We start from the raw sequence: 56,912 nt of genomic DNA on the forward strand, positions 1-56,912 counted from the left end.
GGTACCGTATTTTCTACATTACCCGATTATCAAATTTCTACTTCAACCGCAGACTCAAAAAAGTTTATTACCAACGCAACAAGACCCTTATCCAGTTCGACTGGGCGCAGACTGAGGGTGGCGTATTCGTACGCAATGAATTTGGCGGCGCTGGATTTACCACCAACTTTGCCCTCGCCTTCGGCCCCAAGCCTGCGGCCGATCAAGAGAAGGACCGTGTCGTCCTCTGCGTTGACAGTAACAACAGCAGCGACCCAGACCCGCGATACGTCGCACAGGTGTGGGAATACATCCGGCAGTTCATGGAAGAAGGCCCCGACAGGTTGCCCGCGCCGGGAGAGCCCAACTGGTGGTACGCCCCGCTCCACCGTATCTGCATGACCCCCGCCGAAGCCTGGCGCCACTACGCGCCTTGGCGCACAGGCGAACCGGGCGAGCTGCAAGGCAAGAAAAACTGGCTGTTGCCCATGTGGTTCGTGCTCTTTCCCTACAACATGTTCTCCGCGCTGTGCTGGTACGCGGTGTGCCGCGTCTTCAACGTCCGCGGTGCGCCGCCACCGCCGGAAGCGTTTGGGCGCTAGGAGCTGCCGCGCATTGCGCGGCGCCCTTCAAGCGACAACACAGATGGCTCGTAATCGCTATACCCGCCGCGCCAAACACCGCAGCGCCACCCGATACCCCACAAACACATAAAACCCCGAAGAGTTCATCACCAGCCAGGCGCCCAATCCGCCAAGCACCGCAACCACCGGCCCGACGGCCCTGACGTCGCCCTGTGTCCAGGCGATCCCGCCGAAGCTACCCACCACAATCAACCCGATACAGACCCGTTTCAACAGCACCACACCCTGCACCCGTCCCGCCATCATCAGCACCATCCCGATCGCTAGCGCGAGCGCGGTTCCCGCGCACACCGCCACCAGCGCGAACGCCGCCATTGCCGGTCCCACGAAACGCAGCAGCAGGCTCAACAGTTCAATCCCGACGCCCAGTCCGCCCGCCATCACCAGCACGGACAGCACCAGCGGCGACCACGTTCCTGGCGGCGCGCGGCCCTCTTCCGCTTCCATTTCGGCGACGAAGCTATGCATCGACGCCGCCGTCCCCGGGTCCTTGCCCGCGTTCAGCGCCGCTTCCAGCCGCTGGCACTGTTCGATCAGGGCATTCAGGCCGGAGGCGGGCGCGGGAGTCATAGCCGGGTCACTCCTGGCGCGTGCTCGGCGACCGTATTTCTCAGCGCCGCCATGGCCTCTTCAACGGCAACCGGCCGGAACGCATCCTCGCGCCAATACATCGCCACCGAGCCGAATCCGGACAGCCTTACGGGGATGATGCGCATCGCCCGCATCTGCGAAAACCGCAGCGCGGCACGGTGCGAGGCGACGCCGATCATGTCGCTGTTGTTGATGAGGGTCAGGTTGACCGTCACCGAGTTCGACTCGATATGGTCCGGCGGTGGCGCCTGGCCTGCTGCGGCGAGCGCGGCGTCCACCGCGTTGCGGATGGGCGTGCCTTTGGGCCACAGAATCCAGCGATAGGACAGCAGATCCTGCCAGCTTGGCTGCTCCACCGCGAACAGCGGATGGCGGGGCCGCGCCACGAGATGGATGGGCTCCAGGTAAAGCGCCTCGAAGCGGATCGCCGGATCGTGATGCTCGGGCGCGGAACGTCCCACGACAATGTCTAGATCTCCTTGTGCCAGTTGCGCCAGCAGGCGATCCGTCGTGCCCTCCACCAGCTTGACGCGCGCCTGCGGCATGCGCTCGAGCAGCTTCATCACGGCCAACGGCACCGTGTCGGACGCGGACGCACCCGATGCGCCGATCACGACGCGTCCGCCGCCGCCCTCGCGCAGCGCCGCCATGTCGGCACTGGCGCGATCCAGTTGTGATTCCACGCGCTGCGCGTGTGCGATCAGCACGTCGCCATGCGGCGTGGGGCGCAGTCCGCGCGCGTGGCGCTCGAAGAGCGGCAGTCCGATGTCGTCTTCCAGATCCTTCAGCCACTTCGAAAGACCCGGCTGCGTCGTATTGAGCATGGCGGCCGAGTGGCTGATGTTGCGGGTCTGGGCCAGGCTGAGCAGCATCTTCAGATTGCGCAGCCGCAGGCGGTGGGTCCAGTCCATGCAGGCCCTCTTGGTGGGAGGTTTGTCTCGTATGTATATGGTTATTGGTATGGATAATAAGATAATTTCATTTCAAACTGCATAGCTCCTGCTCGCATAATCGTCTCCATACCAGGACCAGCTGCGAACCCACGCGGCGGCCGCCCGTAGAAGCCGGCAATAGCCGGACATACTGGAGACAACCATGCACGACGGTCATTCCACCGGCGCGGACAGCGCTGCCTCGGACCGCGCCCTTTACTACGCGCGCATCGCCAAGAAACATATGGCGCCTCTGTGGGAGTCGCTGCACAACCTGGTGCCCCGCCAGCCCGCGCCGCGCTGCGTGCCGGCGCTGTGGAAATATGACGATGTGCGCGACGACGTCATGGCGTCCGGATCGCTGATCACGGCTGAAGAGGCGGTGCGCCGGGTGCTGATTCTGGAAAACCCTGGTCTGCCGGGCCAGGCCAGCATCACGCAAAGCCTGTACGCAGGACTGCAACTGATCCTGCCCGGCGAGATCGCACCAAGCCACCGTCACACGCAATCGGCCCTGCGCTTCATCGTGGAAGGGCGCGGCGCCTACACTGCCGTCAACGGCGAACGCACCACCATGCACCCGGGCGACTTCATCATCACGCCATCATGGACCTGGCATGACCACGGCAACGTGGAAACCGTCGAAGGCGGCGAGCCCGTGGTCTGGCTGGATGGCCTGGACATTCCGCTGCTGCGCTTTCTGGACGCGGGCTTTGCAGAGAACTATCCGTCCGCCACCCAGCCCGTCACGCGGCCCGAAGGCGACAGCATGGCCCGCTTTGGCCACAACATGGCGCCCGTGCGTCACCAGGTGTCGAGCGGCACCTCACCCATCTTCAACTACCCGTACGAACGCAGCCGCGAAGCGCTGGATGCGCTCTACCGTCACGGTGAACTCGACCCGTGGGACGGCGTCAAGCTGCGCTACTTGAATCCCGCCACGGGTGGCTACCCCATGCCCACGATGGCCACGTTCATGCAGTTCCTGCCCGCGGGCTTTCAGGGCAAGACCACGCGCACGACCGACTCCACGGTCTACAGCGTCGTCGAGGGCCGCGGCACCGCGCGCATCGGCGACCAGGAATTCCATTTCGGACCGCGCGATGTCTTCGTCGCGCCGTCCTGGATGCCTGTGCAGCTTGCCGCGCTGGAAGACGCCACGCTCTTCAGCTATTCCGACCGCCCGGTGCAGGACGCGCTGGGCCTGTGGCGCGAAGAACGCGTCGCCTGACCGGCGCGTGCCGATCACCCACCTCGCGCGCCTGACTCTCCATCCCGTCTTCAAAGGATGCTCCATGTCGTTTGTGTTTGCCCCCGCCTCCCCCGTCGCCGTGCCCATCGCCGGCAGCCAGGACAGCTTTCCCGTGCGCCGCGTTTATTGCGTTGGCCGCAACTACGCCGCCCATGCGCGCGAAATGGGCTTTGACCCCGACCGCGAACCGCCGTTCTTCTTCTGCAAGCCCGCCGACGCCGTCGTGCCCGTTGCCGAAGGCAGCACGCTTTCACTACCCTACCCGCCCGAAACGGCCAACCTGCATTACGAGATCGAACTCGTCGCGGCTATCGGCAAGGGCGGCGCCAACATTTCCGTCGACGAGGCCCTGCAGCACATTTATGGCTACGCCGTCGGCCTGGACATGACGCGCCGCGACCTGCAGATGAAGATGCGCGAAGCCGGCCGCCCGTGGGAACTGGGCAAGGCCTTTGACCAGAGCGCGCCCATCGGCCCGCTGCATCCCGCGCAATCGGTGAAGGACATTGAAAAGGCCGGCATCTGGCTGCAGGTCAATGGCGCGGACAAGCAGCGCAGCGACATCGGCAAGCTGATCTGGTCCATTGCCGAAACCATCGCGTACCTCTCCAAGTATTTCCGTCTTGAAGCCGGCGACCTCATCTACACCGGCACGCCCGAAGGCGTGGGACCCGTGGTGCGGGGCGACCGGATGGTCGGCGGCGTCGACGGCCTGGGCACGCTCAGCGTGCAGATGGTGTGACGATGCGCACCGACACCGATGTCATCATCGTCGGCGCGGGCGTCGGCGGCCTGGTGCTGGCGCTGAGCCTGCATCAGGCAGGCATTCCGTGCCGCGTTTTCGAAGCCGTGCGAGAGATCAAGCCGCTGGGCGTGGGCATCAATCTGCTGCCGCACGCCACCCGCGAACTGGATGAATTGGGCCTTTTGCCCGCGTTGGACGCCATTGCCGTGCGCACGCGTGAGTCCGTGTTCTACACGCGGCACGGCCAGTTCATCTATGGCGAACCGGCGGGCACCGACGCCGGTTACGACTGGCCCCAGTACTCCATCCACCGCGGCGACCTGCAAATGGCGTTGCTGGATGCCGTGCGCGAACGTCTGGGCCAGGACAGCGTCGTGGTGAACGCGCGCTGCACGGGCGTGACGCAGGACGCCGACAGCGTCACGGCCAGATTTCAAGACAACGACGGCAATGCGCTGCCGTTCGTGCGCGGCCGCATTGCCGTCGGCTGCGACGGCATTCACTCGGTATTGCGCAAGCAGCTCTATCCGCAGGAAGGCGCGCCGCGCTACTCCGGCGTGAACATGTGGCGTGGCACGACGCGCTGCAAACCCTTTCTGTCGGGCGCGAGCATGGTGCGCGCCGGTTGGCTGTCCACCGGCAAGATGGTGATCTACCCGATTCGCGACAACATCGACGCAGACGGCAACCAGCTCGTGAACTGGGTCGCCGAGATCGAAGCCGAGCAACCTGCCGTGCGCGACTGGAACCGCAGCGGCAGGCTCGAGGACTTCTTTCCGGCCTTTGCCGACTGGCACTTCGACTGGCTCGACGTGGCCAAGCTGATTCAGGACGCAGACTCGATTCTGGAGTACCCCATGGTCGACCAGGATCCGCTGCCCACGTGGACGCAGGGCCGCATGACGTTGCTGGGCGACGCGGCCCACCCGATGGTGCCGCGCGGCTCGAACGGCGCGGGCCAGGCAGTGGTGGACGCCCGCTACCTGACCGGCCAGCTCAAGCGCCTGGGCCTGACGCCCGATGCCTTGCAGCAGTACGACCGCGCCCGAGTCGAAGCCACGACGCGCGTCGTGCTGACCAATCGCAGCAACCCGCCGGACGCGATCCTGCGTGAAGTCCACGTGCGTTCGGCGGACAAGCCTTATACACGGATCGAGGACGTCATCAGCCGCGAGGAATTGGAAGGGATATCGCGTCGCTACAAGGAGGTGGCGGGCTTTGACCCGGTCGCCTTGAAGGAGCGCGCGCCTTACGTGTAGCAGTAGCCGCACCTCAGTGCCCCGGCGAGCGGGTCCCAAGACCCGCCGCCCTTCAAAGCCGGCGCATGACCGGCGACAAACAAGGAGACAACCCATGTTGAAGTTGCTACGTGTTCTGGCTGCCGCGGCGCTGTCCTTTGCGGCCGCGGCGAGCCACGCCGCCTGGCCCGACCGCCCCATCACGCTGGTGGTGCCCTTCACACCCGGCACCGGCATCGACCTGATTGCCCGCCAGTTGGCGGCCAGCCTGCCGCAGACGCTGGGCCAACCCGTCGTCGTCGAGAACCTGGCCGGCGCCAGCGGCAATATCGGCAGCGAAAAGGTCGCGCGCGCCAACCCCGATGGCTACACATTCCTGGTCACGGTCAACACGTTCGTCATGAACAGCAGCCTCTACAAGGGCAAGCTGCGCTTTGATCCGCAACAGGACTTTGCGCCGGTCGGCCTGACCTCGTGGGGCTCGCTGCTGCTGGTCACGCATCCGTCCAATCCCGCCAACACCGTCGCCGACGTGGTGCAGGCGGCCAAGGCCGCGCCGGGCAAACTGAGCTACGGCACGCCCGGCGTGGGCACGCCCCATCACCTTTCGATGGCGCTGTTTCTGGACCGCACCGGCGCCAGCATGCTGCACGTGCCGTACAAGGGCACGGCGGGCGCCGTTACCGACATGCTCGGCGGACGGCTCGACTACATGTTCCTGCCCGTTCACGTGGCGCTGCCGCAGGTGAAGGGCGGCAAACTCAAGGTGATCGCCACCGGCAGCCCGAAGCGCCTGCCGCAGCTGCCGGACGTGCCCACGCTGACGGAAGCCGGACTGCAGGGCGCCGACGTGGACATGTGGTACGGGGTCCTGGCGCCGAAAGGCACGCCGCCCGCCATTGTCGACCGCATGAACCAGGCGATCAACGCCATCTTGCAGACGCCCGCGACCGCCACGGCATTCGATGCGCAGGGCATGGTGCCGGCCACGTCAACGCCTGCCGATTTTGGATCCCTCATCGCCCGTGACGCCAAGCGCTGGGACGACGTCGTCGCCCGAACCGGCATCACGGCCGAATGAGTGTGTCCGGCACCAACGTTCCTGCCCTGAACGTCCCTGAAAGATCCGCCCACGGCCAACCGTCCTCACGAAACGCCCCATCCATGCAACTGCACAACTTCTTCAACAGTTCGACCTCCTACCGCGTGCGCATCGCGCTTGCCCTAAAAGGTCTGTCCTACGAATACCTGCCCGTGAACCTGCGCAAGCAGGAGCAGCGAGCACCAGACTATGTGGCGCGCAATCCGTCGGCCGGCGTGCCGCTTCTGATCGACGGCGATGTGCAGCTTTCGCAGTCACTCGCCATCATCGACTATCTGGACGCCACGCATCCCGAGCCGCGGCTGATTCCGGCCGACGCGCTGGCGCGCGCGCGCGCGCTGGAACTGTCCCAGGCCATCTCGTGCGACATCCATCCGGTCAACAACATGCGCATCCTTCGCTATCTGCAGGAAGTGCTGGGCGCGACGGACGCACAGAAGAACGCCTGGTATCACCACTGGATCCGCGAAGGCCTGACGGCAGTGGAAGCGCTGCTGGCGCGTCACGGACACGGCGCGTACTGCTTTGGTGACGCGCCCACGCTGGCGGACTGCTGCCTGGTGCCGCAGGTGGCCAACGCGCAGCGCATGGGCTGCGACCTGTCCGCCTATCCGCGCATCCTGCGCATCGTCGAACACTGCAATGCGCAACCCGCCTTCCAGCAGGCCGCGCCTGCACAGCAACCGGACTACACCCAGTGAGCAAAGAACCCGACACCCACGGCGCGCCGCTGCGCGAGTACACCGATCCGGCCTATCGCCCGCTGTGCGCCAATCTGGCCGACGTGCGCGCCAATATCGACCGGCTGGACGACGAAATCGTGCGGCTGATCGCCGAACGCGCAATGTACGTGAAGGACGCCGCGCGGTTCAAGCGCGACGCCTTTCAAGTGAGCGCGCCCGCGCGTCAAGCCCAGGTATTTGAAAAGGCGCGAGCGTTCGCCCAGCGCCACAACCAGGGCTTCTCCAACCTGGAGCAGGTGGTGGACGCCACCTATCGCGCGATGGTCGCCGCCTTCATCGCCAATGAACAGACCTACTTCGACACCATGAAGGACATGGGAGACACGCATGCTTGACGCTTCGACCTTGCTACCTGGCCGCGCAGTGGCGCGACGCATTGCGGCACTAAGCCTTGCCGTGCTGGCGCCGCTGGCCGCGACCGCCACCGCCACCGCCGCCGAGGCCTGGCCGACGCAGCCGCTCAAGGCAGTGGTGCCGTTCGGTCCAGGCTCGAGCCCGGACCAAGTGGCCCGCATCGTCACCGAAAAGGCGGGCGCAATCCTCGGCCAGACCATCGTTGTGGAAAACAAGCCGGGCGCCAGCGGCAACATCGGCACGTTCGCCATCGCCAACGCCAAGCCCGACGGCTACACCTTCGGCGTGTCGATCACCGGCCCGCTGGTGAACAACACGCTGCTGTTCGACAAGCTGCCCTACGCGCCCGCCACGGACCTGGCGCCGCTGACGCTGGCGGTGCATCAGCCCAACGTGCTGGTCGTCCCGGCCTCGGCCGGCATCGGCAACATTGGACAGCTGCTGGACGCGCTGAAGAAGAATCCGGACAAGTACAACTTCCCGTCGCCGGGCGCGGGCACGGTGTCGCATCTGGCGGTCGAACTGCTGCTGCAGCAGATCGGCGCGCGCGCCACGCACGTGCCCTACCCGTCGTCGCCGGCGGCGCTGACGTCGCTGCTGTCGGGCGACACCCAGTTTGCCGCGCTGCCGCCCATTGCGGTGATGCCGATGGTGAAGGATGGCCGGTTGAAGGCGCTGGCGGTGACGTCGTCCAAGCGGTCCGCGCTGCTGCCCGACATTCCGACGCTGGCGGAAGTGGGGGTGCAAGGGATCGAGGGTTCGGCGTGGATCGGCTTTGTGGTGTCGTCCAAGGCGCCGGCCGATGTGCAGAAGAAGCTGTCCGACGCGCTGATCCAGGCGATTCACGATCCCGAGGTCGCCAAGCGGCTGCAGGCGCAGTTCATGGATCCGGTGGGCGATACGCCGGCGCAATTCCGCGGCTACATGGATGACGAATTGAAGCGCTGGGAGCCCCTGATCAAGAAGCTGGGGATCAAGGGCCAATAACTGTGCCAATAAGCGGCCAGGAAGTGGGCCAAGAAGTGGGCTAAGAAGGACGGCGCACGCCGGCTGCAATGAACGCAAGGAGAGTCAGATGGTCATCACCGAACCCGCCCGTCAGGTGCCGCTGTATGGCGAGTACGAGGTCGTCGTCCTGGGCGGCGGCCCCGCCGGGGTGCTGGCGGCCGCCAGCGCCGCGCGCAACGGCGCGAGCGTGCTGCTCGTGGAGCGCTACGGCTTCCTGGGCGGCATGGGCACCGCCGCGGGCGTGTCCAACTTCTGCGGATTGCACGCCAACATCCACGGCGACATCCGGCAGGTGGTGCACGGCATGACCGACGACCTGCTGGACCGCATGCGCGCGATGGACGGGCTGAACGATCCGCACCTGATCCTGGGCAAGATCCACGCGCAGGCCTACGACATATCGGCCTTCAAGTGCGCGGCGGATGGCCTGGTGCAGGACAGCGGCGCGCAGGTGCTGTTTCATGCGCTGGCCACGGGTCTGACGCGTGACGACGCGGGCCGCGTGGACGCCCTGTTCCTGGAAACCAAGTCCGGCCGCTGCGCCGTGCGGGCAAAGATCTTCATTGATTGTTCGGGCGACGCCGATATTGCGCACTGGGGCGGTCTGCCATTTGAAAAAGGCGACGCCCACGGTCACATGCTCTACCCGACGCTGATGTTCAAGGTGGGCAATGTGGACGGCGCGCGCGCGCAAGAGGCCTGGAAAACCATCCCGGCGCTGATGGACGACGCCGCCGCCAGCGGTGAATTCACGTTTCCGCGCAAAGGCGCCATCGTGCGGCCGCAAAAGCACGATTACGAATGGCGCGTCAACGTCACGCAGCTTGCCAATGCGGACGGCAGCGCGGCGGACGGCACCGACGCGGAGTCCCTGTCGGCAGGCGAGCTGGAAGGCCGCCGGCAGATCATGAACTACCTGGCGTTCCTGCGCGCCAAGGTGCCCGGCTTTGAACACGCCTATGTGCTGGACATCGCGCCGCAGTTGGGCATCCGCGAAACGCGCCGCATCGTCGGCGAGGCCGTGCTGACGCAGGAGCACGTACTGGGCTGCGCGGATTTTCCGGACAGCATCGGCGTGAACGGCTGGCCGTTGGAAATGCACACGGCGGGCGACGTGAAGTGGGTGTGGCCGCCCATCCCCGAATCGCGCGGCTACAACCAGCTGCCGTTTCGCATGATGGTGCCGCGGCGCGGACCGGGCGTGGCCAGCAACGTGCTGGTGGCTGGCCGATGCGCGTCGATGACGCACGAGGGGCAGTCGGCGGCGCGCGTCAGCGGCAGCTGCTTCGTCATGGGCGAAGCCGCCGGCACCGCATCCGCGATGGCGCTGCGCGACGGCATTGCGCCCGGCGACGTTTCCATTTCCGCGCTGCAGGCGCAATTGAAGCAACAGGGCGCCTTCCTGGGCGGCCACGACTGAACCGCGAGATTCCGACATGACTACGAACCAGGCGGCAAACCCGAAGACGCAAACCGTGATCGTCGTGGGCGGCGGCATTGGCGGGCTGGCGGCTGCGCTGGCGCTGACACGGCAGGGCATTGCCGTGCAACTGCTGGAGCAGGCCGCGCACATCGGCGAGATCGGCGCCGGCATCCAGCTTGGCCCCAATGCCTTCGCGGCGCTGGATGCCCTGGGCGTTGGCCGCACGGCGCGCGAGCGCGCGGTCTTCACGGACCACATCATCATGATGGATGCGGTGGACGCCAGGGAGGTCGTGCGCATCGACACCGGCGAAGCGTTCCGAGCACGGTTTGGCGGCCCGTATGCGGTGATTCATCGCGCCGACATCCATCTGTCCATTCTGGAGGCCGTGCAGCAGGACCCGCTTATCCAGTTCCGCACGTCTACGCAGATCGCCAGCATGACGCAGGACGATCACGGCGTGGAAGTCGTGGACACGCATGGCAACCGCTACCGCGCTGACGCGTTGGTGGGCGCAGACGGCGTCAAGTCCGTGATCCGCGAGCGCATGGTGGGCGATCCGGCGCGGGTGACGGGTCACGTGGTCTACCGCGCGGTGGTCGAAGAGGAGAACATGCCCCGGGAGCTGCGCATCAACGCCCCGGTGCTGTGGGCCGGGCCGCATTGCCACCTGGTGCACTATCCACTGCGCGGCGGGCAGCAATACAACCTGGTCGTCACCTTCCATAGCCGCGAGCAGGAAGAATGGGGCGTGCGGGAAGGCAGCAAGGACGAGGTGCTGTCGTACTTCCAGGGCATACACCCGACGCCGCATCAGATGCTGGACCGTCCGACGTCATGGAAGCGCTGGGCGACCGCCGATCGCGAGCCGGTGGAACAGTGGGGCGAGGGCCGCGTCACGATCCTGGGCGATGCCGCGCATCCCATGACGCAATACATGGCTCAGGGCGCCTGCATGGCGCTGGAAGACGCCGTGACGCTGGGCGAGGCCATCAGGCAGTGCGAGCACGACCTGCCCGCCGCCTTCCGGTTGTACGAATCGGTCCGCATCCCGCGCAGTGCGCGCGTGGTGTGGTCGACACGCGAAATGGGCAGGCTCTATCACGCGCGCGGCGTGGAGCGCACCGTGCGCAACATGCTGTGGACGGGGCGCAGCCAGGCCCAGTTCTATGACGCATTGCAGTGGCTGTATGGGTGGAAGGTGGAGAACTGCCTGGCGGGAAGCGCGCCGCAATAGACGGCGCGGCAATGAAGGACGCAGCAAAAGATGCAGAGAATGACACAGCAATAGTCGCAGCAAAAGACACAGCAGGGAAAACGCCGCTTGCCAAAGAGCATCCGGCATACAAGCATCAGTACAAGAGGAGACAACCATGCACAAAAGCACCATCCGCGGCGCAGCCGCCGTCATGCTGTCATTGGCCTCGTACGCGGCCAGCGCCCAGCAGAAACCTGTGGATATCGGATTCATCGGCACGCTGTCCACGCCTGCCGGCTACATCGGCGAAGACGAGCGCGACGCCTTCATGCTGGCCGTCAAGGAAGGCGGCGGCAAGCTGGGCGGCGTGCCGGTCAACGTGCGCGTCGAAGACGACGCGCTAAAGCCTGCCAACGCCAAGCAGATTGCCGACAAGATGGTGCAAGGCGGCGTGCGGCTGTTCACCGGCATCAATTTCTCGAACGTCATGGCCGCGGTCGGGCCTACCGTGCTCAACGCTGGCGCCTTCTACGTCAGCCTGAACGCCGGCCCGTCCAACTTCGCCGGCAAGGCCTGCAACCCCAATTACTTCTCGGTGGCGTTCCAGAACGACTCGTACGCCGACACAGCCGGCATGGCGGCCAATGAGCTGGGCGCCAAGCGCGTGGTCATCATGGCCCCGAACTACCAGGCCGGCCGAGACGCCATCGCCGGCTTCAAGCGCACCTACAAAGGCGAGATCGCCGACGAAATCTACACCAAGCTCGAGCAGGCAGACTTCTCGGTGGAGCTGGCGCGTATCCGCTCGCTCAATCCCGACGCCATCTTCCAGTTCCATCCGGGCGGCGCGGGCATCAACCTGACCAAGCAGTTTGCCAACTCGGGCCTTGCGGACAAGATCAAGATGATCACGCCCATCTACTCGATGGACGACCGCATGCTGGCCGCCACCGGCACCGCGGGCAAGGGCTTCTACCTGAGCTCGCTGTGGAGCGCCGACCTGGACAACCCGCAGAGCAAGCACTTCGTTGAAGCCTTCACCAAGGCCTACAACCGCGCGCCCACCGCCTACGCGGCCCAGGCCTACGACACCGCCAATCTGATCGGCTCCGCGTTGAAGGCCGTGAACGGCGACATCACCGGCAAGCCCGACGACTTCCGCAATGCGTTGCGGCGCGCGGACTTTCCCAGCGTGCGCGGCAAATTCAAGTTCGGGCCGAACCAGCATCCCATCCAGGACTGGTATCTGCTGCACATTGAAGCGGGCCCCGACGGCAAGCTGGTCTACAAGAACCTGAAGGTGCTTGCCCGCGACCACACTGACGTGCACGCCGCGGACTGCAAGATGCCATGACGCGGCACAAGGTGCGCGGCGCCGGGCTCGCTGGCGCCGCGCGGCCTAGCCATTCAGGCTCTCCCGAGAAGGAGTCGCAATGCTGATGTTCCTGGAGCAGGTCCTGAACGGCCTGCAGTACAGCGCCTTGCTGTTCTTGTTGTCGGCGGGATTGACGCTGGTGTTCGGCATCATGAACGTCATCAACCTGACGCACGGTTCGTTCTACATGGTGGGCGCGTTCTGCGCGGCCAGCGCGGCGGCGTCCACGGGCTCGTTCGTGGCCGCCCTGCTGGCTGCGCTGGCTGGCGCGGCGCTGTACGGGCTGATCGTCGAACTGCTGGTCATCCGCCACCTGTACCGGCGCGATCACCTGGATCAGGTGCTGGCCACGCTGGGTCTGACCCTGTTCACCAATGAACTGGTGACCGTGCTGTTCGGCCGCAGCCCGCCCTTCATGGACATCCCGCCTTTTCTGTCGGGATCCGTCGCGCTGCTGCCCGGCCTGAACTATCCCGTCATGCGGCTCGCCTTCATCGGTGCGGGCGCGCTGGTGGCGGTGGGCCTCTGGTTGCTGATCTCGCGCACACGGGTCGGCATGCTGGTGCGCGCCGGCGCCGACGACGGCGAGATGGTCGACGCGCTGGGCGTGAACATCCAGCGCCTCTTCACTTTGATCTTCACGCTGGGCGCCCTGCTCTGCGGCTTTGCGGGCGTCATGGCCGCGCCTTTGCTGGCCGTGGAGATCGGCATGGGCGAGCGCATTCTCATCACCACCTTCGTCGTCATCGTGGTGGGCGGCGTCGGCTCCGTGCGCGGCGCGCTGGTGGGGTCGCTGATGATCGGCATGACCGATGCGCTGGGGCGCGCCTACATCCCCTTCTGGATGTCGCGCCTGTTGCCGCCCGAGCTCTCGGACTCCGCGAGTTCGAGCCTCGTGTCCGCCAGCATCTACATCCTGATGGCCATCGTGCTGCTGTTCAAGCCGCGCGGACTGGTGCCGGCCCAGCGCTAGGAAAGATATTCATGACCAGACCAACTTCAACGAATCCCGCTGCCGGGCCGCTATCTGACACTGGCGGCGCGGGCGCATCGGTGTCCGACACCCGAGGCGGCGCCCCAAACCGTGACGGCGCGTCGAGGGTGTCAGACATTTCTTCTGCTGGCAGACCGCGCATCACCCGCAGCGTCGTCGTCAACGCGATCGGGCTGCTGCTCTTTGTGCTGGTGCCGGCCATCGCGCAGGCCACGGGCGAGAGCTTTCTCGTCAACCTCATGACGCGATTTCTCATCTACGCCATCGCGGCCGTCAGTCTGGATCTGATCCTGGGCTACGGCGCCATGGTCAGCTTCGGCCACGCCGCATTCTTCGGGCTAGGCGGCTACGTCATCGGCATCGCTGCCTATCACGTCAACATGGGCGAGACGATCTTTGGCTGGAGCGGCAGCAATGCCGCGCTGGTCATGTGGCCGCTCGCCGTGGCCGTTGCCGCGCTGGCCGGGCTGGTTGTGGGCTTTCTGTCGCTGCGCACTTCCGGCGTGCAGTTCATCATGATCACGCTCGCCTTCGGGCAGATGCTGTACTTCATCCTTGTCGGACTGATGATCTACGGCGGCGACGACGGCCTGTCGATCGATGCGCGCAACACGTTGCCGGGGCTGAACGTGAACGATCCGGCCACCTTCTACTACGTGTGCCTGGCGCTCATGACCCTTTGGATCATCGTGTGCCGGCGCATCGTCAATTCGCCGTTCGGCATGGCACTGCAGAGCATCAAGCAGAATCCGCGCCGCAGCATCGCCCTGGGCCTCGCGCCGCTGCGCTATCGCCTCACGGCGTTCGTGCTGTCGGCTGCCGGAACCGGGCTTGCCGGCGCGCTGTGGGCCAATTACGCGCTCTTTGTCAGCCCGGACATGTCCGCCTGGCAGAAGTCCGGCGAACTCATGGCTATGGTCATCCTGGGCGGTATGGGTTCGATCTTCGGCCCGGTGCTCGGCGTGGCCGTGTACCTCGGCCTGGAGCAGGTCGCCACCGGCTGGACGGAGCACTGGATGCTGATCCTGGGACCCGTGCTCGTGCTGGTGGTGCTCTTCGGCAAACGCGGCGTGTACGGCTGGCTCGTGGGAGGCAAGCAATGACCCATCCTAAACTGGAGATCCGCAGCCTGCAGAAATCCTTTGGCGCGGTACACGCCACGCAGGGCGTCGACCTCGCGGTCCGGCCCGGCGAGCTGCACGCCCTCATCGGCCCCAATGGCGCGGGCAAGACCACGCTGCTATCGCAGATCAGCGGTGAAATCCTGCCCGATGCCGGCAGCATCTGGCTCGACGGCGCCGACATCACGCGCATGCCTGCCTATAAGCGCCCCGCCGCTGGCCTGGCCCGTTCGTTTCAGATCAGCCAGCTCTACCCCGACTTCAGCGCCGAAGACAACGTCGCCATGGCCGTGCAGGCGCACAGCCCGGGCGGCTTCAATCTCTGGCGCAATGCGCGGCGCATGGCCCGGCTGCGCGAACCGGCGCGCGATGCGCTCGAACGTGTCGGTCTGGCCGGACGCGCCGGCGTGCGCGTGTCCGCGCTGGCGCACGGTGAAAAGCGCCAGCTCGAAATCGCCATGGCGCTGTCGCTGGACGCCTCCGTGCTGTTGCTGGACGAACCGATGGCCGGCATGGGCGCCGAGGAATCGCAACGCATGACGGCGCTGCTCCAGACCTTGAAGGGCCGCTACGCCATCCTGCTGGTCGAACACGACATGGACGCCGTCTTCGCGCTGGCCGACCGCGTCACCGTGCTGGTCTACGGCAAGACCATCTTCACCGGCACGCCCGACGAGGTGCGCCGCCATCCCGACGTGCGCGCCGCCTATCTGGGCGAGGAGGACTGATGCTGCAAGTGAACCAACTGCAAGGCGGCTACGGCGCCAGCAAAGTGCTTTTTGGCGTCGACCTGGACATCGCGCCTCGGCAAGTTGTCTCGCTGATCGGCCGCAACGGCATGGGCAAGACCACGACCGTCAAGACGCTGATGGGCATGTTGCCCGCGCAGGGCGGCGCCATCCTGCTCGACGGCAAACCCATCACCGGCATGGCCCCGCACCGCATCGCGCAGCTAGGCATCGGTCTCGTCCCCGAAGGCCGCCGCGTGTTTGGATCGCTATCCGTCGAAGAAAACCTCGTCGCCACCGCCCGCAACACGCACGCAGGCTGGCACGTCGACCGCGTCTTCGACCTGTTTCCGCGCCTGAAAGAACGCCGCACCCAATCCGCCCGCACGCTATCCGGCGGCGAACAGCAGATGCTGGCTGTCGGCCGCGCCCTACTCATCAACCCGCGCCTGCTCATCCTGGACGAAGCCACCGAAGGCCTCGCGCCCCTGATCCGCCAGGAAATCTGGAACTGCCTGCGCCGCTTGAAGGAAGAAGGCCAGACCATTCTTGTGATCGACAAGAACCTCAAGGAAATGGCGACCCTGGTTGACCGCCACCACGTCCTGGAAAAAGGCCGCGTCGTCTGGCAAGGCAGCCCCGCCGAACTGGCCGCGCAGCCCGACCTGGCGCACCGCTATCTGGGGGTCTAGGCGCAGGCCGCTAGTCCTGTGACTCGCAAAAGCTGAGCCGATTGCCAAACGGATCGATCACCGCCATCACGCGCCCCCAAGGCATCTCCTCGACGCCGGGCCGCATGTAGGCATACTGCCTGGCGCTGACCTCCGCGTGGAATTCATCCACGCCCTGCATCCGCACGAACACGGCCGACCCCGGCGTCGCGTCGCCATGATGCTCGGACAGATGCAGCACCAGATCCCCGCGATGCACCTGCGCATACAGCGGAAACCCCGCCTCGAAACGGTGCTCCCAGTCCCAGGTGAACCCCAGAAAATCCAGGTAAAAGTCGCGCGCCTTTTCCACGGAGAAAATGCGCAGGATTGGAATGGCGGCTTGAAGGTGCATGGCGGGGCCTTGGTAGTATGCGAAAAATCCAGCATAGAACAGAAGCCCACACATGCCCATCGCCACCCCAGACTCCTGGAAGCACCTGCCCGCGCCTGCGCAGCGTGAACCGCTGCATTTTCAGGGGCGTTTTACCGCCGACGAGTACGCCCGCTTGCAACAGGGCTTCGTGCCGAAGGAGATGGAAGACAAATGGTTCATCTACCTGCACGACGGCTGGCTGCGTTTGCATCGCAGTTGGACCGGCAACTGGATTTATGCACTGCGGCTTGAGCAGGACGGCGATGCGTGGACGGTGACCGATTCGTGGGTGAATCGTGATCCGGAGCAGTACCGGCTTACCGATGCGGAGTATGACCGGGATTCGCTGCAGAGGATGCTGCAGTGGCTGATCAAGGGGCCGGCGGTTTGATGCGCATCGATTGATCGACGTGCCGCTGAGCATATTCAGCGCCTTACCAGGCGCGTGGCGATGCGCCGTATCGCGCCTTGAAAATCTTGCTGAAATGACTGAGGCTTGAGTAGCCCAAGTCGCCCGCCACCTGCGTGACGCTCATGCCGCTGCGCAGCAGGTCCGAGGCGCGAACCAGCCGCGCGTCGCTCAGATAGGCGTGCACCGAACGGCCGACGTTTTCGCGCATCAATTCCTGAAGCCGCCTTTCGGACAAGCCCACCATCCGCGCAACACGCCCCGGCGGCCACTGTTCCGAGCAGCGTTCCCGCAGCAGGCGGCAAGCTTGCTGCACCTGCTGGCGCTCCTCCGCGGCGGGCCCCTTCAGCACTTGCGGCACGGAAAGCAATTCCACAAAGGCAGCCAGCGTCTCGAGCGACTTGGCGCGGTACCAGATCCGGCGCGCCTCGGGCGCCGTCGGCGCGTCGCGGGAAATGTCGGTGGCCAACGTCAGCAGGCTGGCCGGCGCGTCCAGCATTGCGACCAACGATCCGTGGGTCGGCACGCTGACGTCGTGGCGAAACCGTTGGGTCAGCAGGGTGATGGGCGCCGAGTCGCCTGCCCGGGCGAGCGCATCAGGCGTGTATCGGATATCCAGCATCCGGACGCGCCGATTCGCGTAAAGGTGCGTGGTCCAACCCAACGGCTGTTCGTGGTTGAAGAGCAGCGCCGCGCCCCCGGTCACCTTCAGCGGTTTGCCGCCGTCCAACGCCAGCACGGCGTCGCCCTCCAGCCATACCTGCATGCCGAACACCGGCGCGCCCGGCGCGGGAATTGTCAGCGCCGCCGATGGGCAGCCGTCCAGCACCACCACACTGACGCCTTCCTCGACGCGCACCACGCACTGGATGACGTTTTCCCAGTCTTGCGTCGCGGGCACGGTGGGAAGTGTCCCTCGCCACCATTCGTGAGGCTTGGCGGGAGCGGTGTACGGGTCAAGCGAGAGCTCAGCGGACATGGGAAACAAGCGCAATTGCGCCGAGTGCAGCAAAACCGTCAATTGGCGCCGCGAAATCGTCAGACATCCGGCGGGTGTTCTGGAATCATGCCGTCGCACAAGAATGATTCTTGTTAATTATAAATTGATCAGGTGGTAACCCCGTGTCCTTCTCCGTCAAGCCGTTGCCGTTGGCATTGCTCGCCGCCTTTGCGGCGTCCGCGTCCGTCGGCGCGCAACCCGCTCCCTCGGCGGCCGCCGATGTCTCCACGTTGTCGCCGGTTGTGGTGCAGGGATCGAGCGATGCGTCGCCGACCTCCGGCGCCGACTTCGTCGCCACGCGCAGCCGGTCCGGCACCAAGTCGGACGCGGCCCTGATCGACACGCCCCAGACCATCAACGTCATCACCCGCAATGAAATGGACTGGCGCGGCGTCACCTCGCTGGCGCAGGCCGTCCGCTACACGCCGGGCATCTTCGCCCAGTACGGCGACAACGACGTGCGCTATGACTGGCTGACCATCCGCGGGTTCACCCCGGCCCGCTATCTGGATGGCCTGCTTCTGCCCTTCGGCGCGCGGGGATACGCGCAGCCGCGCATCGACACCTATGGCCTGGAACGGATAGAGATCCTGAAGGGACCGTCGTCCGGCCTTTACGGCCAGAGCGCCCCGGGCGGGCTGGTGAACATGACCAGCAAGCGACCCACCGCCGAGCCGATCAATGAAGTCGTCCTGCAGGCGGGCAGCTTCAACCGGTATCAGGGATCGTTCGACTTTTCCGGTCCGGCCGACGACGAAGGCAAATTTCTGTATCGCCTGACCGGCACCTTGCGCGACAGCGACACGCAGTACCAGCACGTCGACGATGAACGCCAGTTCATCGCGCCCAGCTTCACCTGGCGCCCCTCGTCCGACACCAGCCTGAATCTGAATGTGCAGTACCAGAAGATCACCAGCCACGGCGGCGGCGGCGCGCCCGTGTTGCCGGTCATCGGCACGCTGGAGAAAAGCAGCGCCGGCTACATTCCGCGCGACCGCTTCGTGGGCGAACCCGGCTACGACATCTTCACGAACGAGCAGACCATGGTGGGCTACACGCTGGACCACCGCCTGAACGACACCTGGAGCGTGCGGCAAAGCGCCCGCTACACCAACGTGGACACCAACACCCGCCGCGTGCAGATCGGCGCGATGGCGTCCGAGACCCAGGCGATCCGTTACGCGTGGGCCTTCCCCGAGACATCGCATGCGTTCCAGATCGACAATCAGGTGAACGCCAAATTCACGGCCGGCCCCACACGCCACGACCTCACCTTCGGCCTGGATTACCTGCGGGAAAAGTCGCGCTACAACGAAAGCAGCCTGGGCCTGATGCTGCCGCCGGCTTCGCCGTTCTTCGACGTGTTCAACCCCGACTACGGAACGCCCGTGACGCGCCCGCCCACGGCCACCAAGATCAACATGACGCGCAACCAGTTGGGCGTGTACGCGCAGGACCAGATCGAACTTGACCGTCTGCTGTTCACGCTGGTGGGCCGTTACGACAGGACCGAAGGCACCACCGATACCGGCGCCCGCGGCAGCGCCGGGCAGTGGGCATGGACCTCGCGCGATGCCGACGCCAACCGCTTCACCGGCCGGCTCGGCGTCACGTATCGCTTTGACAACGGTCTGGCGCCCTATCTGAGCTATTCCACGTCCTTCCAGCCCGTCACCGGCGTGATGCGCGACGGCTCGGCGCTCAAGCCGACGACTGGTGAGCAGTACGAGGCCGGCATCAAGTTCCAGCCCAACGGCTACGCCAGCTTCGTGACGCTGTCGGCATTCCAGATCAACCAGAACAACGTCAGCACGCCGGACCCGGTCAATACCAGCTTTGTCGTGCAGACCGGCCAGGTCCAGGTGCAGGGGCTGGAGCTGGAGGGCAAGGCCAGCTTCGACAACGGGTTGGATCTGACGATGTCGTATGCGCTGAGCGACAGCGAGATCACCAAGAGCAACAATCCCGCGCAGCGCGGCAATCAGCTCAACTTCGTGCCGCGCCATCAGGCGGCGCTGTGGGCAGACTACACGTTGCGCGACGGCCCGTTGCAGGGCGTGGGCCTGGGCGCGGGGGTGACGTACCGCGGCGGCTTCTATGGCGATCTGAACAACAATTACGCCATCCCCGCCGTGACATTGGTGGATGCCGCGATCCGCTACGATCTGGGCCGCGCCAGCCCCACGCTCGCTGGCGCGCAGGTCGCGTTGAACGTGTCCAACCTGTTCGACAAGCGATACGTGGCCAACTGCCTGGGCACGGCCGTGAGCTGCTACTGGGGCGCGGAGCGCACGGTGATGGCGACGTTGCGCTATCGCTGGTAATTCCCGGCATCCCGGGCGGTCGGCCTCAATTGCGCTTGCTGATCGCCCTGGCTGCCCGGATCACCAGCGGCCCCAGTTCCTCCCGCGCACGCGCCAGCGACCAGCGCGGCTTCGGCACGGATATGTTGACCGCACCCAGCGGATCGCCGTTGTCGCCATAAATCACCGCCGCGACATTCAAATCGCCCGCGAAGAACTCTTCATCGGCATAGGCGTACTGATCCCGCCTTGCCTCGTCGATCAATGCGCGCAGCCGGTCGACGTCGGTGGTGGTGTGCGGCGTGTACTTCGCGCACGTCACGTTGCGCAACCTGAGATCGAGTTCATCCGGCGGCAGCAACGCCCATAGCGCGCGCCCCGACGCGGTCGCCACGCAGGGAATCTGCGTGCCCACCGGCAGGTACTCGGGAATGTGCCTGGCCGGCGCGACGCGCATGACGAACACCATGTTGTCGCCGTCGGGCACCGCCAGATTGACGATCTCGCCGCACTCCTGGTTGACCTGATGCAGCACCGCATGCGCATGCTGGAACAAGGGCTGCCGGTAGAGATAGCTGTAGCCCAGCCCCACGGCCTTGACCGTCATGCTGTAGCGCTTGCTGCGCGGATCCTTGAACAGGTAACCGGTCTTTTCCAGCGTGTAGGCCACGCGCTGGGCCGAGCCGATGGTGATGCCGTTTTCGCGGGCCATCTCCTGAAGGCTCAAAGAGGCGTGCCCCCGGAAGGACTCGAGCACGGCGAGCCCTTTTTCCAGCGACTGGATCAACAAGGCGGAAGGTTCAGACATTCGGATTCGATTTGGGTAGCAGGGACGGAGTTTGCCCGCGGAAAGCCAGAAAGTCCGGCAGCCTAGGGAAACCCTTACGTTGTAGCCGGACCCCGGCGAGCAGTATAAAAATACTCGCTGTTATCGTTATACGTAGATTGTTATCGAATAGCGATATTTAATCAATCCGGATCTTCATGCAACCGCATCCGCCTCAAACGCCGGCGCCCTCCGCCGCTCAAATGCCCGCTTCAGCTTCTGGCCCGTCCGACACGGCGCTGCCCGCATCGGTCGACGTCGCCATCGTTGGTGGCGGCATCATCGGCATCAGCACCGCCTATTCCCTCGCGCGCGCCGGACTGCGGGTCGCCGTGTTCGAGAAAGGCACGCTGGCCTGCGAACAGTCGTCGCGCAATTGGGGCTGGGTGCGTACGCTGGGCCGCGATCTGCCGGAAGTGCCGCTGGCGCAGCGCGCCAACCGGCTATGGGCAGAGATCCAGGAAAAGGTGGACGTTGGTTTCCGCCGCAGCGGCATCTTCTATCTGCAGGAAAACGACACGGACGCGGCCAGCCATCAGGCTTGGATGGACGGGGCGCGCGCGCATGGCGTGGATGCGCGCCTGCTGGATCGCCGCACGGTGCAGGACATGCTGCCGTCGACGGGACGCGCCTGGACGGGCGCCATGTACAGCCCGACGGACGGCGTCGCCGAACCGCAGCTGGCAACCCGCGGCATCGCCTCGCTGGCGCGCGCCGCTGGCGCAAACATCTTTGAGCACTGCGCCGTGCGCGGCGTGGAGCGCAGCGCGGGCCGCGTCAGCGCCTTGATCACGGAGCACGGCCGCGTTGCCACGCAGGCGGTGCTGGTGGCGGCCGGCGCCTGGTCGCGGCTCTTTTGCGGCAATCTGGGCGCCGACTTCCCGCAGTTGAAGGTGCGGGGGTCCGTGCTGCGCACGACGCCGCTCGACGCGGGACCGCAGGCGGCGATCAACGGCAAGGACTTCACCTGCCGCAAACGTGCCGACGGCGGCTATTCGGTGTCGCAGTTCGGCGCGTCGATGGCGGACGTGGTGCCCGACACCTTCCGCCTCATGCCGCATTTCTTCAGCGCGTGGCGGGCCAACAGCAGCTTCGTGCGGCTGCGTTTCGGCAAGCGCTTCTTCGAGGAACTGAAGATCCCGAACCATTTCCCGGCCGACCGCGAATCGCCTTTCGAGCGGCATCGCGTGCTGGATCCATCGCCGTCCAGTCGCGGCGTGGCGCAAGCCTGGCGCCGGCTGGTTCACGCCTTTCCCGCATTCCGCGAAGCACGTATTGCGCAGTCCTGGGCCGGCTACATCGATGTCACGCCCGACGCGATGCCTGTCATGGACTCGGTGCCCGGCCTGCCGGGGCTCTACCTTGCTTCCGGTTTCTCGGGCCACGGTTTCGGCATCGGTCCGGCGGCGGGCGAGTTGATGGCGCAGTTGATCCAGGGCCAAACGCCCGCCATCGACCTGCACCCGTTCCGCTACGGCCGCTACGGGACCTGACGGGCACGCATTGAAATCATGCATACAACAAAAGGGGAGTTCTTCCATGGATAGTCACATCGCCGATCTGCATCGCCGCACCACCGTCGTCGACGGCCTGGTCTTCTTCAGCGACGGCAGCACCCGCGACATGCTGGCCGGCGGCGTCAGCGCCATCAACGTCACCGTCAGCGACATGGGCGCGGACTTCGAGCAGGCGCTGCGCGACTGCATGGCCTGGCGCCAACGCTGCGCTGCGCCGGACTCGTCCTGGCTGCTGGTGGAAACAGCCGACGACATTGCGCGCGCCAAGCAGACCGGCAAGCTGGGGCTCATCATGGGCTGGCAGAATGGCAAACCCCTCGGCGACCAGATCGATCGCGTGGCGTTGTTCCATGAACTGGGCATGCGCGTCATCCAGCTGACCTACAACGAGGCCAATCTGCTGGGCGACGGTTGCCTGGAAAAGCGCAACGCCGGCCTGAGCGATCTGGGCGTGAAGATGGTTGCGGAGATGAACCGCGTGGGCATCGCCATCGATCTCAGCCATTGCGCGCCTCAGACCTGCCTGGACGCCGCCCGGCACAGCACCAGGCCCGTGCTGCTGACCCACGCCAACGCCAACGCCGTGATCACCCGGCCGCGCAACAAGTCGGACGACGTCATCAAGGCGGTCGCCGCGACGGGCGGCGTGGTCGGATGCAGCATCCATGCCTACCTGAGCTGGCGCGGCGATCCCCGCCAGCAGCCGCTGCTGTCGGACTTCGTCGCGAACGTGAAGTACATCGGCGAACTGGTCGGCTATGAACACGTGGGCATCGGCACGGATTTTCCGTCGGTCGACACCTACGAGGCCGTGCGCCATGTGATGGTGATGTCTCGCACCAAGTACGCCAAATCGGGCGGCGACTTTTCTGATGCCTTTGGCGATGTGATGGAAGCGCGCTACCCCGTCGAAACGCCGACGCCGGCGCAGTTTCCCGCATTTACCCACGCGCTGCACGAGGCCGGACTGACGGACAGCCAGATCGCCGGCGTACTCGGCGGCAACTTCCAACGCGCGTTCGCGCAGGCCTGGGCCACTGCCTGATTCGAATGGAGAACATCATGATCCCGCGACTGCTCCGCACCCTGACCGCCGCGCTGGCTTGCGCGGCCCGCGCGCCGCGCGCCCTCGCGCTTGCAGGCGCTGTTCTGGCAGCGCCCCTGGCCACGGCCGCGCCCTTCCCCGCGCAGCCGATTCACATCATCGTGCCCTATCAGGCGGGCGGCTCCACCGACACCGTGATCCGCAAGTTCGCCGAGCTGGCCGCGCCCGAACTGGGCCAGGCCATCGTCATTGAAAACCGCGGCGGGGCCGGCGCAACCATGGGCGCACGCGCCATCAAGACCGCGCGTCCCGATGGCTACACGCTGGCCGTCCTGCCCAGCCCGGTCTATCGCATGCCGCACATCCAGGACATGGGCTACGACCCGACACGCGATTTCACCTACGTCATGATGCTCAGCGGCTACACGCTGGGCGTGGCGGTGCCCGCGGGCTCGCCGCACAAGACGTGGGCAGATTTCATCCGCTATGCGAAACAGCATCCGAACGAAGTCACCTACGGCACGGCCAGTGTCGGCAGCGCGTCCAACGTGATGATGGAAGACATCGCCGCACGCAACGGCGTGACCTGGCGCCACATCCCGTACAAGGGCGAATCCGAAGTGCTGACGGCGGTGATGGGCGGACAGGTGACGGCATACGCCGGCTCGACGACCGTGCAGCCGCAGGTGCAATCGGGAAAGATGCGCATGCTGGTGACCTGGGGCGAACATCGCAGCACCCAGTATCCGGACACGCCCACGCTGCACGAACTTGACGGCACGCCGCCCGCCAACGCGCCGTTCGGCATTGCCGGTCCCAAGGACATGCCGCCCGCCGTTGTCGCCAAGCTGCATGCCGTCTTCAAGCAGGTGGCCGAATCCGAGGCCTTCAAGCAGATCCTGACGCAATACGGCCAGGAACTGGTCTACATGGACGGCAAGGACTACGCCGACTATGCGGCGCAACAGTACGCGCTGGAAGCGGAAATCGTGCGCAAGCTGGGGCTGGCCGCGAACAAATAGGCCGGCCCGTTCCGGCTGCGCCGCCGCAGCCGGGCCTCACGCATCAAGGCGGCGCGGGATCCGACAACGGCCGGGATCTGCAAGGGCACCGGCCAGCAAGAAGCATCCAGGAGTCATCCATGATCATTCGAGCACTCGCCACACGCCCCGCGCGCCGCCGCGCCCTCGCTGCCTTGTGCGGCCTTGCAGGCCTGTTGGCCGCCGTACTGCCCTTTGCGGCGTCGGCCCAGGCGTGGCCCGCCAAGCCGATACGCATGATCGTCGGCTACCCGCCGGGCGGCGGCACGGACACCGTGGCGCGCATGCTGGCGCAGCAACTCAGTCAGGAGATCAAGCAACCCGTCGTGGTCGAGAACCGCGCGGGAGCCAGCGGCACCATTGCCACCCAGCAGGTCGTGCGGGCCGAGCCCGACGGCTACACCGTGCTGTTCGCCACGGCGTCGCCGCTGACCGGGGCGCCGCTCACGGTCAAGGACCTGCAATACGATCCCATGAACGACCTGATCCCCGTCACCCTGGTCGGCGGCGGCCCCTTCATCCTGGTCGCGAACCCGGCCTTTCCGCCCAACACGCTGCCTGAACTGGTTGAATACGCGCGCAGCCGTCCCGGCGAGATCAACTACGCGTCGCCGGGCATCATGACCGCCAATTTCTTTTTCTCCGAGCAACTGAACATGGATGCCGGGATCAAGACCACGCATGTCCCCTACCGCGGCAGCGCCGCGCTGTTGAACGACGTCATCGCCGGCCAGGTGCAGTACACGCTGGACACGCCGGGCACCACGCTGACCTTCATCCGCAACGGCAAGCTGAAGGCGCTGGCGATCTTCAGCGAAAAGCGCCTGAACCGGGCGCCCGAGATTCCCACCGCCAAGGAAAGCGGCTATCCGAATCTGGTGGGCGGTTCCTGGTATGGACTGCTGGTGCCAAAGGGCACGCCGCCGGAGATCGTCGACGGCCTGTACAAGGCCACGAAGTCCGCGTTGTCCAGCGCGGAAGTGCGCAGCGCCATGGAAGGACGCGACGTGATCGTGCAAGGCACCTCGCCCGACGAGTTCAGCCGCTTCCTGCACGCCGAGTTCAAGCGCTGGAAGGACGTGACGCAAAAGCTGGGCATCACCCCGCAATGACCGATTGAGCCCGCGCAGGCACGCAAGCCCCCTCTTCCGACCGGAGTCTTCGATGTCCCATTCCCCCTACGCCCCGGACCTGACCGCGGGAAGCGCCCCCACCTCCATGCGCCCCGCGCTCGCCGGCCTGGACCACATGATCTCGGCCGGCCACTATCTGGCCACGCAGGCCGGCATGGACATCCTGCAGGCCGGCGGCAACGCCGTCGACGCGGGCGTGGCGGCCGGCATTGCATTGGGCGTGGTCCAGAGCGACATCGTCAACTTCGGCGGCGTCGCGCCTATCCTGGTCTATCAGGCCAAGGCGCAAAAGGTGTGGAGCATTTCCGGGCTTGGCTATTGGCCGCAGGCCGCGCGGCTGGAGACGTTTCTGGAAAAGCACGGCGGCACGATCCCGGCGGGCGTGCTGCGCACCGTCATCCCGGCGGCGCCCGACGCGTGGATCACCGCACTGGAACGATTCGGCACCATGCGTTTCGGCGAGGTCGCGGCCGGCGCCATCCGGCTGGCGCGAGACGGCTTCGTCATGTATCCGCTGATGGCCGAAGTGCTGGCAGAGAACCAGAAGAACTACGCGCGGTGGGCCTCCAGCGCGGCCATCTACCTGCCCGGCGGCAAGCCGCCCGAAGCGGGTTCGCTATTCCGCCAGGCCGATTTGGCGCGCAGCATCCAGTACATGGCGGACGAAGAGCGCGCGCATTCCGGAAACAACCTCCAGGCGGGCCTGGCCGCCGCGCGGCGCGCATTCTACGAAGGCGACATCGCTGCGGCGATCGTCAAGTATCACCGCGAGGAAGGCGGGCTGATCACCCACGAGGACTTGCGAGGCTTTGCTGTGGAGGTCGAGCCGGCGCTGTCCACCGACTTCAACGGCACGCAGGTGCACAGCTGCGGTTTCTGGTGCCAGGGCCCTTCGCTGCTGCAGATGCTGAACATCCTGGAGCCTTGCGACTTGCGCGCGCTGGGCCACAACTCCGCCCCCTATGTGCATCTGCTGACCGAAGCCATCAAACTGGCCTTCGCCGACCGCGAGGTGCATTACGCCGATCCGCGCCATGCGCGGGTTCCGCAAGCGGCGCTGCTGTCAAAGGACTATGCGCGCGCGCGGCTCGCCATGATCGCCCTGGATCGGGCGGGCCCCGACATGCCGCCGGCGGGCCGGCTTCCCCACGCGCGGGACGTCGACCTGCGCGAGGCCGGGCCCGATGACATGGCGCGCACGGATCCGCGCCTGGATACGTCTTATGTGGCGGTCGTCGACAAGGACGGCAACGCGTTTTCGGCCACGCCCAGCGATGGCTCCTACAACGTGCCCGTCATTCCCGGCACCGGCCTCTGCGCGTCGGGACGCGGCAGCCAATCCTGGGCCGAGGCCGGCCATCCGTGCGCCATCGGACCGGGCCGCAGGCCGCGGCTCACGCCCAACCCCTCGCTCGCCATCCGGCCCGGCCAGTACGTCCTGCCTTTCGGAACGCCGGGCGGCGACGTGCAGTGCCAGGCCATGCTGCAGACGTTCCTGAACATGGAGGTGTTCGGCATGGACGTGCAGCAGGCGGTCGAGGCGCCGCGCTTTGCCAGCTTCAGCTTTCCGTCGTCGTTCGAGCCGCACAACGCCATGCCGGGCCGGCTGATGATCGAAGACCTGATCCCGCGCAGCGCGGGCGACGCGCTTGCCGCGTTGGGCCATACCGTGAAGTGGTGGAACGGCCATAGCTGGCGGGCCGGCGCCGTCTGCATGGTCCGGCACGATCTGGATAGCGGCGTGCGCTGGGGCGGCGCGGACCCGCGCCGGCCGGCTTACGCGATGGGCTGGTAGGCATGCGCGGCGGCTGGCATCAACAGAAAGCAAAACGCCCGTCAGGAAAGCATCCCGGCGGGCGTTGAAACTGCGTCGCAACAGGCATCCGATTAAAGACGCCCGTTGCCAGCGCCATCAATTCAGGCTGGCGCCCGAGATCTTCACGATCTCCTGATACTTCGCCATCTCGGCCTTCACGAACGCGGCGAACGCCTCAGGCGTCATCGAGCCCGCCTCGGAACCCATCGTCAGCAGACGCTGCTTCACATCGGGCTGCGCCATCGCGTCGGCATACGCCTTGTTCAGCTTGGCCACCACCGGCGCCGGCGTGCCGCCCGTCGTGAACACGCCAAACCACGTGCCCAGGTCAAAGCCCTTCACGCCCGATTCTTCAACCGTCGGCACGTCAGCCAGCAACGACGAACGCTGCGCCGTCGTCACGGCCAGCGCCTTGACCTTGCCGTCCTTGATCAGCGGCGCCGACGCCGCCAGGTTGTCGAACATGAAATCCGACTGGCCGGACAGCAGCGCCAGTTGCGCCGGCGCCGCGCCCTGATAGGGGATGTGCTCGACGTTGATGCCCGCGCGCGCCTTCAGCAGCTCGCCCGACAGATGGCCCGCACTGCCGTTGCCGCCCGAACCGTAGTTCAGCTTGCCCGGGTTCTTCTTTGCGTAATCGATCAGGTCCGCCAGCTTCTCGATCTTGTTCTTTTCGGCGAACTCCACATTCATCACCAGCACGTTCGGCACCGCCGCCACGATCGTCACCGGCGCGAAGTCCTTGACCGGGTCGTAGGGCAGGTTGGCGAACAGCCACGGATTGATCGCGTGCGTGGCCACCGCGCCCATCACCAGCGTGTAGCCGTCAGGCTGCGCTTTCGCCACCAGGTCCGCGCCGATGTTGCCGCCCGCGCCCGAACGGTTTTCCACGATCACCGGCTGACCCAGCGAGCCGCGCACCTTCTCGGCCAGCATGCGCGCCATCGTGTCCAGCGGGCCACCGGGCGGGTAAGGCACGACGAAGCGGATCGGCTTCGTCGGGAAATCGGCGGCCTGAGCCAACGCCGGGGCGCTGAAAGGCAGGGTCGCGGCCAGCGCCACGGCGCCTTGCAACAGGGCGCGGCGCACGGCGCTGCGGGGGGTATTCGACATGGTGTGTTCTCCTCACTCCGGATCAATGGCGGTCAGTAGCATACCCCACCGGCGTGACGGAGGTAACAAAGGGCTACCGGCAAGAACGCCCGGAATTCCCGGGATTGGCAGCCCGCACCAATGAAAAACCGCCCGAAGGCGGTTTGGCGGATCAGTGCAGGATCTGGCTCAGGAAGAGCTTGGTCCGTTCGTTCTGCGGGTTGTCGAAGAACTCGTCCGGGTTGTTCTGTTCGATGATCTCGCCGCGGTCCATGAAGATCACGCGGTTGGCGACCTTGCGCGCGAAACCCATTTCGTGGGTCACGCAGATCATCGTCATGCCGCTTTCCTGCGCCAGGCTGACCATCACGTCCAGCACTTCCTTCACCATTTCCGGATCCAGCGCCGACGTCGGCTCATCGAACAGCATGATCTTGGGGTTCATGCACAGCGACCGCGCGATCGCCACACGCTGCTGCTGGCCGCCCGACAACTGGCCCGGAAACTTCTTGGCCTGTTCCGGAATGCGCACCCGCTCAAGGTACTTCATTGCGGTGGCCTCGGCTTCCGCGCGCGGCTTCTTCAGCACCCACATGGGTCCCAGCGTCAGGTTTTCCAGCACCGTCAGGTGCGGGAAAAGGTTGAAGTGCTGGAACACCATGCCCACGTCCTTGCGGATCGTCTCGATGTGCTTCAGGTCATTGGTGAGCTCCGTGCCGTCCACGATGATGTGGCCCTTCTGGTGCTCTTCAAGGCGGTTGATGCAGCGGATCATCGTGGACTTGCCCGAACCCGAAGGTCCGCACACCACGATGCGCTCGCCTGGCGCGACGTCCAGGTTGATGTTGCGCAACACGTGGAACTGGCCGTACCACTTGTTCACGTCCTGCAAACGAATAATGGCATCCGACATGCCTGTACTCCCGTAAGTATCGCTTTGCGCGCCCGCCTTGCAGCGGACGCGCGGCAAATTGCTAGCGTGCGTGACCCGTGGCCAGGCGTTTTTCCAGCGCCTGGCTGTATTTGGACATGGAGAAGCAGAAGACGAAGTAGATCAGCGAAATGAACAGGTACGCCTCCACCCCGAATCCGCGCCATGCCGCGTCGGACAAGGCTGCCTTGGCCGCCAGCGTCAGGTCGAAAATGCCGATGATCACCACCAGCGACGTGTCCTTGAACAGCGCGATGAAAATGCTGACCAGCGGCGGAATCACGATCTTGAGCGCCTGCGGCAGGATGATCTTGCGCATCTGCTGCCAGTAGTTCAGGCCCAGCGAATCCGCGCCTTCGTACTGCCCCTTCGGAATGGCCTGCAGGCCGCCGCGCACCGTTTCCGCGATGTAAGCCGCCGCGAACATGATGATCGCGATCTGAGCGCGCAGGAGCTTGTCGATCGAAAAGCCTTCCGGCAGGAACAGCGGCAGCATGACCGACGACATGAACAGCAGGCTGATGAGCGGCACGCCGCGGATCAGCTCGATGTACACGACGCACAACGCCTTGATGGCCGGCATCTTCGAGCGCCGGCCCAGGGCCAGCAGCACGCCGATCGGGAACGCGAAGGCGATGCCGAACGTGGACAGGATGAGCGTCAGCGGCAGGCCGCCCCAACGCGCGTTTTCCACGTAGGTCAGGCCAAACACGCCGCCCCACATCAGGAGCGCCACGGCCGTCAGGCCCACGGTCCAGATGACGGCCAGCTTCCAGTTCCAGAAGCGGCGGATGCCGCTGCAGACGATCACCGCCACCAGGATGATGGTGGCGATCAACGGCCGCCACTGCTCATCGTAGGGATAGGTGCCGAACAGGATCAGCCGGTGTTTTTCAATGATGAACGCCCAGCAGGCGCCGCCGGCTGCGCGGCACTCCTGGGCATTGGCCGCGTCGAAGCTGGCCTTGATGAAGGCCCACTCGACCAGCGCCGGGATGGACATCAACAGGAACCACGCCAGCAGCACCGTGATGAGGATGTTCAGCGGCGACGAGAAGAGGCGCGTGCGGAGCCACGCCCACGGTCCCGTTTGATTGCTGGGCGGCGGCAGGGCTTCGCTGGGGGTATGCGTAGTGCTGCTCATATCAACGCTCCACCAGCGCGATGCGCTTGTTGTACCAGTTCATGAAGATCGAGATCGACAGGCTGACCGTGAGGTACGCGCCCATGATGATTAGAATGCCCTCGATGGCCTGGCCCGTCTGGTTCAACGTCGTATTCACCACCGACACGATGTCGGGGTAGCCGATGGCGACTGCCAGCGAACTGTTCTTCGTCAGGTTCAGGTACTGGCTGGTCATCGGGGGGATGATCACGCGCAGCGCCTGCGGCAGGATCACCAGGCGCAGCACCTTGGCGCGCGGCAGGCCCAGCGAGCCGGCGGCTTCCCATTGGCCGTTGCTGACCGCCTGGATGCCAGAGCGCACCACCTCGGCGATGAACGCCGACGTGTAGATCACCAGACCAGCAAGCAGCGCGGCGAATTCCGGAGACAGCGTGAGACCGCCCGAGAAGTTGAAGCCCTTGAGCTCCGGCATGTTCAGCGTCAGCGACGCGCCGCTGACCAGCCAGCCGATGAACGGCAGACCGATCAAGAGACCAATGGCCCAGCGGCCCAGCGGGAACATGTGGCCGGTGGCCTCGTGGCGCTTCTTGCCGTAGTGGCCCAGGATGATGATCGCGAGGATCGCCAGTCCCAGTCCGCCGAGCATCCAGTCGAACGAGTTGCCTTCCAGCGCCGGGACCTTGAGGCCACGGTTGGAAATGAACACGCCCGGCAGCGGATTGTGCGCCTGGCGCGGACCCGGCATGTTCTCGGTGATCAGCGCATACCAGAAGAACAGCTGCAGCAGCAGCGGCACGTTGCGCATCACCTCGACATACACAGAGGTGATCTTGGCCACGAGCCAGTTCTTGGACAGGCGGCCGATGCCGATGAGCGTGCCGAGGATGGTCGCCAGCACGATGCCGAGGACGGCGACGCGCAGCGTGTTGAGCAGGCCGACCACGATGGCGCGGCCGTAAGTGTCTGAGGGGGAATAGGCGACAGCGGTTTCGCCGATGGCGAATCCGGCCTCGCGGTTCAGGAAGCCGAAGCCCGTGGCAATGTTGCGCACGGACAGGTTGTGGAGCGTGTTTGAAACCAGGAACCACACGGCCCAGGCTACCGCGGTCAGCGCAATCACCTGGTAGACCACGGAGCGTACGCCGGGATCGTTCCAGTTCAGACGCCGAGGGGGTGCCGAAATCGGGGCGTTTTTGTTGGGAGTCATCATGATGAATCTACAGAAGTCGGACACCGGGTGGCATGCCGGAAAAGCCGCGCCACCCACTTCTGCCGCCCGCCCGAAGGCGGGTTAGGGCCTGTCCAGAATACACGTCCTGTGCAGACAGGCCCTAGGCATGACGGAGAGCCGTGCTCCGCCATGCCAGGCAGCCGCGCGTTAGCGCACCGGCCAGCCGTACATCAAGCCACCTTGCTTGTACGAAGCGTTCAAGCCGCGCTCCAGCTTCATCGCGCTGTTCTTGCCCAGCGTGGATTCGAAGCTTTCACCGTAGTTGCCCACGCTCTTGATGATGTTGTAGGCCCACTTGTCGTCCACGCCCAGGTTCTTGCCCATGCCCGGGGTCACGCCCAGGATGCGCTGGATGTTGGGGTTGGGGCTCTTGGTCATTTCATCGACGTTGGCCTTGGTGATGCCGTATTCCTCGGCTTCCAGCATCGCGTTCAGCGACCAGCGCACGATGTTGAACCACTGCTCGTCGCCCTGGCGGACCATGGGGCCCAGCGGCTCCTTGGAGAAGTCTTCCGGCAGGATGACGAACTTGTCCGGGTTCTCGAGCGTGGTGCGGGTCGAGGCGAGCTGCGACTTGTCGGTCGTGAAGGCGTCGCAACGGCCGGCCGAGAAGGCGCGGATGATTTCGTCGTACTTGTCGATCACGACCGGCTTGAATTCGATCTTCTGGCTGCGGAACCAGTCAGCGAGGTTCAGTTCGGTGGTGGTGCCCGGCTGCACGCAGATGGTGGCGCCGTTCAGTTCCTTTGCGCTCTTGACGTTCAGGTCCTTGGAGACCATGACGCCTTGGCTGTCGTAGTAGTTCACGCCCACGCCGATCAGGCCCAGCGTCGTGTCGCGCGTCAGCGTGACGGTGGTGTTGCGGGTCAGCACGTCGATTTCACCGGACTGCAGCGCGGTGAAGCGTTGCTGGGTGTTCAGCGGCGTGAACTTGACCTTGCTGGCATCGCCAAACATCGTTGCGGCGATGGCGCGGCACATGTCCACGTCGATGCCCTTGTATTCGCCCTTGCTGTCGGCGATGGAGAAACCCGGAATGCCCGTCGAAACCCCACACTGGACAAACCCTTTCTTTTTGACGTTATCGAAGGTTGCGCCAGCGTTGGCAGCCGAGGATGCAGCAAACAGGGCAGCGCCAATGGCAGCGAGTTTCAGTACTTTCATCGTGATCTCCGTGTGGGATGAAGCGGAATCCAAAGCTAGGGCCGGGTTGGACCCACGCATGGGGCGGATGGTAGCGTCCGCAAAGCACGCGGCGCATCCGGGAATTCCCTTGAAATATAGGGACACTGGATGAAATGAAACGCTGTTTTTGACGAAAAACAGGGACGCGCTTTCAGCTTTGCGCACGGATGTTTCAGCCGGTGGAATGAAGCCGACCTGCGTCGGCCACGCCAAGAGATGTAGGCCACCTTACTGTCCCCGAGTTACTATGGCGGCTTCATCTGACAGCCGCCATGATCGAATTCCAGCACGTATTCAAATCATATGGTCGCGGCCGCAATATCCTGGCCGACATCAACTTCCGCGTGAGCGCGGGAGAATTCGTTTTCGTATCGGGGCCCTCCGGCGCCGGCAAGTCCACCCTGCTCAAGCTGATCGGCGGGCTTGAACCCGCCAGCCGCGGTTCGATCCAGGTAAACGGCCAACGTCTGGACAAGCTGCCCGCGCGCGCCCGGCCCTATCTGCGCCGCGCGGTGGGCGTCATCCTGCAGGACACGCACCTGCTGTTCGACCGAAGCGCGTTCGAAAACGTGATGCTGCCGCTGGCCGTCCAGGGACACCCCTGGGATTCCGCCGCTTCGCGTGCCCGTGCCGCCCTGGACAAGGTGGGGCTGTCGGGCAAGGAAGACCTCAATCCCATCGAGCTCTCGGGCGGCGAACAACAGCGCCTGGCGATCGCCCGCGCCATCGTCAACCGGCCCGCGATCCTGATCGCGGACGAACCCACCGCCAACCTCGACCACGACAACGCGCAACGCATCATGAACGTGTTCCGCGACTTCAACCGCGTCGGCGTCACCACGCTGATCGCCTCGCACGACCAGGAACTCATGGCGCGCTACGCCACCCGCACGCTGCGGATCGAGCCGGGCAAGTTCGCCGACTCCCACGGCCCCGCGACACCGCCGGACGGCGCGGCCACCCATGGCGCGCATGGCGCAACGGCGGCGCCCGTCCGTCCCGGCCGCACCGAGCCGGGCCTCGGCCATCCGGGAGAGTCGGCATGAACGCCTGGCTGCGGCAACACCGCTACGCGCTTCTCGTCACCCTGCGCCGGCTGATCAAGCAACCCTTCTCATCGCTCGCCAACCTGCTGGTCATGGCGTTGGCGCTGGCGCTGCCGCTGCTGGGCAGCGCGATCCTGGTCTCGGTGCAACCGGTGGCGCGGGAAATGTCCGTCACGCCGGAGGTCACCGTCTTCATGCGCGTGGATGCGCCTGCGGGCGCCGCGGCCGACGTCGCCAAGCGCATTCAAGCCGACTATCCGCAAGAGGTGCGCGCCGTGCGCGTCGTGGGCCGCGAAAGCGCCCTGGCCGACCTGCGCGCCAACCCCGCCTGGCAGGAAGCGCTGGCCGTGCTGCCGGGCAACCCGCTGCCCGACGCGGTCGTCGTCACGCTGGCCGACGGCGACAACCTGGCCGGACGCGCCGACACGCTGGCCTCGGCCTGGAAGCAATGGAACCACGTGGACCTGGTGCAACTGGACAGCGCGTGGGTCCAGCGGCTGGAAGCCATTCTGCGGTTTGCCCGGATCGGCCTGGGGTTCCTGGCCGCGTGCGTGGCGGTCGTGGTGCTGGCCACCGTGTTCAACACCGTACGCATGCAGGCGCTGTCGCAACGCGAGGAAATCGGCGTGGCGCGGCTGGTCGGCGCCACCGAATCGTTCGTGCGCCGGCCGTTCCTGTACCTGGGCGCGTTGTCCGGCGCGTTGGCTTCGCTGCTGGCGATTGGCGTGGCGTCCGTGGCGATGTCTCCGCTGAACGAAGCCCTGCTGGGGCTGGCCCGCAGTTATGGGGCCGAATTTGCCCTGCACCTGCCCGGCGCCCCCGTCCTGATCGGTGCGGTGGTGGCGTCCGCCGCGCTCGGCGCGCTGTCCGCGCGCTGGTCGGTCACACGCAGCACGCGGTTCTAAGCCGCCCCCTATAGCGGTTCGGCCCATGGTCCGGGCGCCCTGCCCGGACCTGCCGTGCGCTTCGTCCCGGGCCCCAAAGCGTGAATCTGTATAATGAGATCAATTCTCATTGCATCCAGACTCCGCTGTTTCGTCCTCATGCCAGCCCCGGACCCCGCCGCCACTGATGATTTGACCGGGCTGTATGTCGAGCACAGCACCTGGCTGCAAGGTTGGTTGCGACGGCGCGTCGGCGACACGTTCGCAGCCGCCGACCTGGCGCAGGACACGTTCCTCAGCCTGCTGGACCGCAAGACCGCGGCTTCCGAGATCCGGAAGCCGCGTCCGTTCCTGGCCACGGTCGCCGGACGGCTGCTTGCACACCGGCATCGCCGGCAACTGCTGGAAACGGCGTACCTCGAAGCGCTGGCCTGCCTGCCCGAGGAAGTGGCGCCCTCGCCGGAAATGCGGCTGATGGCGGTTGAAAGCCTGCAGCAGATCGACCGCGTGCTCGACGGCCTGCCTCCCAAAGTGCGCGAAGCCTTTCTGCTGGCGCACCTCTTCGAATTGAGCTACGCCGAGATCGCCGAGCGGCTGGGCGCCTCGACCAGTTCGGTCAAGCAGTATCTGACCCGGGCCAACCGGGAATGCATGTTCGCGCTGGCGTACTGACGACATGACCTCCCGCAGAGATACACTGACGCTGCCCAGCGGCCGGGTCATCACCCGGGCCACCGCGGATGCGGCGGCGGACTGGCTCACTTTGCTGATGTCCGGAGAGGTTGGCGACGCGCAGCAGCAGCAATGGCGCCAATGGCGCCAGGCACATGCCGACCATGAAGCGGCCTGGCAGCATGTGGAGTCCGTCACCGGCCGGATGAAATCATTGGAACGTGCGCCGGCTTATGCGGCCCTGTCGCCGTACGGGCCGGCTGGCAGGCCGACCCTGACCGCCCGCCGGCGGGCCACCCGGCTGCTGCTATGGGGTGGAATCGCCACCGGCGCCGGATTGCTCGGGTCCCGCACCGGCATCTGGCAGACCCGCATGGCCGACTATCGCAGCGGCACCGGTGAGCAGCGCAATTTCACGCTGGAAGACGGCACCCGTCTGACGCTCAACACGGACAGCGCGGTGAATCTGCAGTTCGATGACACCCAGCGCCGCATTCTGCTGGTGGCGGGCGAGATCATGATCGCCACGCGGCACGAGCCGGCGCGGGCGGATGCACGGCCGTTGCTGGTGGCGACCGCCGAAGGCACCGTCCGCTCGCTGGGCACCCGCTTCACCGTGCGGCAGCAATCCGGCTCGACCCAGGTGGCGGTTCAGGAGAGCGCGGTGGAGATTGCTCCCCGGTCCGGCAACGCGCGACGGCTGCACGCCGGCGAGCAGACCCGGTTCAACCGCGACGCCGTCGAGGCGCCACAGCCGGCCGATGCGCACGCGGACGCGTGGACACGGGGACAACTGGTGGCCGACGAGCAGCGGTTGGGCGATTTCCTGGCTGAGGTGGGCCGCTACCGGACGGGCGTGCTGCGCGTCGATCCGCAGATCGCGGGACTGCGGCTTTCCGGCGTCTTCCCCCTGGCCGACACCGATCGCATCCTGGCGACCCTGCCCAGCGTGCTGCCCGTCCGCGTGCAATGGCGCACCCGCTACTGGGCGACGGTCGGGCCGGCCGACTAGGTCGGCGAAAAATATTTTTCGCAGCGACTGCCCGATCTGCGTTTTCGCGGCACCTACCTCATGAGGGACCGGAATTTTCGGAGGTCCGATCACAAGGAAGAACATGCCGAACCAGTACCGCGCCGAAGATTCGAGGCGCCCACATCCATCTCCCATTGCATTGGCCGTCCTGGCGCTGACCGCCGCGCTTGCGGGTGGCGCACCGGGATCCGTGCGCGCGCAGAACGCGTCTGCGGCGGTCGATGCCGCGGCGGCCGGCACCGCAACCGCCGACTTCAACATCGCCGCGGGCCCGCTCGCGCCCGCCTTGCGGCAGTTGGCCAGCGCGGCGGGCATCATGCTGACCTTCACCGCCGAGCAAACCGACGGCAAGCACACGGCCGGCGTACAGGGCCGCCATCCCGCCGCGAGCGCGCTGGCGCGATTGCTCGCCGGCACCGGCCTTCAGGCCGTGCGGCTGGACACGGGCGCGTTCGTGCTGCGCGTCGACGACACGCGCGCATCCGCCGCATCCGGCGCCACCACGCTGCCGCTGGTCACGGTGACCGCCAGCGCTGCCGCCGACGGCACGACCGAAGGCACGGAGTCGTACACCACCGGCAGCATGAGCACGGCCACCCGGCTCAACCTGTCCATGCGCGAAACGCCGCAGTCGGTCACCGTCGTCACCCGCCAACGGATTCAGGACCAGAACCTGGCGACCGTCAACGACGTGGTGCAGACCGCCACCGGCCTGACCTTCCGGCGCTTCGGACCGGAGCGCGCGTCCTTCTATTCGCGCGGCATGTACGTCGACAACATCATGTACGACGGCTTGCCCGTGGGCCTGGACAGCTCCAACCTGTCGCAGGATCTGCTGGCGACCGACATGGCCATCTATGACCGCGTGGAGATCGTGCGGGGCGCAACGGGACTGGTGCAGGGCGCGGGCAATCCATCGGCTGCCATCAACCTGGTCCGCAAGCGCCCGACCCCGGAGCCGCAGGTGTCCCTGGCCGCGAGCGCGGGCAATTGGGACCGCTACCGGGCGGAACTGGACGCCTCGGGTCCGCTGTCGGAAGACGGCAGCCTGCGCGGCCGCGCGGTGGTCGCCACGCAGGACTACGGCAGCTACAAACGCGGCGAAAGCAGCGACGGTCAGACGTTCTACGGAATCCTTGAAAAAGATCTGAGCGCCTCCACCACGCTGACGCTCAGCGCCCTGCACCAGGAGAACCGGCTGCACGGCAACGGCTTCACCGGCCTGCCGGTGGGTCGCGACGGCAGCGATCTGGGATTGCCCCGGTCCACGTCCTATGCCAATGACTGGGAGCATTGGAACAAGACCACCAACTCGGCCTTCGCGGGGCTCGACCACCGGTTCGGCAACGGCTGGCGCATGCACCTGTCGGCGTACTACGCGCAGGCCGACGTCGATATGCAGGGCCACTACCTCAGCTACAGCATCGCCACGGGCCGGTACAGCCAGTTGGGCGCGCGCAATGCGCACAAGGAAAAGCAGAGCAGCGTCGACCTGTACGCCAACGGCCCCTTCGATCTGCTGGGCCGCACGCACGAGCTGGTGCTGGGCGCCAGCTACCGCGACGTCGATTTCGACGGCAACAGCCGCCAGGGGCTGGTTCTGAACAGCAACCTGGACCTCTACAACTTCGACCCGAGCGCCGTCCCGGATCCCCACATTCCGCTGCGGGACTGGATGGACGCCAAGATCAAACAGCAAAGCGTGTACGCCACGACGCGCCTGAGTCTGACCGACCGGCTCAAGCTCATCCTGGGCGGCCGGCTGGACTGGTTCGACTACAACGACACCGTCAACACCTATCCGAACTTCGCGTCCAACACGCCGTCCGTCAGTGCGCATAATCGCTACCGCATCAACAGCCAACTGACCAAGTACGCCGGCGTGGTCTACGACCTGAACGACCAGCACTCGGTCTACGCCAGCTACACCGACATCTTCAAACCCCAGAACTACCTGGATGCCAGCAACAATCTGCTGGATCCGGTGATCGGCCAGAACTACGAGATCGGCATCAAGGGCGAATACTTCGGGGGTGCGCTCAATGCCTCGGCCGCGCTGTTCCGCATGGACCAGAAGAACCGTGCCTTCCGCAGCACCGACCAGAGCCAGTGCGCCGGCTACCCGACGGTCAGCTGCTATTCGGCCGCCGGCGAAGTGCGCAGCCAGGGCGTGGAATTTGAGCTGCAGGGCGCCATTACGCCCAACTGGCAGGTCAGCGCGGGCTACACGGTGGCCATCGCGCGTTACCGCAAGGATGCGAACCCCGCCAATGTGGGCGCGCTCTTTGACACGGACACGCCGCGGCACCTGTTCAAGCTGTCGACCATGTATCGGCTGCCCGGCGTCATGCAGGGCTGGCGCGTCGGCGGATCGATCTACCGTCAGGACTCGATCTATAACCAGGGCACTACAAGCGGTGTGCCCTTCCGGATCAGCCAGGGCGCTTACACCGTCACCGACCTGGTGGTGGGCTGGCAGGCAACCCCGAAGCTGGACTTGCAGTTGAACATCAACAACGTCTTTGACAAGCGCTACTACAACGCCCTGTCGGGCAGCGTCGGCTTTCCCAGCAACGTCTATGGCGACCCGCGCAACCTGATGCTGACCGCGCGCTACCAGCTCTGAGGCCCGGGTCGGGCGAAATCCGACCTTTAAACCTCCGTTTGAACCCCCTTCATCCCCGTGATCCGGGGAAAGACCCCGAACTTGCCTGTGTAGGATGGTTGCCTGCCATCCGCACAGGCTTTTTGCATGCGGGCGTCAGGAGGAAGTTCCAATAAACGACGCTTTGGTCGTGTTTACACAGTTTTCTCCCATTGACTGCCGGGATATGCAAGAATAAAGCGACATTTTTTTACATGTTTTGTCACAATTGTCGCTTTTTCCCGCATTTCTAGTGTCTCAATCGCCGTTTTTGCCCAGATATCAGTCCAATGGCCGCTCTTGAAGCCCGCGCGACGCGTCACTACTACGACAGCGCGTTCCAATCTCCGGCAGTGAAAGTGCTCCCGAACGAGTACTACGTCACCAACGAGAACATGATGATCTCGACCGTGCTGGGATCCTGCGTGGCGGCTTGCATCCACGACCCGGTCACGGGCGTGGGCGGCATGAACCACTTCATGTTGCCCGAGGGCGACATGCAGTCGCCCGCGTCGGCCACCATGCGCTACGGCGCCTTTGCGATGGAAGTGCTGATCAACGAACTGCTCAAGGCCGGCGCCTCGCGCGACCGCCTGGAAGCCAAGGTGTTCGGCGGCGGCGCGGTGCTGGCGGCCATGCAGCAGATGAACATCGGCGAGCGCAACGGCGAGTTCGTCCTGAACTACCTCAAGACCGAAGGCATCCCCGTCAAGGCGCAGGATCTGGGCGACGTGCACGCGCGCCGCATCAACTACTTCCCGCGCGACGGCCGGGTGATGGTGCGCAAGATGGCGCCGCACCACCAGCGCGCCGAAGAGATCATCGCCAAGCGTGAGCAAGAGGCGGCGCAAAGCGCGGCCGCCAAGACGGCCACGCCGCAACGGGTCGAGCGCTTTGCGCGGCCCGGCGTCGAGCGGTTTGATCGACCGGGCGTGGAACGGTTTGATCGTCCTGGCGTGGAACGGCTGGATCGCCCCGGCGTCGAGCGGCTGAACCGCCCGGGCGTCGAACGATTCGACCGCCCCGCCGCGCGCCCCGGCGTGGAACGCTTCGACCGCCCTGCCCGGCCGGGCGTTGAACGCTTTGACACGGGTGTGACTCGCCGCACGAAGCCTTGAACGGCGAGCGGCGCGATCCCCGCCCCTGAACGGCAAGCATCCTGCCGTCCCACGCGCTAATCAGCAAGCGCCGCGCCGCCCTGCCCCAGGCTGAAACTGGTCCGGTATTGGCTGGGCGACACGCCCAAACGGCGGGTGAATGCCTCGCGTAAGTGGCGCGCATCGCGAAAACCGCATTCATACGCGACCGTCTTGAGCGGCGCGCCGTCGCGCTCCAGGCGCGCCCGCGCCGCGTCCACCCGCGCGCTTTCCACGAATTCCGCCGGCGTCACGCCCGCATCCCGCCGGAACACCCGTGAGAAATTGCGGCGGCTCATCCGGGCCACGGCGGCCAGCTCTGCCAGGCCCAAGTCGCCGGACAGGTTGGTCAGCACATGCTGCTGCACCTGCGCGACCACCGAGGTTTCCTCGACGAACGGGGTCAGAAACGGACTGAACTGCGATTGCCCGCCAGCGCGCTGCGTGAACACCACGAGCCGCTTGGCCACGTTCAGCGCGACCTCTGCGCCGTGATCCTGCGCCAGCAGATACAGCGACAGATCGATGCCTGCCGTGACACCCGCCGACGTATGCAGGCGGCCGTCCTGCACATACAACCTGTCCACCTCGACCCGTAACGCCGGATACTGCGCGGCCAACGCCTGCGCATCGTTCCAGTGCGTGGTGACGACCGCGCCATCGGGCAGTCCCGCGCGTGCCAGCAAGAAGGCGCCGTTGCAGATCGACCCGTACCGCGGCGCGCGCCGGCAGGCCGCCCGCAGCCAGACCAGCGCCTCGTCGGGCTCGCGCGCAGCCGGCAGGTCCGGGCCTCCCGCGACCAGCAACAGGTCTGGGGTGTCAGACACCTCGGCGTAATGCCGCTGCGGCAGGATCGTCATCCCGTTGGAGCACGGTACCGCGCCGCGCGTGAGGCCGATGATCTCCAGCCGGTATTGCCGGGCCGGCGCCAGAAAGCGGTTCGCTTCCGCGAACACATCCATGGGGCCGCTGACGTCCAGGGCCTGCACCCCGGGGAACACGACAAGGGCGACGGTTTTCATGGCGGGTGACGGGCGTACAAAGGAAAACCGCTACGTTAGCCCAGCGCCAACCATGTGCGGCGGCCCACGCGAATCCTTGGCCTTGAAACGCGCCATGGCGGCCCGAATCCGTCCTTGCCTGCGTCGCTGGCCCGTCCACGCGCCAGCCTGGCACGATTCCGTCCCGCCGGGCGCTCGCGGGCCTGCCCTCTTCTGCCCAGACTGGCACCTGTCCGGCGCGGCATGCCGCTGCGCCAGCTACATAGGAATTCCGCCATGACGATGCCTCTTTCCCCCGCCAGCGAACGCGTTGGCCCCGCCTTCTCCGTGGACGGCATGCTGCGGGCGCGCAACAAGACGCGCCAGGCCATTGCCGACATCGCCGCCCGCATCCAGCCCGGCATGGTGGAGGAAGACGCCGTGAGGCTCGCCAAGCAGACACTCATCGACGCCGGCATGGCCCTGAGCTGGCATCCCACGCGGGTGCGCTTTGGCGCCAACACGCTCAAGTCCATGCGCCAGCCGTCCGAGCCGGGCGCGGTGCTCGGCGAAGATGACATTTTCTTTCTGGACATCGCACCCCGCCTCGACGCCTGGGAAGGCGACGGCGGCAAGTCATTCGTATTGGGTGGCAACGCCGAGCAGGCGCGCTGCGCGCGCGATGCCGAAATCCTCTTCCACGACGTGCGCGACCGATGGTTGCGCGAACGCCTGACCGGCCATGCGCTCTATGCCCACGCCGACCGGCAGGCGCGCGCCATGGGTTGGGCGCTGAACTTCGAGCTGCCCGGCCACCGGATTTCCGACTTTCCCCACGCGGCCATTCACACCGGGTCGCTTGCCGATCTGGACATCGCGCCGTCGGACATGCGCTGGATCCTGGAGATCCACCTACTGGATCCCCAACGCCGGTTCGGCGCGTTCTTCGAGGACATGCTGCTGGACGACGAGCATTACGGCTGAAGGAAAACGGTGGGCCCGCCCCTCGCAGACGCGACCTACAATCAGCGCATGTCCACCATCCGCCTCTTCTACGCGCTGTGGCCGTCTCCCCCGCTGGCGGCGTCGCTGGCCGGCTGGGCGGAAGCCGCAAAGCCGGCCATGGGCGGACGCGCCATGCGCACCGAGACGCTGCATCTGACGCTCGCCTTCCTGGGGCCCGTCGACAGCGCCCTGGCCGACGAGCTGGCGGCCGCCACGCCCGAACGCCGCCTGACGCCGGGCGATGTGCGGCTGGACCGCTACGGGGTCTTCCACCGCCAGCGCATTCTCTGGGCGGGTCCCGCCCAGACGCCCCCGGGGCTGCAGCAGGCCCACGACGATCTCTGGCAGTGGCTGTCCGGCTATGGACTGACCCCGCCGACCCAGCCGTTCCGCCCGCACGTCACATTGCTGCGCAACATCACGCACGCCGCGCCGCCCGCCGACGCGCCCGCGCCGCTGGACTGGCATTACGACCGCATGGTGCTGGTCGCGTCCGAATCGCTGACCGGCGGCAGCCGTTACCGCATCGTGGCGCAATCCCGGCCGCTGGTCGGCTAGGGCACAATCCTACGGTTGCCAACGTTTGGGACCCCCATGATCATCCTGCTGGATCAAGACGGCGTGCTGGCCGATTTCGAACACGCCTTCATCGACGCCTGGCGCGAACGCCACCCGGACATCGCGCCCATCGCGTTCGAGGACCGCAAGTCCTTCTACATCCGCGAGGATTACGGCCCCGAACTACGCGGTCTGGCCGAGGCGATCTACACCGCGCCGGGTTTCATCCGCAATCTGCCGCCCGTGCCCGGCGCGCTGGACGCGGTCAAGGAACTGCTGGCGCTTGGCATGGATGTGCGGATCTGCTCGTCGCCGCTGTCGCAGTTTGAAAACTGCGTCGCCGAAAAATACCTGTGGGTGGAAAAGAATCTGGGCCGCGAAGCCACCAACCGGCTGATCCTGACCAAGGACAAGACGCTGGTGCAGGGCCATCTGCTCATCGACGACAAGCCGCATATCGAAGGCGCCGTGCGGCCGCGCTGGAAGCACATCCTGTTCGACGCGCCCTACAACCGCGAGGTGACGGACCGCCCGCGCATCACCTGGCAGAACTGGCGCAACGTGCTGGCCGGCGAACTCTATACGGCAGATGCCTGAGTCCTGTTCAGGCGTCATCGTTTGGGACTATCCTGTGGAGTCGTACGCCCCACCCAGGAGGAGCCCGCGCCATGAATCTGTACCGTCTGCTCAAGCAGCGAGAAGCCGACCACAAGCCGCTGCGCGTCGCATTGTTGGGCGCCGGAAAGTTCGGCGCCATGTTCATGAGTCAGGCCCCGCGCACCCCGGGGATGCGGCTGGTCGCCGTCGCGGACCTGGTGCCGGACCGGGCTCGCGCCGCGCTGACCCGGGTCGGCTGGCCCGCGGGCGCGCTCAACGCCAGCAGCATCAATGACGCGTACAAGAACGGCAAGGTCTATTTCTGCGACGATGCGCGCACCGTCATCGCCAGTCCCGACGTAGACATCGTCATCGACGCGACCGGCCAGGCCGCGGCCGGCATCACGCACGTGCTGACCTGCTGCGAATACGGCAAGCACATCATCATGGTCAACGTCGAAGCCGACGCGCTGGCCGGCCCGCTGCTGGCGCGCCGCGCCCGCGAGGCGGGCATCGTCTATTCGCTGGCCTACGGCGACCAGCCTGCGCTGATCTGCGAAATGGTGGACTGGGCGCGCGCCAGCGGCTTTGAAGTCATGGCCGCCGGCAAGGGCACCAAGTATCTTCCCGAATTCCATACGTCCACGCCCGATACCGTCTGGCCCTATTACGGCTTCACGGCGGAACTGGTGGCGGCGGGCGACTTCAACGCGCAGATGTTCAATAGCTTCTTGGATGGCACCAAGAGCGCCATCGAGATGGCGGCCGTCTCCAATGCCACGGGCCTGCTGCCCTCGCCGTCCGGCCTGCACTTTCCGCCGTGCGGCGTGGACGACCTGGCGCGCGTGCTGCGTCCCCGCGAAGATGGCGGCATGCTGCACCATCGCGGCCAGGTCGAGGTGATTTCGTCGTTGGAGCGCGACGGCCGGCCGGTGTTCCGGGACCTGCGCTGGGGCGTGTACGTCACGCTGGCGGCCGACAGCGACTACGTGCGGCGCTGCTTCCAGGAATATGGCCTGGTTACCGATCCGAGCGGCAATTTCACCGCCATGTACAAGCCGTACCACCTGATCGGGCTGGAGTTGGGCATCAGCGTGGCCAGCGTAGGCCTGCGGCGCGAGCCGACGGGTGCGCCGGCCGGCTGGCATGGTGACGTCGTGGCGACGGCCAAGCGCGACCTGCAAGCCGGCCAGATCCTGGACGGCGAAGGCGGCTATACGGTGTACGGGCGCCTCATGCCAGCCCCCGATTCGGTCGAGGAAGGCTATCTGCCGCTGGGGTTGTCGAACAAGGTCAAGCTGAAGAATCCGGTGCGGCAGTCGCAAGCGATCCGCTGGCGCGATGTGGAGTACGACGAACGCTCGACGGCGGTGCAGTTCCGGCGCGAGATGGAGCAGACCTTCGCGTAAAAAGCGGCGCGCCGCGCTCGTCATGGGCGATCAAGCCGGGTCCCGTCAGAGCGGGTCGCGTCAGACCGGGTCACGCTAGACCAGGTCGCGCTAGACCGGCGCCGGGCGCTCCGCCTGAAACAACCGCAGCCGGTCCGCCGCGTTGCGCAGATGCTGTTCGGCCGCGCGCCCCGCCGCATCGGGGTCCCCGGCTTCGATGGCAGCAAAGATGGCCTGATGCTCGCTCTGCACCGCGGCCATGCGCTCTGCATACATCCGCGCGGTGTTATTGCGCGCACTGCGGATGACGCGCCGCACATTCGCTTCCAGATAATCGTTCAGCGCCACCAGATGCGGGTTGTGCGTGGCCTGCACGATGGCCTGGTGGAATTGGTAGTCTTCCTCGTCGCCCAGCTTGTCGTTGATGAGCGCGTACTCCATGCCCACCAGCGCCTGCCGCATCTTTTTCAAATCAGGATCGGTGCGCCGCTGCGCCGCATAGCGCGCCGCCGTGACCTCGATGGACAGCATCAGCTCAAGGATGTGTTCCAGGTCCTGGTTGTCGCCCGGCGTGGGCGCGGCGATGCGAAAGGCGTTCTTCTGGAAGTTAGGATCGACGAACACGCCGCTGCCTTGCTGCGACGTGACCAGGCCTTCGGATTTGAGGCGAGCCAGGGCTTCGCGCACGACCGCGCGGCTGACCGAATGCATTTCGGTCAATTGCTTTTCGGTGGGCAGACGATCGCCGGGGGCCAGCACGCCTTGGCGTATCTGGTCGGCCAGGGCATCCGCCACCGCCGCGGATAGCGAACTGCGAGGCGCGGCGCGCGTCGGATCGGATTCTTGACTGGGCTGCATGGGGATCTTCAAACGTGAGGGCGGCGCGCGGGTGCGGCGGCCATGTTTATAGGAATGTCTCGCGTGGGGGTCCTGACAGGCATCTTCGCGGCAGCGCCTTGGAAATTATAGATTTGCCGGTTTGTCCCGGCGCGCCGCGTTCCTGCACTTTAAGCGATATAGATCCCGCCATTGACCTGCATGACCTCGCCCGTCACAAATGACGCCAGCGGCGAGCACAGGAACGCGATGGTGCCCGCGATCTCCTCGGCCGTGCCGAAGCGGCGCAGCGGCGTGCTTTCCAGCAACTGCGCGCCCTTCTGCCCGATCAGGTCATGCGTCATGGACGTGGCGATGATGCCGGGCGCCACCGCGTTCACGCGGATCTGCGGGGCCAGTTCCAATGCCAGGCTGCGGGTGAAGCTCTGCACCGCGCCCTTGGACGCGGAATAGGCGGCGTGCGCATAGCTGCCGCGCTGCGCGGCCAGCGACGTCAACAGGACGATCGAACCGTCGTGGCGCAGATGGCGCTGGGCGGCGCGGCACACGTAGAACGTGCCGTCCAGATTCACACGCATCAGCGTGCGCCAGGACTCGTCGCTGGTGTCCTTGACGAGCTGTTCCGGGTAGATGCCCGCGCAGTGGACAAGGTGATCCAGCCCACCGAAATGCTTGGCCGCCGCCTCGAACACCCGTTCGCAATCGTGCGACACCGACACGTCCAGCGCATGCGTGTAGACGCGCTGCCCGGTGGGGTCGAGCTCTGCCGCCACCTCCTCCAGCCGCGCGTTGTCGATGTCGGTCAGCACCAGCCGCGCGCCATGCGCGGCCATGAGTCGCGCCGTCGCCAGCCCGATGCCGTTGCCCGCGCCAGTGATGGCGGCAACCTGCCCCTCAAACGAAATCATCCTGTCTCCTGAAGCTGTTTTTAGCGGTCCGCGGCGCTGTCGCGGCAACGGTTCAAATTCTGATTGAACTGCTGAATCCGTTGCTTGACACGAGAAAAACGCCTGGCCTATGATTTATCGGACAACTTGATAAAGTTGCCTGACAACTTGTGCTGACAGCGTAAATCAACGGACGCTTTCAGGCAAGTCAGTCAGAAAAACACGGCGACACGCCGCATAAACAGGCAGGGGACAACCAGGTGAACTTCACCGGCAGCATGACCGCATCCGCGCCCTCGGCACGTCCGACGGCGCACCTTCAGACGCCCGGCGGCTTCGTGCCCTGCCCGGCTGGCGTTTCGCCCCGGCGCCTTGTGCGACCGTGGCCGCCGCCACTTCCCCGTCTTCGCTCCCCATCGCTTTCGCGCCCTCCCGGCGCGGCGGCGATGCGGCGCGCGCGCCTGCCTGACCCACGCAATCACCACACTCCCGTTCAACGGAGGAGACACGCATGAAATTGGCTTTCACCACCGGTCTGCTGTGCCTGGCCGGACTCGCCGCCACCGCCCACGCCGCGCCCGTCAAGATCGGCCTGATCGAAACGCTGTCGGGCCCGCAGGCCTCGACCGGCCTGATGTTCCGTGCCGCCGTCAAATACGAGCTGGATCGCATCAACGCCGCCGGCGGCTGGAACGGCCAGCCGCTGGAACTGGTGGAGTTCGACAACCAGGGCGGCCCGGTGGGCGCCTCCGACCGCTTCCGCGCCGCTGCCGCCGAGGGCGTGCAAGTGCTGGTGCAAGGGTCGTCATCGGCGATTTCCGGCCAGCTGACGGAAGACGTGCGCAAGCACAACCTGCGCAACCCCGGCAAGGAAATCGTCTTCCTGAACGTGGGCGGCGAGGCGCTTGAGCTGACCGGCCAGAAGTGCCACTTCTACCACTTCCGCTTCACCACCAACGCCGACCTGCGCGTGAAGGCGCTGGCGTCGGTGATGTCGGCCGACGGCACGCTGGGCAAGCGCGTGTACGCCATCAACCAGAACTACTCCTGGGGCCAGGACATGGAAGGCGCGACCGAGCGCTTTGCCAAGGACTACGGCTACGAGGTGGTGGGCAAGACGCTGCACGAGGTCAACAAGATCCAGGACTTCGCACCGTACGTGGCGCGCATCCGTTCGGCCACGCCAGACACGGTGGTCACCGGCAACTGGTCCAACGACCTGCTGCTGCTGATGAAGGCCACGCAGGCCGCCGGCCTGAAGGTGCGCTTTGCCACGGTGTTCCTGGACCAGGTGGGCAACCTGGCCAACGCCGGCGAAGTCGCAATGGGCCATTACATCGCGCACCCGTACAACATCGAGGCCGCGGGCGAGGAAGGCGCGAAGTTTGCCGAGGACTACAAGTCCAAGACCGGCCACTACCCCAGCTACACCGAGCCGCAGACCGTGATCGGCGTTCGCTTCCTGGGCGAAGCCTTAAAGCAGGTCAAGCCCAAGGACGGCAAGCTGTCCGTGCCCGAACTGGCTGTGGCGCTGGAGCAGGTCACGTACAAGTCGGCGCTGGGCGACTACACGATGCGCGCCGAAGACCACCAGGTGCAACTGCCGATGGTCGTGTCCAAGGTCAGCAAGAACGCCAAGTACAAGGCCGACGGCACCGACATGGGCTTTGAACCGGTCAAGGTGCTGGCCGCGGCCGACGTGTCCGCGCCGGTGCAGGCCACCTGCAAGATGCAACGTCCGAAGTGATGCCCGCGCGGCGGCCCGGGCGCTGAAACGCGAACGGGCCGCCGCCGGCACATGACAAGCGCACACCCGGCGCGGGCCGGGCAAAAACAACGTGCGCAATCGCTCGCGGGACGCCCGGCGTCCCGCGCAAGAATCCTGGAGCGGACATGGAATACTTTACCGTCTCGCTGTTGAACGGCGTGATCTACGGCCTGCTGCTATTCATGGTGTCGGCAGGCCTGACATTGATTTTCGGAATGATGGGCGTGCTGAACTTTGCGCACGCCTCGTTCTACATGATTGGCGCCTACGCTGCCTACACGCTGACGCCCGTCACGGGCTTCTGGGCGGCCCTCGTGCTGGCCACGATCATTTCGGGCGTGCTGGGCATGGGCGTCGAACGCTTTTTCCTGCGCCGCGTGCACAAGTTTGGCCACGCGCAGGAATTGCTGGTGACCTTCGGGCTGGCGTTCATCGTCGCCGAGCTGGTCAAGCTCTTCTACGGCGACTTCCCCGTCGACTACCGCGTGCCGCAGTTCCTGAACTTCGCGGCGTTCCGTGTGTTCGACGCGGATTATCCGTTTTACCGCCTGCTGATGGGCGGTGTGTCGATCGCGATGTTCGCGGTGATCTACCTGCTGCTGTCGCGCACCCGCGTGGGCATCGTGGTGCGCTCGGCCATCTACCGTCCGCGCATGGCCGAGGCGCTGGGCCACAACGTGCCGCTCGTCTTCATGAGCGTGTTCGGCGTGGGCGCCGCGATGGCGGGCCTTGCCGGCGCGGTGGCGGGCGCGTTCTACACCACCAACCCGAACATGGCGCTGGAACTGGGCGTGCTGGTGTTCGTGGTGGTCGTGGTGGGCGGACTGGGTTCGCTGGAAGGCGCCATGATTGCCTCGCTGTTGATCGGCCTGATCAGCTCGTTCTCGGTCGGCATCGACGCCAGCCTTGCGACGTTGTTCGGCCTGTTCGGCGCGCGTGACTGGGCCGAAAGCGTGGGTGGCCTGATGACCGTGAAGATCTCCAGCCTGGCCGCGACGCTGCCGTTTCTGCTGATGCTGGTGGTGCTGCTGGTCAAGCCGTCGGGCCTGAAAGGAGAGCAGGCATGAGCCATTCCACCCCCTCCACCGGCCGCGCCACGGGCGCGCTGCTGTTGATCCTGTGTGTGGCCGCGCTATGCGCGCTGCCGTGGCTGCTGCCTGCCGGCCAGCTCGTGGCGGCCGTGCAGATGCTGATTGCCGCACTGTTCGCCTGCGCCTTCAACCTGCTGGCCGGCCAGGGCGGCATGCTGTCGTTCGGTCATGCCGCGTACTTTGGCGTCGGCACCTTTGCCACCATCCATGCGATGAATGCGCTGGGCGGCGCGGGTCTGTTGCCTACCCCGCTGATGCCGCTCGTCGGCGGCGTGGCCGGGCTGCTGTTCGGCGTGGTCGCCGGCTGGTTCGCCACCATGCGGTCAGGCGTGTACTTTTCGATGATCACGCTGGCGCTGGCCGAACTGCTGCACGCGCTGGCGCCGCACCTGAAAGGCGTCTTCGGCGGCGAGGCAGGCGTATCCGCCATGCGCATGCCTGCGTGGGGCTTTACCTTCGGGTCCGACATCGAGGTCTATTACCTCGTGCTGGCCTGGGTGGTGGTGTCGCTGGCCGCGCTGTACGGCCTGACGCGCACGCCGCTGGGCCGCCTGACGCTGGGTCTGCGCGAAAACGCCAACCGCCTGCGCTACCTGGGCTACCGCCCACATGCACTCAAGACCATGGTGTTCGCGCTGTCGGCGATGTTTGCCGGCATTGCGGGCGGCCTGCAGGCGCTGAACATCGAGGCCGGCAACTACGTGCTGTTCGAGGTCAAGCTGTCCACCGACGCGGTGCTGTTCGCCTACATCGGCGGCGTCAACGCGTTCCTGGGTCCGGTGCTGGGCGCGTCCATCCTGACGTTTCTGTCGCAGACGCTGGCCGACATCACGCGGTCCTGGCTGCTGTATCAAGGCATTCTGTTCGTGCTGGTGATGCTGTTCGTGCCGGACGGCCTGGTCGGACTGGTGCAACGCGCGGCCAAGTCGCTGCGCGAGCGCGGCCTGGCCAACTGGCTGCCGCGCGCCGCGGTGTCGGTGGCCGGCGGCCTGCTGCTGACTGGCGCCACCGTCTTCACCGTCGAACTCTTGCAACGCATGTTCGCGCGCGATTACCGCGCCCTCCTCGCCATGAACCCCGAGGCCGGCTGGCCCGCCATCCCGCTGTTCGGCCAGGAGTGGGCGCCGCTTGCCGTGTCGACCTGGCTGGTGCCGCTGGCGTTGTTCGCCGCCGGCCTTGCCGCCTGCCGCTGGGCGCTGACCCTGTGGCGCGACGCCGGCGAAGCCGCCCCTCTGCTGGAGCCCGCCAAATGAGCCACGAGATCCTGACCCTGACCGACGTGCGCAAATCCTTTGGTGAAGCGCAGATCATCCGCGGCGTGAACCTGGCGATCGAAGCCGGCGAACGCCACGCCGTCATCGGCCCCAATGGCGCGGGCAAGTCCACGCTGTTTCACCTGATGTCGGGCTCGTTCGTGCCCACGTCGGGCGACATCAGCCTGCGCTCGCGGTCCATCGGCGGCCTGGCGCCCGAGGCCATCAACCGGCTTGGCCTTGCGCGCTCGTTCCAGATCACCAACGTGTTCCCGCGCCTGTCGGTGCGCGAGAACCTGCGGCTGGCGGTGCTGCGCATGCACGGGCTGGTCTACAACTTCTGGCGGCCGATTGCGCGCAACCGCGCCGTCAATGAAGACGTGGACCGCCTGATGGAAAAGGTGCGGTTGACGGCCAGGCAGGACACGGCGGCCGGCGACCTGAACTATTCCGAGCAGCGCTCGCTGGAAATCGGCATGACGCTGGCGTCGCGCCCGAAGGTGATCTTGCTGGACGAACCCATGGCCGGCATGTCGCAGCACGAGGTCGACTACACGGTCGAACTCATCAAGGACGTAACGCGCGACTGCACCCTGCTGATCGTCGAACACGACATGCAGGTGGTGTTCTCGCTGGCCGATCGCATCAGCGTGCTGGTCTACGGCGAGATCCTGGCCACCGGCACGCCCGCCGCGATCCGCGGCGACGCCCGCGTGCGCGAGGCCTACCTGGGAGAGGAAACGGTATGACGACGCAATCCCCCCTCTTGTCGCTGCAGGGCGTGCATGCCCACTATGGCAAGAGCCACATCCTGCACGGCATCGACCTGTCGATCGGGCGCGGCGAAGTGGTCAGCCTGCTGGGCCGCAACGGCGCGGGCCGCTCCACCACCATGAAAAGCATCATGGGACTGGTGGACGTGACCGGCGGCCGCATCGCCATCGAAGGCCGCGACATCACCAACAAGCGCCCCTTCGAAATCGCGCGCGCCGGACTGGCCTTCGTGCCCGAGGAACGCGAGGTGTTCGCCAACCTGACGGTGGACGAAAATCTGCGCATGGGCGAGCAGCCCCGGCGCGACGATGCGCCGTACTGGACCGTGGCGCAGATGTTCGACTACTTCCCGCGCCTGAAGGAACGCAGCAGCACGAAGGCCGGCAACCTGTCGGGCGGCGAGCAGCAGATGCTGACCATGTGCCGCTCGCTGCTGGGCAACCCCAAGGTCATCCTGATCGACGAGCCAACCGAAGGCCTGGCGCCCAAGATCGTCGAAGTGATCGCCGACGTCATCCGGGATATCCACAAGCAGGGTGTGTCGGTGGTGCTGGTGGAACAAAAGCTGACGATTGCGCTGAAGGTGTCCACGCGCGTGAGCGTGATGGGCCACGGCCGCATCGTGTTCGAAGGACCGCCCGCGCAGCTCCATGAGCGCCAGGACGTTGTCCAGGAATGGCTGGCGGTCTAGCCCGCCTTCGTACTCATCCTCTACAGGTACACATCGTGGACAACACCACTGAAGTCATCCATCCGGAGCTGCGCGGCCAGACGGTCGTCATCACCGGCGGCGCAAAAGGCATCGGCTACAGCACGGCGCAGGCGTTTGCGCGCCAGGGTGCGCGCGTCGCGCTGCTGGACATGGACGCCGCCGCGCTGGAGACCGCCGTCGCGGGTCTGGCGGCCACGGAGCCGGGCGCGCAGGCCATGGCCGTGCAGGCGTCCGTCACCGACGCCGACGCGGTCGAGCGCGCTTTCGCGCAGGTTGCAGAGACCTGGGGCGGCATCGACGTGCTGGTCAACAACGCCGGCATCTCGGCCAACAAGCCCACGCTGGAAGTCACCGTGGACGAATGGCGCCGCGCCGTGGACATCAACCTGACCGGCGTCTTCCTGTGCGCGCAGGCCGCGGGCCGGCGCATGGTCCCGGCAGGGTCCGGCAGCATCATCAACCTGGCCTCCATGTACGGCGTGGTGGCGGCGCCCGACCGTGCGGCCTACTGCGCAACCAAGGGCGCCGTGGTGCTGCTGACCGAAACACTGGCCGTGGAATGGGGCCCTTCGGGCGTGCGCGTCAACGCGCTGGCGCCTGGCTACGTCGAGACCGACCTGGTGCGCGACCTGGCGGCGCGCGGCCGGCTGGATCCCGAACGCCTCAAGCAACGCACGCCGCTACGCCGCATGGCGCAGCCGGCCGAAATGGCCGACCTGGCGGTTTTCCTGGCCTCGCGCCAGGCCGCTTACATCACCGGACACACCCTGGTGGCCGACGGCGGCTGGAGCCGCTACAGCTACCTCTGATTGCCCCGACGCTCAAAGACACTCTGGAGATTCATTCATGGCCACCTACCAACCGCTTGAGCCCCAGGCGCCCTGGCGGCAGCTGACGGCCGACGCCTCGGACTGGCAGCAGGCTGACCCCGCGCTGCTCGGCACGATGCTGACCCAACTGCACTGGATCCGCGCTTTCGAGGAAGCCGTGCTGGAACTGGCCGCCGAAGGCCTGGTGCACGGCCCCGCGCACTCGTCCGTGGGCCAGGAAGGCGGCGCCGTCGGTTCGGTGCTGGCGCTGGGCGCCGGCGACCAGATCAACGGCTCGCATCGCGGCCACCACCAATTTCTGGCGAAGGCGCTGCAACACGTCGCGCCGCTTGGACTGGATCCGCGCAACCCGCTGACGCCCGCCATCGACGAAGTCCTGCACAAGACGCTGGCCGAGATCATGGGCCTGGCCAACGGCTATTGCCGCGGTCGCGGCGGCAGCATGCACTTGCGCTGGCTGGAAGCTGGCGCATTGGGCACCAACGCGATCGTCGGCGGCGGCGTGCCGCTGGCGGCCGGCGCGGGCTGGGCGCACAAACATGCGGGCACGGACCGCGTAGCCGTCACGTACTTTGGCGACGGCGCGGTCAACATCGGGTCGGTCCTGGAAACGATGAACCTGACCGCCGCGTGGAAGACGCCGCTGTGCTTCTTCATCGAGAACAACCGCTACGCCGTGTCCACCACCGTGGAAGAATCCACCGCCGAGCCGCGCCTGTCCGCGCGCGGGCTGGCCTTCAACATTCCGTCCTGGAAGGTCGACGGGATGGATCCGCTGGCCGTGCACCTGGCCATGTCGGAGGCTGTGGCGCACATGCGTGCCGGTAAGGGTCCGACCATCGTCGAAGTGGACGTCTACCGCTTCTTCCACCAGAACGGCCCCTTCCCCGGCAGCGCCTTCGGCTACCGCACCAAGGACGAAGAGGCGCAGTGGCGCCAGCGCGATCCGCTGGACCGCATCGCGTCGGAAATGATCGCCCGCAAGCTCGTCACGCAGGCGGAAGTGGACGCGCTGCGCCAGCGCTGCAAGGACGTGATGAAGGACGTGTCCGGCCGCCTGACCGAAGCGGCGGACGGCGGCAAACGCCGCGTGCGCGCCGACCTGTGGCCCAGCCCCGATTTCCGGGACGTGGGTCTGCGCAGCGACGGTTCCGAACTGGAAGGCCTGCGCTACCAGGAAGCCGCGGACCACACCGGCGCCAAGGCGACGCGCAAGTTCGTCGATGCGGTCGCCGACGTGCTGGACCGCCGCATGGAAACCGACCCGGGCGTCGTCGTGCTGGGCGAAGACGTGCATCGCCTGAAGGGCGGCACCAACGGCGCCACGCGCGGCTTGAAGGACAAGTACCCGGACCGCGTCCTGGGCACGCCGATCTCGGAAAACGCCTTTGCTGGTCTGGGCGGAGGCCTGGCGATGGACGGCCGCTACAAGCCCGTCGTGGAATTCATGTACCCGGACTTCATGTGGGTCGCGGCCGACCAGATCTTCAACCAGATCGGCAAGGCGCGCCACATGTTCGGCGGCGACATCGACGTGCCGTTCGTGCTGCGCACCAAGGTCGCGATGGGCACGGGCTACGGCTCGCAGCACTCGATGGACCCGGCCGGCATCTTTGCCACGGCGCCCGGCTGGCGCATCGTCGCCCCATCCACGCCGCACGATTACGTCGGCCTGATGAACACGGCGCTGGCGTCCAAGGATCCGGTGCTGGTCATCGAGCACGTGGATCTGTACGCCTCGTCGGGCGACGTGCCCGATGGCGATCTGGACTACGCCATCCCCTTCGGCCGCGCCCGCGTGCGCCGTGAAGGCAGCAAGGTCACCATCCTGACGTACCTGTCCATGGTCAGCCGCGCGCTGGCGGCCGCCGAACAGGCCGGCGTGGACGCCGAAGTCATCGACCTGCGCACGCTGGACCGCGCCAGTCTGGACTGGGACACCATCGGCGCCAGCATCCAGAAGACCAACAACGTGCTGATCGTGGAGCAAGGCGCGCGCGGCACGTCCTACGGCGCCATGCTGGCCGACGAGATCCAGCGCCGCTACTTCGACTGGCTGGACCAGCCGGTCAAGCGCGTCACCGGCGGCGAGGCCTCGCCCAGCATCTCGAAGGTGCTGGAACGCGCGGCGTTTGCCGACACCGACGAGGTGATGGCGGGCCTGGCCGACGTGCTGGCTGATCTTGGAGAGCAGTCATGAGCGGCCTGCACATGACCGTGCCGATGGAGGTCGGCATCTGCTGCGCGGATCTGGATGCGCTGGCCGCGTTCTACACCGGCGTCATGGGATTGACGCTGGTGAACCGCGTGACGGTGCCCGCCGACAAGGCGCGGGCAACGGGCCTCACGGCGCACGGCTACGACGTCGCGCGTCTGCAGACGCCGTACGGCGAGCGCATCAAGCTGCTGCAACCGGCCGTTGCCCCTGAACCCGCCGTGCGCGGCGCGGCGATTCTGGACCGCCAGGGCGCCGCCTACCTCACCTTCATCGTGCGCGCCCTGCGCGGCGTGGTGCGCGATCTGGAATCGAAGGGCGTCGTCTTCGACAGCGCGCCCGCGCCCATGGAAGTGCGGCCCGGCACGTGGCTCGCCTTCTTCCGCGACCCCGAAGGCAATGTGCTCGAACTCGTCGAATACGACGACCCCGCCGCGTACCGGCCCGACCTGGCCGGCGCCGCTGAATAGGAAGAACATCGTGGCAACCCTCATCAAACTCCCATCCGTAGCCGCCGACGCCTCGGGCGGCATCCTGCATCAGTGGCTCAAGCAGGAAGGCGACCGCGTTGCCGTTGGCGATGCGCTGGCGGAAATCGAAACCGAAAAGGCCATCGTCGAGATCAACGCCGAACAGGCCGGCGTGCTGGGCCGCATCGTGGTCCAGGCCGGGCCGGCGTCGGTGCCGATCAACACCGTGATCGGCGTGCTGATCGCGGATGGTGAAGACGCGGCGGCGATTGATCGTGCGCTGGCTGAGCACGGTGGTGCGGCCGTTGCAGCGGGGTCGGCTGCTGGGTCCGCTGCTGGCGAGGCAACGGGTGCTTCGACGGCGGGTAGTGCAGCGTCGACTGGCGGGACACCGGCCGCCGGATCGCCGTCTGGCGCGTCTGCTGCCGCCCCGCAGCAAGCCGGCAACGCAGCCGCGCACGCCGCATCCTCGACCGCAGCCGTCCCCGGCGGCCGGCTCTTCGCCAGCCCCGTCGCCCGGCGCCTTGCCGCGCAATGGCACGTCGATCTGCTGGGCGTCACCGGCACCGGCCCGCATGGCCGCATCGTGCGGCGCGATGTTGAAGCCGCGCGCGACCGTGCGCCGGCCGCAGCGCCTGCCGCCGCGCCACTTTCCGCCCACCCCGCTGGCCGGCCGGCCTCGCGCCGCGTGCCGCACACCGGCATGCGCCGCGCCATCGCGCGCCGTCTCACCGAAAGCAAGCAGCACGTGCCGCACTTCTACCTGACGGTCGACTGCCGCATGGACGCGCTGCTGGCCCTGCGCGCGCAGGCCAACCACGGCGGCGCGGTGAAGTTGTCGGTCAATGACTTCATCGTCCGCGCCGCCGCGCTGGCGCTGCGCGAGGTGCCCGAGGTCAACGCGTCCTGGCACGACGACGACATCGAATACCACGCGGGCGCCGACATCTCGGTGGCGGTCGCTA

54 protein-coding genes (1 of these 54 running past the window's edge) are annotated in these 56,912 nt (G+C 66.1%); 41 read left to right on the forward strand and 13 right to left on the reverse strand.

Annotated elements, in window-relative coordinates; genetic code table 11:
• Positions 1-581: DUF6708 domain-containing protein (locus AC6CIE_RS24570; RefSeq protein WP_498094382.1), on the forward strand; the 581-nt coding region annotated here is incomplete at its 5' end.
• A 57-nt stretch (positions 582-638) separates the two neighbouring features.
• Here the strand turns inward: AC6CIE_RS24570 and AC6CIE_RS24575 are convergent.
• Positions 639-1,193, reverse strand: coding sequence for a hypothetical protein (locus AC6CIE_RS24575; protein ID WP_498094384.1), 555 nt, complete (start codon positions 1,191-1,193; stop codon positions 639-641).
• The gene (locus AC6CIE_RS24580) at positions 1,190-2,125 is read right to left on the reverse strand and encodes a LysR family transcriptional regulator (RefSeq protein WP_105240897.1); all 936 of its coding nucleotides are present in this window, start codon (positions 2,123-2,125) and stop codon (positions 1,190-1,192) included. The genes AC6CIE_RS24575 and AC6CIE_RS24580 overlap by 4 nt, the downstream gene beginning before the upstream one ends.
• Positions 2,126-2,309: 184 nt before the next feature.
• Here AC6CIE_RS24580 and gtdA point away from each other — a divergent pair, with 184 nt between their 5' ends.
• The 14 genes from gtdA (at position 2,310) to AC6CIE_RS24650 (ending at position 16,119) form a co-directional block, all read left to right on the forward strand.
• Complete coding sequence (gene gtdA / locus AC6CIE_RS24585) at positions 2,310-3,377, forward strand: gentisate 1,2-dioxygenase (protein ID WP_498094386.1); 1,068 nt, start codon at positions 2,310-2,312, stop codon at positions 3,375-3,377.
• A 64-nt stretch (positions 3,378-3,441) separates the two neighbouring features.
• Positions 3,442-4,140 (forward strand): fumarylacetoacetate hydrolase family protein, encoded by a 699-nt coding sequence (locus AC6CIE_RS24590; RefSeq protein WP_239215115.1) that lies wholly within the window; start codon positions 3,442-3,444, stop codon positions 4,138-4,140.
• A gap of 2 nt (positions 4,141-4,142) precedes the next feature.
• Entirely contained in the window at positions 4,143-5,402 is a 1,260-nt protein-coding gene (locus AC6CIE_RS24595; protein ID WP_498094520.1) for a flavin-dependent oxidoreductase, read from the forward strand.
• A 94-nt stretch (positions 5,403-5,496) separates the two neighbouring features.
• On the forward strand, positions 5,497-6,462 hold the full coding sequence (locus AC6CIE_RS24600; RefSeq protein WP_279973660.1) for a tripartite tricarboxylate transporter substrate binding protein: 966 nt from the start codon (positions 5,497-5,499) through the stop codon (positions 6,460-6,462).
• An 83-nt stretch (positions 6,463-6,545) separates the two neighbouring features.
• Positions 6,546-7,184, forward strand: coding sequence for a maleylacetoacetate isomerase (maiA, locus tag AC6CIE_RS24605; RefSeq protein ID WP_498094388.1), 639 nt, complete (start codon positions 6,546-6,548; stop codon positions 7,182-7,184).
• Positions 7,181-7,561 carry a chorismate mutase gene (locus tag AC6CIE_RS24610; protein ID WP_498094390.1) on the forward strand — a complete coding sequence of 127 codons (381 nt, stop codon included), beginning with the start codon at positions 7,181-7,183 and terminating at the stop codon, positions 7,559-7,561. The genes maiA and AC6CIE_RS24610 overlap by 4 nt, the downstream gene beginning before the upstream one ends.
• Complete coding sequence (locus tag AC6CIE_RS24615; RefSeq protein WP_498094392.1) at positions 7,554-8,567, forward strand: Bug family tripartite tricarboxylate transporter substrate binding protein; 1,014 nt, start codon at positions 7,554-7,556, stop codon at positions 8,565-8,567. The genes AC6CIE_RS24610 and AC6CIE_RS24615 overlap by 8 nt, the downstream gene beginning before the upstream one ends.
• Positions 8,568-8,655: 88 nt before the next feature.
• A complete protein-coding gene (locus AC6CIE_RS24620) occupies positions 8,656-10,008 on the forward strand; it encodes an FAD-dependent oxidoreductase (RefSeq protein ID WP_498094394.1) in 1,353 nt (450 codons plus the stop codon).
• Between the two features lie 16 nt (positions 10,009-10,024).
• Positions 10,025-11,248, forward strand: a complete 1,224-nt coding sequence (locus tag AC6CIE_RS24625; protein WP_175139569.1) for a 3-hydroxybenzoate 6-monooxygenase — start codon at positions 10,025-10,027, stop codon at positions 11,246-11,248.
• Between the two features lie 136 nt (positions 11,249-11,384).
• The gene (locus AC6CIE_RS24630) at positions 11,385-12,563 is read left to right on the forward strand and encodes an ABC transporter substrate-binding protein (RefSeq protein ID WP_286939399.1); all 1,179 of its coding nucleotides are present in this window, start codon (positions 11,385-11,387) and stop codon (positions 12,561-12,563) included.
• 79 nt (positions 12,564-12,642) lie between these two features.
• A complete protein-coding gene (locus AC6CIE_RS24635) occupies positions 12,643-13,557 on the forward strand; it encodes a branched-chain amino acid ABC transporter permease (protein ID WP_175184845.1) in 915 nt (304 codons plus the stop codon).
• A 161-nt stretch (positions 13,558-13,718) separates the two neighbouring features.
• On the forward strand, positions 13,719-14,681 hold the full coding sequence (locus AC6CIE_RS24640) for a branched-chain amino acid ABC transporter permease (protein WP_175184923.1): 963 nt from the start codon (positions 13,719-13,721) through the stop codon (positions 14,679-14,681).
• A complete protein-coding gene (locus AC6CIE_RS24645) occupies positions 14,678-15,427 on the forward strand; it encodes an ABC transporter ATP-binding protein (RefSeq protein WP_498094396.1) in 750 nt (249 codons plus the stop codon). The genes AC6CIE_RS24640 and AC6CIE_RS24645 overlap by 4 nt, the downstream gene beginning before the upstream one ends.
• Positions 15,427-16,119 carry an ABC transporter ATP-binding protein gene (locus AC6CIE_RS24650; protein WP_498094398.1) on the forward strand — a complete coding sequence of 231 codons (693 nt, stop codon included), beginning with the start codon at positions 15,427-15,429 and terminating at the stop codon, positions 16,117-16,119. The genes AC6CIE_RS24645 and AC6CIE_RS24650 overlap by 1 nt, the downstream gene beginning before the upstream one ends.
• A 10-nt stretch (positions 16,120-16,129) precedes the next feature.
• Here AC6CIE_RS24650 and AC6CIE_RS24655 read toward each other — a convergent pair whose 3' ends face one another.
• Positions 16,130-16,492, reverse strand: a complete 363-nt coding sequence (locus AC6CIE_RS24655; RefSeq protein ID WP_175122213.1) for a glyoxalase superfamily protein — start codon at positions 16,490-16,492, stop codon at positions 16,130-16,132.
• 52 nt (positions 16,493-16,544) lie between these two features.
• Between AC6CIE_RS24655 and AC6CIE_RS24660 the strand changes: the two genes are divergently transcribed.
• Positions 16,545-16,904 carry a hypothetical protein gene (locus AC6CIE_RS24660; protein WP_175184848.1) on the forward strand — a complete coding sequence of 120 codons (360 nt, stop codon included), beginning with the start codon at positions 16,545-16,547 and terminating at the stop codon, positions 16,902-16,904.
• A 43-nt stretch (positions 16,905-16,947) separates the two neighbouring features.
• Here the strand turns inward: AC6CIE_RS24660 and AC6CIE_RS24665 are convergent, their stop codons facing one another.
• On the reverse strand, positions 16,948-17,901 hold the full coding sequence (locus AC6CIE_RS24665) for a helix-turn-helix transcriptional regulator (RefSeq protein WP_239215126.1): 954 nt from the start codon (positions 17,899-17,901) through the stop codon (positions 16,948-16,950).
• 143 nt (positions 17,902-18,044) lie between these two features.
• On the opposite strand from AC6CIE_RS24665, the gene AC6CIE_RS24670 reads away from it, so the two are divergent.
• On the forward strand, positions 18,045-20,246 hold the full coding sequence (locus tag AC6CIE_RS24670) for a TonB-dependent siderophore receptor (protein ID WP_498094400.1): 2,202 nt from the start codon (positions 18,045-18,047) through the stop codon (positions 20,244-20,246).
• A 25-nt stretch (positions 20,247-20,271) separates the two neighbouring features.
• Here the strand turns inward: AC6CIE_RS24670 and AC6CIE_RS24675 are convergent, their stop codons facing one another.
• A complete protein-coding gene (locus AC6CIE_RS24675) occupies positions 20,272-21,033 on the reverse strand; it encodes an IclR family transcriptional regulator (RefSeq protein ID WP_343738222.1) in 762 nt (253 codons plus the stop codon).
• 221 nt (positions 21,034-21,254) lie between these two features.
• Here AC6CIE_RS24675 and AC6CIE_RS24680 point away from each other — a divergent pair, with 221 nt between their 5' ends.
• The 5 genes from AC6CIE_RS24680 to AC6CIE_RS24700 all read left to right on the forward strand — a co-directional run bounded on the left by AC6CIE_RS24680 (position 21,255) and on the right by AC6CIE_RS24700 (position 27,581).
• On the forward strand, positions 21,255-22,544 hold the full coding sequence (locus AC6CIE_RS24680) for an NAD(P)/FAD-dependent oxidoreductase (protein ID WP_498094402.1): 1,290 nt from the start codon (positions 21,255-21,257) through the stop codon (positions 22,542-22,544).
• 46 nt (positions 22,545-22,590) lie between these two features.
• Entirely contained in the window at positions 22,591-23,613 is a 1,023-nt protein-coding gene (locus tag AC6CIE_RS24685) for a dipeptidase (RefSeq protein WP_239215130.1), read from the forward strand.
• Between the two features lie 17 nt (positions 23,614-23,630).
• The gene (locus AC6CIE_RS24690; protein ID WP_498094404.1) at positions 23,631-24,635 is read left to right on the forward strand and encodes a tripartite tricarboxylate transporter substrate binding protein; all 1,005 of its coding nucleotides are present in this window, start codon (positions 23,631-23,633) and stop codon (positions 24,633-24,635) included.
• 119 nt (positions 24,636-24,754) lie between these two features.
• Positions 24,755-25,765: a Bug family tripartite tricarboxylate transporter substrate binding protein gene (locus tag AC6CIE_RS24695; RefSeq protein WP_367353338.1), complete on the forward strand. Its 1,011-nt coding sequence runs from the start codon at positions 24,755-24,757 to the stop codon at positions 25,763-25,765.
• Between the two features lie 52 nt (positions 25,766-25,817).
• Positions 25,818-27,581: a gamma-glutamyltransferase family protein gene (locus tag AC6CIE_RS24700; RefSeq protein ID WP_498094406.1), complete on the forward strand. Its 1,764-nt coding sequence runs from the start codon at positions 25,818-25,820 to the stop codon at positions 27,579-27,581.
• Between the two features lie 117 nt (positions 27,582-27,698).
• Here the strand turns inward: AC6CIE_RS24700 and AC6CIE_RS24705 are convergent, their stop codons facing one another.
• From AC6CIE_RS24705 to AC6CIE_RS24725, 5 genes are all read right to left on the reverse strand, one after another.
• The gene (locus tag AC6CIE_RS24705) at positions 27,699-28,715 is read right to left on the reverse strand and encodes a Bug family tripartite tricarboxylate transporter substrate binding protein (RefSeq protein WP_175139554.1); all 1,017 of its coding nucleotides are present in this window, start codon (positions 28,713-28,715) and stop codon (positions 27,699-27,701) included.
• Between the two features lie 151 nt (positions 28,716-28,866).
• Positions 28,867-29,607, reverse strand: a complete 741-nt coding sequence (locus AC6CIE_RS24710; protein WP_056559723.1) for an amino acid ABC transporter ATP-binding protein — start codon at positions 29,605-29,607, stop codon at positions 28,867-28,869.
• Positions 29,608-29,668: 61 nt separating this feature from the next.
• Complete coding sequence (locus AC6CIE_RS24715) at positions 29,669-30,769, reverse strand: amino acid ABC transporter permease (RefSeq protein ID WP_175139553.1); 1,101 nt, start codon at positions 30,767-30,769, stop codon at positions 29,669-29,671.
• Position 30,770: 1 nt separating this feature from the next.
• Positions 30,771-31,961 carry an amino acid ABC transporter permease gene (locus AC6CIE_RS24720; protein ID WP_175139552.1) on the reverse strand — a complete coding sequence of 397 codons (1,191 nt, stop codon included), beginning with the start codon at positions 31,959-31,961 and terminating at the stop codon, positions 30,771-30,773.
• Between the two features lie 168 nt (positions 31,962-32,129).
• Complete coding sequence (locus AC6CIE_RS24725; protein ID WP_105240917.1) at positions 32,130-33,146, reverse strand: amino acid ABC transporter substrate-binding protein; 1,017 nt, start codon at positions 33,144-33,146, stop codon at positions 32,130-32,132.
• A 293-nt stretch (positions 33,147-33,439) separates the two neighbouring features.
• Here AC6CIE_RS24725 and AC6CIE_RS24730 point away from each other — a divergent pair, with 293 nt between their 5' ends.
• The 6 genes from AC6CIE_RS24730 (at position 33,440) to cheD (ending at position 40,564) form a co-directional block, all read left to right on the forward strand.
• Positions 33,440-34,213, forward strand: a complete 774-nt coding sequence (locus tag AC6CIE_RS24730; protein WP_175139551.1) for a cell division ATP-binding protein FtsE — start codon at positions 33,440-33,442, stop codon at positions 34,211-34,213.
• Positions 34,210-35,118, forward strand: coding sequence for a cell division protein FtsX (locus tag AC6CIE_RS24735; RefSeq protein WP_498094409.1), 909 nt, complete (start codon positions 34,210-34,212; stop codon positions 35,116-35,118). The genes AC6CIE_RS24730 and AC6CIE_RS24735 overlap by 4 nt, the downstream gene beginning before the upstream one ends.
• 138 nt (positions 35,119-35,256) lie before the next feature.
• On the forward strand, positions 35,257-35,769 hold the full coding sequence (locus tag AC6CIE_RS24740) for a sigma-70 family RNA polymerase sigma factor (RefSeq protein ID WP_279973688.1): 513 nt from the start codon (positions 35,257-35,259) through the stop codon (positions 35,767-35,769).
• 4 nt (positions 35,770-35,773) lie between these two features.
• Complete coding sequence (locus AC6CIE_RS24745) at positions 35,774-36,781, forward strand: FecR domain-containing protein (RefSeq protein ID WP_498094411.1); 1,008 nt, start codon at positions 35,774-35,776, stop codon at positions 36,779-36,781.
• 103 nt (positions 36,782-36,884) lie between these two features.
• A complete protein-coding gene (locus tag AC6CIE_RS24750) occupies positions 36,885-39,428 on the forward strand; it encodes a TonB-dependent siderophore receptor (protein ID WP_498094413.1) in 2,544 nt (847 codons plus the stop codon).
• 308 nt (positions 39,429-39,736) lie between these two features.
• Positions 39,737-40,564, forward strand: coding sequence for a chemoreceptor glutamine deamidase CheD (gene cheD / locus AC6CIE_RS24755; RefSeq protein WP_175139550.1), 828 nt, complete (start codon positions 39,737-39,739; stop codon positions 40,562-40,564).
• 56 nt (positions 40,565-40,620) lie between these two features.
• Here cheD and AC6CIE_RS24760 read toward each other — a convergent pair whose 3' ends face one another.
• The gene (locus AC6CIE_RS24760) at positions 40,621-41,604 is read right to left on the reverse strand and encodes a GlxA family transcriptional regulator (protein ID WP_218342702.1); all 984 of its coding nucleotides are present in this window, start codon (positions 41,602-41,604) and stop codon (positions 40,621-40,623) included.
• Between the two features lie 255 nt (positions 41,605-41,859).
• On the opposite strand from AC6CIE_RS24760, the gene AC6CIE_RS24765 reads away from it, so the two are divergent.
• The 4 genes from AC6CIE_RS24765 (at position 41,860) to AC6CIE_RS24780 (ending at position 45,131) form a co-directional block, all read left to right on the forward strand.
• Positions 41,860-42,546, forward strand: a complete 687-nt coding sequence (locus AC6CIE_RS24765; RefSeq protein WP_218342701.1) for a M24 family metallopeptidase — start codon at positions 41,860-41,862, stop codon at positions 42,544-42,546.
• 48 nt (positions 42,547-42,594) lie between these two features.
• Positions 42,595-43,125, forward strand: coding sequence for an RNA 2',3'-cyclic phosphodiesterase (thpR, locus tag AC6CIE_RS24770; RefSeq protein WP_498094415.1), 531 nt, complete (start codon positions 42,595-42,597; stop codon positions 43,123-43,125).
• A gap of 36 nt (positions 43,126-43,161) precedes the next feature.
• Positions 43,162-43,722, forward strand: coding sequence for a 5'-3'-deoxyribonucleotidase (locus AC6CIE_RS24775; protein ID WP_286939408.1), 561 nt, complete (start codon positions 43,162-43,164; stop codon positions 43,720-43,722).
• 71 nt (positions 43,723-43,793) lie between these two features.
• A complete protein-coding gene (locus tag AC6CIE_RS24780; RefSeq protein WP_498094417.1) occupies positions 43,794-45,131 on the forward strand; it encodes an NAD(P)H-dependent oxidoreductase in 1,338 nt (445 codons plus the stop codon).
• Positions 45,132-45,221: 90 nt separating this feature from the next.
• On the opposite strand, the gene AC6CIE_RS24785 is transcribed toward AC6CIE_RS24780, so the two are convergent.
• Positions 45,222-45,968: a FadR/GntR family transcriptional regulator gene (locus AC6CIE_RS24785; RefSeq protein WP_175139547.1), complete on the reverse strand. Its 747-nt coding sequence runs from the start codon at positions 45,966-45,968 to the stop codon at positions 45,222-45,224.
• Positions 45,969-46,117: 149 nt separating this feature from the next.
• A complete protein-coding gene (locus AC6CIE_RS24790) occupies positions 46,118-46,855 on the reverse strand; it encodes an SDR family NAD(P)-dependent oxidoreductase (RefSeq protein WP_175184860.1) in 738 nt (245 codons plus the stop codon).
• 490 nt (positions 46,856-47,345) lie between these two features.
• Between AC6CIE_RS24790 and AC6CIE_RS24795 the strand changes: the two genes are divergently transcribed.
• The 9 genes from AC6CIE_RS24795 to AC6CIE_RS24835 all read left to right on the forward strand — a co-directional run.
• Entirely contained in the window at positions 47,346-48,581 is a 1,236-nt protein-coding gene (locus tag AC6CIE_RS24795; RefSeq protein WP_239215146.1) for a branched-chain amino acid ABC transporter substrate-binding protein, read from the forward strand.
• A 146-nt stretch (positions 48,582-48,727) separates the two neighbouring features.
• On the forward strand, positions 48,728-49,669 hold the full coding sequence (locus tag AC6CIE_RS24800) for a branched-chain amino acid ABC transporter permease (RefSeq protein WP_056559748.1): 942 nt from the start codon (positions 48,728-48,730) through the stop codon (positions 49,667-49,669).
• Positions 49,666-50,946: a branched-chain amino acid ABC transporter permease gene (locus AC6CIE_RS24805; protein WP_239215147.1), complete on the forward strand. Its 1,281-nt coding sequence runs from the start codon at positions 49,666-49,668 to the stop codon at positions 50,944-50,946. Before AC6CIE_RS24800 ends, AC6CIE_RS24805 begins: the two co-directional genes overlap by 4 nt.
• A complete protein-coding gene (locus AC6CIE_RS24810; RefSeq protein ID WP_452002740.1) occupies positions 50,943-51,695 on the forward strand; it encodes an ABC transporter ATP-binding protein in 753 nt (250 codons plus the stop codon). Before AC6CIE_RS24805 ends, AC6CIE_RS24810 begins: the two co-directional genes overlap by 4 nt.
• Positions 51,692-52,411: an ABC transporter ATP-binding protein gene (locus AC6CIE_RS24815; protein WP_056559753.1), complete on the forward strand. Its 720-nt coding sequence runs from the start codon at positions 51,692-51,694 to the stop codon at positions 52,409-52,411. The genes AC6CIE_RS24810 and AC6CIE_RS24815 overlap by 4 nt, the downstream gene beginning before the upstream one ends.
• A 35-nt stretch (positions 52,412-52,446) precedes the next feature.
• Complete coding sequence (locus AC6CIE_RS24820; protein WP_452002744.1) at positions 52,447-53,241, forward strand: SDR family NAD(P)-dependent oxidoreductase; 795 nt, start codon at positions 52,447-52,449, stop codon at positions 53,239-53,241.
• A gap of 37 nt (positions 53,242-53,278) precedes the next feature.
• The gene (locus AC6CIE_RS24825; protein ID WP_452002747.1) at positions 53,279-55,462 is read left to right on the forward strand and encodes an alpha-ketoacid dehydrogenase subunit alpha/beta; all 2,184 of its coding nucleotides are present in this window, start codon (positions 53,279-53,281) and stop codon (positions 55,460-55,462) included.
• Entirely contained in the window at positions 55,459-55,947 is a 489-nt protein-coding gene (locus AC6CIE_RS24830; protein ID WP_452002750.1) for a VOC family protein, read from the forward strand. The genes AC6CIE_RS24825 and AC6CIE_RS24830 overlap by 4 nt, the downstream gene beginning before the upstream one ends.
• A gap of 10 nt (positions 55,948-55,957) precedes the next feature.
• Positions 55,958-56,912, forward strand: partial view of a pyruvate dehydrogenase complex dihydrolipoamide acetyltransferase gene (locus AC6CIE_RS24835; protein ID WP_498094420.1) — the 5' portion only. 392 nt of this gene lie beyond the right edge of the window; the window shows 955 of its 1,347 coding nt (coding positions 1-955); the start codon lies at positions 55,958-55,960; the stop codon falls past the right edge of the window.

The sequence above is a fragment of the Achromobacter sp. GQ309 genome (genome assembly GCF_059759315.1).

Coding starts and splice junctions, on each gene's coding strand:
- AC6CIE_RS24575 (WP_498094384.1), bottom strand. CDS start 1,193: ATGACTCCCGCGCCCGCCTCCGGCCTGAATGCCCTGATCGAACAGTGC.
- AC6CIE_RS24580 (WP_105240897.1), bottom strand. CDS start 2,125: ATGGACTGGACCCACCGCCTGCGGCTGCGCAATCTGAAGATGCTGCTC.
- gtdA (WP_498094386.1), top strand. CDS start 2,310: ATGCACGACGGTCATTCCACCGGCGCGGACAGCGCTGCCTCGGACCGC.
- AC6CIE_RS24590 (WP_239215115.1), top strand. CDS start 3,442: ATGTCGTTTGTGTTTGCCCCCGCCTCCCCCGTCGCCGTGCCCATCGCC.
- AC6CIE_RS24595 (WP_498094520.1), top strand. CDS start 4,143: ATGCGCACCGACACCGATGTCATCATCGTCGGCGCGGGCGTCGGCGGC.
- AC6CIE_RS24600 (WP_279973660.1), top strand. CDS start 5,497: ATGTTGAAGTTGCTACGTGTTCTGGCTGCCGCGGCGCTGTCCTTTGCG.
- maiA (WP_498094388.1), top strand. CDS start 6,546: ATGCAACTGCACAACTTCTTCAACAGTTCGACCTCCTACCGCGTGCGC.
- AC6CIE_RS24615 (WP_498094392.1), top strand. CDS start 7,554: ATGCTTGACGCTTCGACCTTGCTACCTGGCCGCGCAGTGGCGCGACGC.
- AC6CIE_RS24620 (WP_498094394.1), top strand. CDS start 8,656: ATGGTCATCACCGAACCCGCCCGTCAGGTGCCGCTGTATGGCGAGTAC.
- AC6CIE_RS24625 (WP_175139569.1), top strand. CDS start 10,025: ATGACTACGAACCAGGCGGCAAACCCGAAGACGCAAACCGTGATCGTC.
- AC6CIE_RS24630 (WP_286939399.1), top strand. CDS start 11,385: ATGCACAAAAGCACCATCCGCGGCGCAGCCGCCGTCATGCTGTCATTG.
- AC6CIE_RS24635 (WP_175184845.1), top strand. CDS start 12,643: ATGCTGATGTTCCTGGAGCAGGTCCTGAACGGCCTGCAGTACAGCGCC.
- AC6CIE_RS24645 (WP_498094396.1), top strand. CDS start 14,678: ATGACCCATCCTAAACTGGAGATCCGCAGCCTGCAGAAATCCTTTGGC.
- AC6CIE_RS24650 (WP_498094398.1), top strand. CDS start 15,427: ATGCTGCAAGTGAACCAACTGCAAGGCGGCTACGGCGCCAGCAAAGTG.
- AC6CIE_RS24655 (WP_175122213.1), bottom strand. CDS start 16,492: ATGCACCTTCAAGCCGCCATTCCAATCCTGCGCATTTTCTCCGTGGAA.
- AC6CIE_RS24660 (WP_175184848.1), top strand. CDS start 16,545: ATGCCCATCGCCACCCCAGACTCCTGGAAGCACCTGCCCGCGCCTGCG.
- AC6CIE_RS24665 (WP_239215126.1), bottom strand. CDS start 17,901: ATGTCCGCTGAGCTCTCGCTTGACCCGTACACCGCTCCCGCCAAGCCT.
- AC6CIE_RS24675 (WP_343738222.1), bottom strand. CDS start 21,033: ATGTCTGAACCTTCCGCCTTGTTGATCCAGTCGCTGGAAAAAGGGCTC.
- AC6CIE_RS24680 (WP_498094402.1), top strand. CDS start 21,255: ATGCCCGCTTCAGCTTCTGGCCCGTCCGACACGGCGCTGCCCGCATCG.
- AC6CIE_RS24685 (WP_239215130.1), top strand. CDS start 22,591: ATGGATAGTCACATCGCCGATCTGCATCGCCGCACCACCGTCGTCGAC.
- AC6CIE_RS24690 (WP_498094404.1), top strand. CDS start 23,631: ATGATCCCGCGACTGCTCCGCACCCTGACCGCCGCGCTGGCTTGCGCG.
- AC6CIE_RS24695 (WP_367353338.1), top strand. CDS start 24,755: ATGATCATTCGAGCACTCGCCACACGCCCCGCGCGCCGCCGCGCCCTC.
- AC6CIE_RS24700 (WP_498094406.1), top strand. CDS start 25,818: ATGTCCCATTCCCCCTACGCCCCGGACCTGACCGCGGGAAGCGCCCCC.
- AC6CIE_RS24705 (WP_175139554.1), bottom strand. CDS start 28,715: ATGTCGAATACCCCCCGCAGCGCCGTGCGCCGCGCCCTGTTGCAAGGC.
- AC6CIE_RS24710 (WP_056559723.1), bottom strand. CDS start 29,607: ATGTCGGATGCCATTATTCGTTTGCAGGACGTGAACAAGTGGTACGGC.
- AC6CIE_RS24715 (WP_175139553.1), bottom strand. CDS start 30,769: ATGAGCAGCACTACGCATACCCCCAGCGAAGCCCTGCCGCCGCCCAGC.
- AC6CIE_RS24720 (WP_175139552.1), bottom strand. CDS start 31,961: ATGATGACTCCCAACAAAAACGCCCCGATTTCGGCACCCCCTCGGCGT.
- AC6CIE_RS24725 (WP_105240917.1), bottom strand. CDS start 33,146: ATGAAAGTACTGAAACTCGCTGCCATTGGCGCTGCCCTGTTTGCTGCA.
- AC6CIE_RS24730 (WP_175139551.1), top strand. CDS start 33,440: ATGATCGAATTCCAGCACGTATTCAAATCATATGGTCGCGGCCGCAAT.
- AC6CIE_RS24735 (WP_498094409.1), top strand. CDS start 34,210: ATGAACGCCTGGCTGCGGCAACACCGCTACGCGCTTCTCGTCACCCTG.
- AC6CIE_RS24740 (WP_279973688.1), top strand. CDS start 35,257: ATGCCAGCCCCGGACCCCGCCGCCACTGATGATTTGACCGGGCTGTAT.
- AC6CIE_RS24745 (WP_498094411.1), top strand. CDS start 35,774: ATGACCTCCCGCAGAGATACACTGACGCTGCCCAGCGGCCGGGTCATC.
- AC6CIE_RS24750 (WP_498094413.1), top strand. CDS start 36,885: ATGCCGAACCAGTACCGCGCCGAAGATTCGAGGCGCCCACATCCATCT.
- cheD (WP_175139550.1), top strand. CDS start 39,737: ATGGCCGCTCTTGAAGCCCGCGCGACGCGTCACTACTACGACAGCGCG.
- AC6CIE_RS24760 (WP_218342702.1), bottom strand. CDS start 41,604: ATGAAAACCGTCGCCCTTGTCGTGTTCCCCGGGGTGCAGGCCCTGGAC.
- AC6CIE_RS24765 (WP_218342701.1), top strand. CDS start 41,860: ATGACGATGCCTCTTTCCCCCGCCAGCGAACGCGTTGGCCCCGCCTTC.
- thpR (WP_498094415.1), top strand. CDS start 42,595: ATGTCCACCATCCGCCTCTTCTACGCGCTGTGGCCGTCTCCCCCGCTG.
- AC6CIE_RS24775 (WP_286939408.1), top strand. CDS start 43,162: ATGATCATCCTGCTGGATCAAGACGGCGTGCTGGCCGATTTCGAACAC.
- AC6CIE_RS24780 (WP_498094417.1), top strand. CDS start 43,794: ATGAATCTGTACCGTCTGCTCAAGCAGCGAGAAGCCGACCACAAGCCG.
- AC6CIE_RS24785 (WP_175139547.1), bottom strand. CDS start 45,968: ATGCAGCCCAGTCAAGAATCCGATCCGACGCGCGCCGCGCCTCGCAGT.
- AC6CIE_RS24790 (WP_175184860.1), bottom strand. CDS start 46,855: ATGATTTCGTTTGAGGGGCAGGTTGCCGCCATCACTGGCGCGGGCAAC.
- AC6CIE_RS24795 (WP_239215146.1), top strand. CDS start 47,346: ATGAAATTGGCTTTCACCACCGGTCTGCTGTGCCTGGCCGGACTCGCC.
- AC6CIE_RS24800 (WP_056559748.1), top strand. CDS start 48,728: ATGGAATACTTTACCGTCTCGCTGTTGAACGGCGTGATCTACGGCCTG.
- AC6CIE_RS24805 (WP_239215147.1), top strand. CDS start 49,666: ATGAGCCATTCCACCCCCTCCACCGGCCGCGCCACGGGCGCGCTGCTG.
- AC6CIE_RS24810 (WP_452002740.1), top strand. CDS start 50,943: ATGAGCCACGAGATCCTGACCCTGACCGACGTGCGCAAATCCTTTGGT.
- AC6CIE_RS24815 (WP_056559753.1), top strand. CDS start 51,692: ATGACGACGCAATCCCCCCTCTTGTCGCTGCAGGGCGTGCATGCCCAC.
- AC6CIE_RS24825 (WP_452002747.1), top strand. CDS start 53,279: ATGGCCACCTACCAACCGCTTGAGCCCCAGGCGCCCTGGCGGCAGCTG.
- AC6CIE_RS24830 (WP_452002750.1), top strand. CDS start 55,459: ATGAGCGGCCTGCACATGACCGTGCCGATGGAGGTCGGCATCTGCTGC.